Consider the following 57,671-nt stretch of genomic DNA (forward strand, 5'->3'; position numbering starts at 1 on the left):
TCTCGCGGCGAACTACGATGCGCTGGCGCGGAGTGAGAGTGAGGTCGCGGCTGGGGCAACTGTGTTCGCAGAAGCCGCACTCGATGCACTTGTCCACCTCGGGCTCGACGACAGGCATTTCTTTCAGGTGAATGACATGTGCCTCGGGATCGGGGTTGACGATGACGCCGGGGTTGAGCAGGTTGAGCGGATCGGTGATGGCTTTGAGTTCGCACATGATGCGATAGGCATCGGAGCCCCACTCGGTTTCAACGAAGGGAGCCATGTTGCGACCGGTGCCGTGCTCGGCTTTGAGTGCGCCATCGTACTTGCCGACGACCATGGCCACTACATCGTCCATGAAGTTGCGGTACTGCGCTATTTCTAACGCGGTATTGAAGCCCTGGGTGAGGACGAAGTGCAGGTTGCCGTCTTTGGCGTGGCCGAAGATGATGGCGTTGGGATAGCGGTGCTTGAGGAAGAGTGAGCGCAATTCGACGGCCGCATCGGCGAGGTGGTCGACGGGCAGAGCGATGTCTTCAATTATGGCGGTGGTGCCGCTGGCGCGGACTGCTCCGACGGAGGGAAACATGCCTTTGCGGATCTTCCAGAGCATGGCTTGTTGGGCAGGGTCGCTGGTGAAGGCTGCGGTGTGCAGCAGCGGTAAGCCACGGATTGCATCGTTGCAGGCGAGTTCAATCTGCTGGCGGCGGGCTTCGTCGGGAGTCTGGAACTCGACGAGCAGGGCGGCGGCTGATTCCGGTAGAGATTTGAGATGGGCAGGGACGCCGGGGTGATCCTCTACGGAACGGAGGGATGCTCGATCCATGAGTTCAAGGGCGGCTGCGCCTGCAGTGCTCAGGGGTGTAATGGCGGAGCAGGCGGCGTGCAGGTCGGGGAAGAGCAGCAGGCCGGTGTACTTGACGGGGTAATCGGGAACGGTGTTGAGCACGGCTTCGGCGATAAATGCGAGTGTGCCTTCGGAGCCAATAAGCAAATGGCTGAAGATATCGAGGGGGCTTTCAAAATCAAGAAAGGCGTTGAGCGAATAGCCGGTGGTGTTCTTGGTTTTGTACTTGTGACGGATGCGCGCGGAGAGTGTGGCGTCCGATTCGATCTCCGATTTGAAACGGAGGAGTGTGGCGCAGAGCTTTGGCTCCAGCATGCGGAGGATGTTGTCAGCATTGGGATCGGCGGTGTCGATCTGTGTGCCAGAAGGCAGGATGAAGGTCAGAGAGTTGAGGGTGTGGTATGAGTTCTGAGCGACTCCGCAGCACATGCCACTGGCGTTGTTGGCGAGGATACCGCCGATACGGCAGCTCGCTATGGATGCGGGATCGGGGCCGATCTTGCGGCGATAGAGCTTGAGCGCGTTGTTTGCCTGTTGACCGATCAAGCCGGGCTGTACGCGGATTATGGATCCATTGTGCTCGACACGATGGCTGCGCCAGTAGCGGCCAACATCCACAAGAATGCCGTCGGTGATGGCCTGTCCGGAGAGGCTGGTGCCACCGGCGCGGAAGGTCAGCGGGATTCCATGCTGATGGCTGAAGCGGAAGAGATGCTTGATCTCTTCCACGCCTTGCGGCTGGATGACGGCCTGAGGGATAAGGCGATAGAAGCTGGCGTCGGAAGCGAAGGCGATGCGATCGATGGGGCGAATGAGGATGCGTTCCGGGGCGATCCGATCCTGCAGCAGGCGTTGAATGGCGTTTGAGTCGGGATGAAAAGCGACGGCGTGAATTCGCGACTCGGATTCGGTTGCAGCTCCCATAAAAATCGCCCTTTTACGTTATGCCTTTTCGACTGCCTGGTGAGATTTTAGTTTCCAACTACCGGCGTCTGCTAATTGACTTGGAGACTTGAATCGTGGATTTTGGGCTGATAAATAAGCGAAACGAAGGCAACTGCATTAAGGAAACCACGTCCCAATCCGTGTGGCGAATATAGCAAATCGCGTCGTACACTAGGTAAGTTAAATTCACGGTCTGCCTGCGAAAGGGTTCTTCTTGCGCATTTCCTTATTTATTACCTGCTATAACGACGCTCTTTTTCCGGAGACGGGTAAGGCTGTGGTGCGTGTGCTGGAGAAGCTGGGGCACTCGATCGAGTTTCGGACGGAGCAGACCTGCTGTGGGCAGATGCATTGGAATACGGGATATCTGCGCGAGGCGGTGCCGATCATTCGCCACTTTGTGAAGGTGTATCAGGATGCGGAGATGGTAGTGGTGCCGTCGTCTTCATGCGTGGCGATGATGCGCGATCATTACGTGAAAGCTGCCGAGATGGATGGAGATGCGAAGCTGGTTGCAGACATTGAAGCGCTGCTGCCGAGGGTATATGAGTTCTCCGAGTTTCTGGTGCGCAAGCTTGGGGTGGAGGATGTAGGCGCGGCCTATCCGCACAAGGTGACGTATCACGCGAGCTGCCACTCGATGCGCAGTTTACATCTGGGGGATATTCCGATTCGTCTGTTGAAGAATGTTCGCGGGCTTGATCTGCAGCCTATTCAAAACATGCAGGAGTGCTGCGGGTTTGGCGGGACGTTTTCGATCAAGAATGCGGATGTGTCTTCGGCGATGCTGTCGGACAAAGTTCGCAATGTCTTGAACACCGGCGCAGAGATTTGTACGGCAGTAGACAACAGTTGCCTGATGCATCTGTATGGTTCTCTGCATCGACAGCGCACGTTTGTGAAGACGGTGCACCTGGCGGAGATACTTGCTTCCGGTTATGCGGAGGCGCAGGGATGAGCGAGGTTCCGGTCCAGCACACGCAATGGAATGCGCTTGATTTTCCCGATGCCGCGAAGGTGCTGCTTGAGGATTCGCAGACGCGCAAGAATGTGCAGCATGCGACGAATGTTATCCAGGGCAAGCGGAATAAGGTCGTTGCGGAGTTGCCCGATTGGGAGGACTTGCGTGAGGCTGGCGCGCGGGTGAAGGCGCACACGCTGCGGCATCTGGATTACTACCTTACGAAGTTTGAAGAGAACTGTGTGCGCGCGGGTGGTCATGTGCATTGGGCGAGTGATGCGGCGGAGGCAAACCGGATCATACTTGGCTTGCTGCGACGGCACGAAGCCAGGGAAGTTATCAAAATCAAGACGATGACTTCGGAGGAGATTGGGTTGAATGCGACGCTTGAAGCGAATGGCATTCGACCGATTGAGACGGACCTTGCGGAGCTGATCATTCAACTGGGGAAAGATCGTCCATCGCACTTTGTTGTGCCGGCGCTGCATAAGAATCGGCAGCAGGTGCGGGAGATTTTTCAGCGAGAGATGCATCTGCCTGAGTTGGGCGATAAGCCGGAGGATTTGGCGACGGCCGCGCGAACTTATCTTCGCGAAAAGTATCTGCGCATCAAGGTAGCGATCTCGGGTGGCAACTTTCTACTCGCAGACACGGGCGGCATGTGCATTGTGGAGTCAGAGGGCAATGGGCGCATGTGCCTGACGCTGCCGGATGTGCTGATCTCGATAGTGGGCATTGAGAAGGTGATTCCGAGCTTTCGCGATCTGGATATTTTTCTGCAGACGCTGCCGCGTTCGGCGACGGGTGAACGGATGAATCCGTATAACTCGACGTGGACGGGAGTGCATCCGGGCGATGGCCCGAAGGAGTTTCACGTAGTGCTGCTGGATAACGGGCGCAGCCCGATTCTGGCGGATAAGGAAGCGCGTCAGACGTTGCAGTGCATTCGCTGTGCGGCATGTTTGAATGTTTGCCCGGTGTATCACCAGACGGGTGGTCACGCGTATGAGTCGGTGTATGCGGGGCCTATCGGAGCGATACTCACGCCGCAGCTGCATTCCATGGAAGAGGGACGTTCGTTGCCGTATGCTTCTTCACTGTGTGGCGCCTGCTATGAGGTTTGCCCGGTGAAGATCAACATTCCTGAGGTGCTGATTCATCTGCGTGGGAAGGTGGTTCGTGAGGATCAGGCTACGCTTGCAGGTAAGTTCAGCTTATGGAATATAGGCATGCAGGCTGCGGCGTTTCTCTTCAAAGATGCAGGCCGTTTGAGCATGGCGGAGCATATGGGATTGGTCGGGCAGAAGGCACTCGTGTCGAAGAATGGTTTCATTGAGTGGATGCCGGGGATGTTGAGTGGGTGGACGCAGACACGTGATTTGAAGGCGATGCCTGCGCAGTCATTTCGCGACTGGTGGGCGAAGGAAAAAGCGCCTCATGCGAAGAGTGCCGATGATGGAGGTGTGCGCTGATGGCTGATTCCGATCTGCAACGATCGACGGTGCTTGCCAGCATTCGCATGTCCCTTGGACAGGCGCAGGCTTCGGATGCGATTGATGCGGAGTATGCGGCGATTTCGCGGAGTTACAAGCTCACAGGCGAATTGAGCGTATATGCATTACTCGATCTTTTTGAGGATCGATTGCTGGAGTATGGTGCGGGTGTTTATCGTGCTTCAGCCGCGGAGATTGGTGCGACGATAGGCAGCATCCTTCGCCGGCGGGGCAAGTCCGGTCTGGCGATGCCCGCGGGTGTGCCGATGGAGTGGATGGCGGAGGGTTTTACGTTCGTCGATGCGACGGGGTTCGATGCTTACGAATTAGATAAGACGGAAGGCATACTCAGCTCATGCACTGTGGCTATTGCGGAGACGGGCTCGCTTGTATTGCAAAATGTGGCTGGGCAGGGAGCGCGGGTTCTTTCGCTGGTGCCGGACTATCATCTTTGCGTTGTGTTTGCGGATCAGGTTGTAGAGACTGTGCCTGAGGCGTTCGAGCGCTTGGAGAATACGAGTACGCTGCCGACTACTTTTATTTCAGGACCATCGGCAACTGCGGATATCGAGATGACGCGCATCAAGGGCGTGCATGGCCCGCGATTTCTGGATGTGCTGATCGTCGTTTAAGCCGGATGCAGCGTGGTTACGCAGTCGTAACGAGATCGTTTTTGGGGATCAGGATTTGTATGATCAGCAGAGCGACCAGGTAGGCTGTGCCTGCTACGAAGAAGATGGCCGAGTAGGAGTGATAGCGCTGCAGGACGAGGCCTACAATCCAGGCTGCGAGCATTCCGCCGATGGCCCCGCCGAAGCCCGCGAATCCAGTAACAGAGCCTACAAACGATCTGGGGAAGATGTCGGACGCGAGTGTGAAGATATTCGCGGACCAGCCTTGATGTGCTGCTGCAGCGAGACTGATGATTGCGATCGCAAGCCACAGTGTATGGATGTTTCCCACGAACATGATGGGAGTGATGGCGAGCGCGCAGGCGAGCATTGCGGAGCGTCGCGCGACCTTGATACTGAGGCCCATCCTGATGCCCTGTGCCGGTAGCCAGCCACCGAAGATACTGCCAACGCAGGCGGCGATGTAAATGATCATGATGGGCATGGCGAGGCCGGTAAGTTTGAGGGCAAAGTTGGCAGCGAAAAACTTTGGCAGCCAGAAGAGTAGAAACCACCAGACTGGATCGGTGAGGCCTTTGCCGATGAGGAGGGCCCATGATTGGCGATAGCCCAGGAGGCGTCTCCACGGGACTTTGGTCAGGACGTCGGCGGAGTCGCTGCGAATGTGCGTGAGTTCGTGTTCGGTGAGTTTGGTGTGGAGTTCGGGGCTTCTGTAGGTGGTCCACCAGAGGACGACCCAGATCAGGCTGAAGCCGCCAGTGAAGACGAAGGCCCATTGCCAGCCGAGGTGAGTGGCGATCCATGGGACGGAGAGAGGAACGAGGATGGCGCCAGCGCTGGTGCCGCTGTTGAAGAGGCCGGTGGCGAGTGCGCGCTCTTTTTTGGGGAACCATTCGGCGACTGTTTTGATTGCCGCGGGGAAGTTTCCCGATTCGCCGAGGCCGAGAAAAAAGCGTGAGATACCGAAGGAGAGCGCTGATCGTGCGAAGGCATGACTGATGGCAGCGAGGCTCCAGAGCGCGATGGTGAGCGTGTAGCCGAGGCGCACTCCGATGGTGTCGATGATGCCGCCGACAACGAGCAGGCCAAGCGCATAGGCGGCCTGGAATACGACGACGATGTAGCTGTACTGGAGCTCGGTCCAACCAATTTTTACTTGCAGTAGTGGCGCCAGGAAACTGAGGACCTGGCGATCCATGTAGTTGATGGTGTTGGCGAAGAAAAGGAGTGCGCAGATGCGCCAGCGAATGCTGCCCAGCTTGATTTTAATTGGCGCTTCATTGGTGGGCATCGTTGTCCTTGACTACGAGCGGGTTGTGGTTGGCAGGTTGAAGTAGCGGTTGGCGTTGTTGAAGCAGATGTCCTGCACCATGCGGCCGATCATTGCTTCGTCGTTGGGCAAAAGGCCGAGTTCCATTTCGCTGCCTAGGAGATTGCAGAGAACGCGGCGGAAGTATTCGTGGCGCGGATAGGACATGAAGGAGCGTGAGTCGGTGACCATGCCGACGAAGCGCGAGAGCAGGCCGACATTGGAGAGCGCGTTGAGCTGCATCTCAATGCCGTCCTTCTGATCGAGGAACCACCAACCGCTGCCGAACTGTACTTTGCCTGGGATGGATTCGGCGGAAAAGCTGCCGATGATGGTTGCGAATGCGTAGTTCTCGATGGGGTTGGAGTTGTAAATGATGGTTCTGGGCAGTGAGCCTGCGGACTCCAGCTTGTCGAGGAATAGGGCCAGTGCGTGGATCTGCGAGGTGCCGCCCATAGCGTCAAAGCCTGTATCCGGGCCATGAATGGCTTTGGCGCGTGAGTTTACGTTGCGCAGGGCGCCGAGATGCAACTGCATCGTCCAGTTGTGGGAGGCGTATAGCTGGCCGAGGAAGAACAGGACGTAGCTTGCGAATTTGCGATGTTCTTCGGGGCTTGCGGATTGGCCGCTGCGTGCCGCTTCAAAGATGGATTGCGCCTGCGTATCCGTGCATGGCTCGGCGAAGCTGATGTCGAGTCCGTGATCGGAGATGCGGCAGCCTAGGGCATGAAATGCATCGACGCGATTCTCAAGAGCACCAAGGAAGACCTTGAAGGAGTCGATGGTTGTTTCGGTGGCGGCTGCGAGCTTGCTTAGCCATGTGTTGAAAGCCGGCGCTGAATCTACGCGTAGCGATGCGTCTGGGCGGAAGGTGGGAAGGACGCGCGTGGCTAATCCTGAGGATGCGATTTGCTCGTGGTACTTGAGAGAGTCGGCGGGATCGTCCGTGGTGCAGATGGTGTGTACGTTGAATCGCCTGAGGATTCCGTCGACATCGAGGGAGCCGCTTTTGAGGACTTCATTGGCTTGCTGCCAGATGCGTGGAGCTGAGCTTTCGTCGAGCAACTCGGGGATGCCGAAGTAGCGGTCGAGTTCGAGATGCGTCCAGTGGTAGAGGGGATTTCGGAGTGTGTAGGGAACGGTGCGGGCCCAGGTCTGGAACTTTTCATAGGGCGATGCGTCGCCGGTGCAGAAGCGCTCAGACTCGCCATTGGCGCGCATGGCCCGCCATTTGTAGTGGTCGCCTTCGAGCCAGATTTCAAAGAGGTCGTTGAAGCGGCGATTCTCTGCTATGTCCTTTACGGGGAGATGGCAGTGATAGTCGAAGATGGGCTGCGGCAATGCGTAATGTTTGTAGAGACTGGCTGCTGCGTCGTTCTCTAACAAAAATCTATCGGTGATGAATGCCACGTGATCTCCTTTTATGTAAGCGCCTCTACGGCAGTCATTACGCCACGTAGTTCAGCTAGTCCTTTAAGCCTGCCGACTGCGGGATAGCCGGGAACTGCCGGGCGGCCGATGTCGGTGAGGATCTTGTTGCCGTGATCGGAGCGGAATGGAATCTCGATAGTGTCGCCTTGCTGGATACGACGGCGTTGTTCTTTGACCAGCTGTTGCATGAGCGCGACGATGTCGACATCTCCGGCGAGGTGCGGTGCTTCGTAAAAGGCGTCTCTGCCAGCTTCGTACCTGGTCGATCGCAGGTGGACGAAATAGATGCGCGAGGCGACGCGCTGGATCATGTCGACGAGATTGTTTTCTTTGCGAGCGCCGAGAGAGCCTGAGCAGAAGGTGATTCCGTTGGAGGGCTCGGGCGTTTGCTTCAGCAGGAACTCCAGATCCTCAATGGTGTTTGCGATGCGCGGCAGGCCGAGCAGGGAACGTGGTGGATCGTCGGGGTGGATGCAGAGGCGAACGCCGACTTCCTGCGCGACGGGGCAGACGGCGCGGAGAAAGTCACCGAGGTTGGCACGCAGACCGTCTGCACCGATGTCGGCGTAGCTGGCGATGGCGTTGCGAACGTAGTCGAGTGTGTAGATTTCGGTGGTTCCGGGGAGCCCTGCGAGCACGGTGGCGATGAGACGATCGCGCTCGGATTCACTCATCTCCTGGAGCCGTTGGTGAGCAGCGGATTGCTGCGCTTCGGTCCAGTCGGCGGCTGCGTTGGGGCGCTTGAGAATGAAGAGATCGAAGGCTGCGAGAGAGATGGCATCGAAGCGCAGAGAGATGGCTCCGTCCGCCAGTTGCCATTCAAGATCGGTGCGCAGCCAGTCGAGGACGGGCATGAAGTTGTAGCAGACCGTTTGAATACCGCAGGTGGCGAGGTTGCGAAGCGTGTCGCAATAGGCATCGATGTGCTGTTGCCATCGGGTGGTGCGCTTCTTGATGTCTTCGCTGACGTTGACGCTCTCGACGACGGACCAGCGCAGGCCTGCGGCCTGTACTTCGCGCTGGCGATCCTGAATGGCTGAGACTGGCCAGACTTGTCCGGGGGGAAGATCGTGCAGGGCGGTTACGATGCCGGTTGCGCCGGCTTGTCGTGCATCTGAGAGCGTGACATTATCGCGGGGCCCGAACCAGCGCCAGGTTTGTTCCATTGTCATTTCTCCGAGTATGGCGGCGCTTGCTGCTATGCCGATTCCAGAATGAGGTTTGCGTACTGCGTTGTATCGCCGGTGCGGATGAGGCCGATGGCATTGGGAATGCGCCGCTTGAAGTCTATGTGAGGCTCGTAGGTCAAAGGGATTCCGCTGAGCGTTGCTTCGAGTTTAGCGATTGCTGTTTTGGAGTTGGCAGAGAGAAACTCTTCCGCGGCGAAGGCGTGACCGATGGAGAAATTGTGCTTGATCGCATGGAGAACGTCGAGCACCTGGGGCATATCGTCTATGAGCGAGATGTCTATGGTTTCAATCTGCGGCCAGTAGGGAAAGCCACGGTCTGCGATGACGAGCGTGTTGGTATGGCGAACGCGGCTCAGCAGGGAGTTGATAGCTGGATTGAGAATTCCTGCTTTCAGCATGAGTGATCCTGGCTCCTGTCGATCAGCTACGGATTAGAGAGATACGCCGCGCTTCCACGGGATGAAGTCATCCTGACGAAGACCCTCGGCCTTGGTGTGTTTCGCCCCGTTGGCTACTTCAATAACGAGATCGAGAATGGACTCACCCATGGATTGGATGGTGGTAGCGCCGTCGATTACGGGGCCCGTGTCGATGTCGATGATGTCGGACATGCGCTGGGCGAGTTTGGTATTGGTGGCGAGCTTGATTACTGGCGCGATGGGGTTGCCTGTGGGCGTGCCGAGGCCGGTGGTGAAGAGAACGATATTGGCACCTGCGCCGACCTGAGCGGTGACGCATTCCACGTCGTTGCCGGGGGTGCAGAGCAATGTGAGTCCTGTGGCTTTGACATACTCCGGGTAATCGAGGACATCTTCGACGGGGGACGAGCCGCCTTTGCGGGCTGCTCCGGCGGATTTCATCGCGTCGGTGAGCAGGCCGTCGCGGATGTTGCCGGGCGACGGATTCATTTCGAAGCCGGAGTTCACGGCCTTGGCGCGGCCCTGGTAAGCGCGCATGAGCTGGATAAATCTATCGGCTACCTGCGAGTCTTCTGCACGGTTGATGAGGTTTTGCTCGGATCCGCAGAGTTCGGGGAATTCGGCCAGGATAGATTTGCCGCCGAGAGCGGCGAGGATGTCGGAGACATAACCGATGGCGGGGTTGGCGGAGATGCCGGAGAAGCCGTCGGAGCCCCCGCACTTCAGGCCGACAGTGAGTTTGGTGAGTGGAGCGGGTTGACGCTCGAATTTATTGGCCTCGACGAGGCCTTGAAATGTCGCGTGAATCGCGTCGGAGAGCATGGTGGATTCGAGGCCGGACTTCTGCTGATCAAAGAGCAGGACTGGCTTGGCGAATTGGGGATCGCGCTTGCGCAATTCTTCGAAGAGGTCGGTGGCCTGGGCGTTCTGGCAGCCGAGGCTGAGGACGGTAGCTCCGGCGACGTTGGGATGATGGATGTAGCCGGCGAGCAGGCCGCAGAGTGCCCGGGAGTCGTCGCGTGTTCCGCCGCAGCCGCCTTGATGGACGAGGAACTTGATTCCATCGACGTTGGGGAAGATGCGATCGGGGGCCGGGGTTGAATCCGCGGGGATGGCCGTTGGCGTGGAGCCTGACTGGCGATACTCCTGCAGGAGCGCGTGAACCTGTTGCCGATACTTTTTAGGGCGACCGTAGCCGAGTTCTTCTTCGAAGGCTTCGCGAAGGGCGTCGACATTGCGGTTTTCGCAGAAGACGAGCGGGATGACCAGCCAATAGTTGCGGGTGCCGACCTGGCCGTCCTGGCGGTGATAGCCATTGAACGTTCGCGACTGCCACTCTTGAACGTCGGGACCGACCCATTTGTAGTTCGATTGCTTGCCGGAAAATCCGGCTGCGTCATGGGCTACGTTGGACGTTGTGAGCAGGCCTCCGCGCGCGATTGGCTCTCGTACGCGGCCAACAATGACGCCGTACATCATGACTTCAGTGTTGATTGCAAAGTCTTCGGTTGCAAATTTGTGCTTGGCGGGAATGAGAGTCTGTACTGTATACGTCTGGCCGGAATGCTCGACTGTCGCGCCTGCGGGAAGGTCAGTAAGAGCGACGAGGACGTTGTCATGAGGGTCGAGTTTGAGGACTTTAGGGGCGGTCACGGGCGATCCTTGAGGCAGCATCGAAAGCTGATTCCTACCCAATCACTGTAACATCCGCAGTGTTGACGTTGCTTGCGTGCGCTGGCGGACGGGGTTTAGCTGTGGACGAGGTAGCGGTCTCCGAGGGCTGCAAAATCAGCGATCTGAGCCTCGATCCATGCGTCGTCGGCATTCAGTTCCCGGGCCATGATTGCTGCTACTTTTTCTGAGATGGCGAGGGCGGCATGAGCGTTGAGAAAGAGAGCGCGGGTGCGGCGCGCGAGCACATCTTCGAGGGTAAGGGCCATTTCGTTTCGCACGGCCCATATCACCTCTGCTGCGCAATATGTGAGATCGGGATGCAGGGGATCGAGGAGGGTTGGGTCGTTTGACGCTATGGCGCGGATTGCTGCCGCATCCGCTCCATAGACCCATAGATCTCCGAGTTCTTCGATGTTTTCGTAATAGCCGTGCAGCTTCAGGTCGCGGGTGACACATGGTGCGTCGCGCAGTGTGCCGAGGGTGATGGCATGGTTGACGCAGTCCTCTGCCATGTGCCGATACGTTGTCCACTTGCCGCCTACGATCGTGATGAGGCCGGAGTTATCAATGTGGACGGTGTGGTCGCGGGAGAGAGACGAGGTTTTTGTCGGGGAATCTTCCTGCATTTTCACCAGGGGACGAATGCCTACGTAGACGCTCAGGATGTCTTCGCGCTTTGGCGGACGGCTCAGGAACTGGGCCGCGGTATCGAGGATGAAGTCTATCTCTTCTTCAAAAGGAAGCGGGTCGTAGGATGCGTCCTGGATGGGTGTATCGGTCGTGCCGACTACGGTGTGCTTGTGCCACGGAATTGCGAATAACACGCGCCCGTCGCTGGTATGAGGAACCATAATCGCCGTGTCGGCGCGCAGGAAAGAGCGCTCGAAGACGAGATGGATTCCCTGGCTGGGTGCGATCATCTTCTTTGCTTCGGGGTCGGTCATGCGGCGGATCTGATCGGCGAAGATTCCGGTGGCGTTGATGACGACCTGCGCTGGTGCGGTGAATTGCTTTCCGCTCTCCGCATCGTTGAAGAGGACGCCGTTTGCGAAGCCATCGTTGTCTTTGGTGATTTCGATTACGGGCGCGTAGTTCAGAAGGGTCGCGCCGTGATCGGCGGCTGTGGCGGCCATGTGCATGAGCAGGCGGGTGTCGTCGAACTGACCATCGTAGTAGATGACTCCGCCGCGAAGGCCATCAGTCTGCAGATTCGGCAGTCTCTCCAGCGTTTCCTGCGAGGAAAGGATGCGCGATCTGCCGAAGCCGTACTTGCCTGCGAGGAGATCGTAGATCTTCATTCCGATGCCGTAGAAAGGGGCTTCCCACCAGGAGTAGTTCGGCACGATGAATGCGAGGTCGTGTACGAGATGTGGAGCGTTCTGACGAAGCAGGCCGCGCTCTTTGAGCGCTTCCATAACCAGGGAGATGTTGCCTTGTTCTAGGTAGCGGACTCCCCCGTGAATGAGCTTGGTGCTGCGGCTGGAGGTGCCTTTGCCGAAGTCCTGGGCTTCGAGCAAAAGGACGTCGAAGCCGCGCGATGCGGCATCGACGGCGACACCGACTCCGGTGGCACCGCCGCCGATGACGATCATGTCCCATGGCGTCGTGCGCTTCGCTACACGGTCGAGCATTTCCTGTCGGTTCATGTCTTATCCGCCGTGTCTATTTTTGATTCAATTGAGCTGGTTTGATTCAATTGATCGAGCGTGATCGTGGGTTAGGCGGCCTCAGGCGTGGATGCAGAGAGTTTGAGCTCAAGCACTTGTTTGCCCAGCACCGGGTGGGTGGCGGTCAAACGCGCTGTGCCTGGCTGATCTTTTGCGCGAATCCAGATTGCACCCGTGCCTCCGATGAGTGCAAATGGATTATCGCCGAGGATTTCGGCGGGGCCTTCCAGTTCGAAGTGAATAGCATCGGCGGCGAAGGGACGGATGGCGTTGAATTCATCTGTCACGCGCAGGACGATGCGGGTTGTGTCCGCGCCGTCTGCGACCAGCGAAAGATCATCGGGGAGCAGTGTGAATTTCTGATCGATGCCTTTGCCGGAGTAGCTCTTTTCAATGACCTTTTTGCCTGCGATGTAGCCCTCGATGCGCAAGTCTCCCCAGGGATCTGTCTTGCCGCCGATCTCTGTGACAAAGGGGGCGTAGTGGAGATGCGGAAACTGCGCGTGATCTGGGTCTACCTCGGCGATGACTTTGTCATTGACGTAGAACTTGAGATGGTCGCAGTTGGAGCAGACCAGAGCCTTGGAGAAACCGACGGACTGATCGCCGTTTGCCCAGTGGAAGGATGGTTCGAGGACGATTTCTTCTGCTGGATCACATTGCGATTTATAAAAGCCAGCGGCGGGTTTGGGCTCGCGGAAGATGTCGGTTACGCCGTGATAGCAGATGCGATCTCCGGAGCCGAAGTTGTTGTGCGTGTTGTAGTCGAAGGCGCACCAGGCGATGCCTCCGGCGTACTGTGGATCGGAGGCCAGTTGATCGTGAACGCGCGCGTGGCGGATGGTGTGTTCGGTGAGCCGCTCTACGTTGTCGATGGTCTTGGTGGGAAAGGTGTGGCCGACGAATTCGGTGTTCAGATAGCGAGGATGATTCGGCGCCTTCAATGGGAAGCCGAAGTCGTTCATGGTGAAGACATCTTCCAGAAATTCAGACTCCTGAAAGTAGCGGATGCCGCCGGTCTGCCGTGAGGGATCGAGGCTGTGTGCCATCGCATTCGTTCTGGTGTAGAAGTCGTGATTGTCGCGTGATTCGTTGATGCGCACGCCCCAGAGGATGATGGATGGGTGGTTCCAATCGCGGCGAATCATGCGGCTTACGTTGTCTACGGAGATGTCCTGCCAGGGCTTGTCGCCGATGTGCTGCCAGCCGGGGATTTCTTCGAGGACGAGGAGGCCGAGTTCGTCGCAGGCATCGAGGAAGTGGCGTGACTGCGGGTAGTGCGAGGTGCGCACGATGTTGCAATGCAGGTCTTCGCGCAGGATCTTCGCATCCTTACGCTGCACGCGCGCGGGCATGGCTTGCCCCACCCAGGGAAATGTCTGATGGCGGTCGAGGCCGCGCAATTTGATGACTTTGCCGTTGAGTTCAAAGCCATGGTCGGTGAAGGTGGCTTCACGGAAGCCGATCCTGCGGCTGTCCTGATCGATGACGCGATCGCCATGCAACAGCTTGACGTGGACGGAGTACAGGTTGGGATGTGTCAGATCCCAGAGGTCGATTTTGCCGAGATGGGCCAGCGTTACGGGATGCGAAACAGGGTCAGCCTGCGCTGAGGCGGCTTCCACTTTTTGGGATGTTTGCGCCAGTACGCGATCGCCATTTTGCAGAGTGATATTGAGAGTCAGCGGCTCGCTGGATGCTTCGAGATGCTGGATGAAGCAGTTCACTGCGACGGATGGATGATCTGTCAGAACATCTTTTGGTTCGGCGAAGATGTTTTCCAGGAAGCTCGGGGCGACGATCCGGAGGGCTACTTCGCGATAGATGCCGCCGAAAGTGAGGTAGTCCACTTGATAGCCAAAGGGAGGGATGTCCGGGCGTTCGGTGGAGTCGACATCGACTACCAGCACGTTCTCGCCTTCCCAGTTGATGTGCGGCGTGAGTTCAAAGGAAAAGGGAGTGAAGCCGCCTCGGTATTCGCCCAGCCGCGTACCGTTCAGCCAGACGGTGGACGCGGTCATGACGCCTTCAAAGTCCACGAAGACGTGACGGCCGCGCATGGAAGCGGGCAGCGTGAATTTGCGTCGGTATACGGAGATGAACTCGTAGGACTTTTCGTCGAAGCTGTGCCAGGGGAGCCTGATATTTGTGTGCGGAACGGTGATGCGATCAAAGGAGGAATCGTCAAAGCCTGGTTCGTGTGCCGCGGCGGAACTGGTCCTGCTGTATCGCCAGTTGCGATTGATGGGCAGGGTGACTCGGCCTTCGGATGAAAAGCTTTTCTTTTCTGCTGCAAGTGCTGGATGTGCAACGGTTGCAGTTGCAATGAGCGTACCTGTCGTCTTGAGAAAATCGCGTCTATCCATGGTGCAATCAGGCTCCTTCGGATCAAGGAGGATTATAGAGCGCAAAGCTATCTATTGGCGCACCTGTGAAGCAGGTCTGCGCCAATATACGATACGGCGAGAGATGGATGGTGGGGGCGTCGCCTGGACTCAGGCTCCCACGGGAACGCTTGAGTCCAGAACCATACGCAGCTCGTCGTTAGACCTGGCGGCGAACCAGGAGCGAAGATTTTCGTCGCCGCTACGGGTCTGCAAATAGCTGTTCAAGAGGCGTTCCAGGGCATCGGGAACTTCGGTGGAAAGGCAACGATAGTTCACGAGGCGAGCTACGCCTGCGTGTAGTCCCAGAGCTCCGCCCAGGGCAAAGGACCACGCGTCCATCAGCTTTCCGTCGTGCTTGATTTTTTTGCCTTCGAGGCCGACATCGGCGATCCAGTGCTGGCCGCAGCTATTGGGGCAACCGGTGATGTGGAGCTTGATCTGTTGATCGAAACCGGGGATGCGTGCATCCATTTCATCGACGAGCCAGCGGGCGAAGCCTTTGGTCTCGGTGATGGCCAGCTTGCAGAATTCGGTGCCGGTGCAGGCTACGGTGCCGCGCCAGAAATTGGTGGCTTCGACGGTGAGGCCGATGGATGAGAGGCCTGCGAGTACTGCATCCAGATTGGCTTTGGGCACGTTGGGCAGGATGAAGTTTTGCATGACGGTGGTGCGGATTTCGGCGCCGGCGTATTTCTCTGCGAGTGCCGCGACGGCGATGAGCTGTTCGCCACTGAGGCGGCCGTTGAGCACGGTTGCGCCGATTGAGTAGAGGCCGTCCTGCTTTTGCGGGCGGACACCGACGTGATCGCGGAAAACGTCATCGGGCACGGAATCATCAACCCCGGCTTCGAGCGTGAAGGAGAGCTTGCCTTTGAGTTCTTCGAGGAAGCGCTCGGCTGTCCAGCCTTCGCGAAGGAAGAGGTGCTTCATGCGGGCGCGGTCGCGGCTTTCGCGCAGGCCTTGCTGCTCGCGGAAGATTTCGATAATGCCACGCACGACTGCGACTGCCTTGTCTTCGGGGATGAAGGCATCCAGCTTGACGGCGAGGTGTGGATCGGCGGAGAGTCCGCCACCGACTCGCACGGAATAGCCAACTTCATCGCCACGCCGCACGGCAGTGAGTGCGACGTCATTGATTTCGGGGTAAGAGCACCAGACGGGGCATCCCGTAACGGTGATTTTGAATTTGCGCGGGAGATTGTAGAACTCGGAATTGCCGCTTACTTCGCGTGAGACAGCGATGGCCAGGGGCGATGCGTCGATGATTTCGTGAGCACCTAGACCTGCGACGGGGCAGCCGGTGACATTGCGAACGACATCTCCGCAGGCGCTGCGTGGGGACAGGCCGACTGTTTCGAGAGCCTGTACGGCCTCGGGCAGAGACTCGATGGTGAGCCAGTGCAATTGAATGGCCTGACGCACGGTGATATCGGCCAGATTGCGTGCGTGGTCGCGGGCGATGGTGCCGATTGCGCGGAGTTGCTCAGAGGTTGCGATGCCATTGGGAATGCCGATGCGCATCATGAAGAATTCGGTGGCTTTGCCCTCTCCGCCGGTGCCGCCGGTTACGCCTGCGCCATCTCCCTGCGTGTAGATGCCCCACCACTTGAAATAGAAGCTGGCCCATTCCGGCAGGACGCTCGCACGGCCCTGGCGGGCAAAGGCGCGAACTTCGTCGAAGGCTTCCCATGGATTCTTTTCGCGTTTGAGGCGCTCGGATTTCTGGGCTTTCGTTTCTTTCACTGCGCGGGGCTCTGCGGGATTCGCCGGGGTCTGATTTGCCTGGGTAGGGGGTGTGCTCATGACTGCTCCTCTAACGATGGTACAGGGGAATGATCAAACGAAGGATCAAACGAAAAAAATCGATTCTGCTACAGGGTGGTGATGGAGCCGAGGGTCGCCGGGGTGGTTTGGCTGGTTCAAGCATGACTGATTTGGGTGCAATCGGGGTATTCGATCATGAAAATAATGGAATTGGCTTCAAACGATCAGGAATTGAAGCTGAAAACAAAGAATTTGAAGGCTTAAGTAGCCGGGATGCGGCTAATATACTTGGAGCGCTTCGGAGGCGATTCTGAGGGGCTACAAATTTACAGCCTGAAAACATTGCTCCAAAAAATTGTTCTACGGAGAAGCGATCCTGATGAATAGCCGTCGGCCGTTTTTTGCTCTTGCTGTTGCTCTTTTCTGTTGTGCCTTGAACACTTCACATGAGTTAGCGGCACAGGCTACCGCTCCGCTACCGATTATGCCGCTGCCTGCCAGTGCCGTTCCCGGGGATGGCGAATTTTTGATTGATGGCCATTTTGGGGTGGCTTTGGAAGGCTACAAGGAGCCACGGCTGGAACGCGCACAGACCCGCTTCCTGGGAACGCTTTCGCGCGAGACGGGCATTTTGTTTGCGTATCACTCGGCGGAGACACAGCCGCATTTTGTGATTCGAACCAAGGGGCCGAGTGCGGCGGTGCAGCAGGTTGGAGAGGATGAGTCTTACAGCCTCAAGGTTTCGGCGGATGGCGTGGAGTTGAGCGCGGCAAATCCGCTGGGCACGATGCATGGCCTACAGACATTTTTGCAACTGGTGCGGGTGACTCCACGAGGGTTTACGGTGCCGGTGGTCACGATTGAGGACAAGCCACGTTTTCCATGGCGAGGGCTGATGACGGATGCGGGGCGGCACTTTATTCCTGTTCCGGTGATTGAGCGCGATCTGGATGGAATGGAAGCGGTGAAGATGAATGTCTTCCACTGGCATCTTTCCGAGGATCAGGGTTTTCGTGTGGAGAGCAAGGTCTTTCCGCTGTTGCAGCAAAAGGGTTCCGATGGAATGTATTACACGCAGGAGGAGATTCGCCACGTAATCGAATACGCGCGCGATCGCGGGATTCGTGTGGTGCCTGAGTTCGATATGCCCGGACATGCGGGTGCCTGGTTTGTTGGATATCCGGACCTGGCAAGCGGTAAAGGGCCATATCATATCGAGCGGCACTGGGGTATTTTCGATCCGGCGATGGATCCTACGCGGGAGAGCACCTACCAGTTTCTCAATTTGTTGATTGGAGAGATGACTGCGCTATTCCCGGATGCCTATTTTCATGTTGGCGGAGACGAGTGCAATGGCAAGGAGTGGGATCGGAATCCGCGCATTCAGGAGTTTATGAAGGCGCATCAACTCAAGGACAATGCCGCGCTGCAGGCATACTTCAGCGGGCGTGTGCAGAAGCTGGTGGCGGCTCATCACAAGATCATGGAGGGATGGGATGAAGTGCTGCAGCCGGAGACGCCGAAGGATGTTGTGATTCAGTCATGGCGGGGCCGCGAATCACTGCTGGAGGCGGCGAAGCGCGGGTATCGCGGACTGCTTTCCAACGGCTACTACATTGACTTGAATGAGGCTGCGGAGAAGCACTATCTTGTCGATCCGCTGGAAGGCATTGCGGACAAGTTGACGCCGGAACAGGCGGCGAGTGTTCTTGGCGGAGAGGCTACGATCTGGTCTGAGTTTGTTACGCCGGAGACGATTGATAGCCGCATCTGGCCACGTACGGCAGCGATCGCGGAGCGGTTGTGGTCTCCGCAAAATGTGCGCGATGTGGACTCGATGTATGAGCGCATGGCGGTTATTTCGCAGAAGCTGCAGTATTACGGATTGCAGTACCAGGCTGCTGAAGAAGTCATGCTGGAGCGTATGAGTGGCGATTCAAATCCGGAAGCGCTGCGCGTACTTGCGTCGGTTGTGCAGCCGCCCAAGGGCTATGATCGTGAAGGATTGCATGAGTATTCAAGCCTTGAGTCGCTAAACCACATGGTCGATGCGGTTCCTCCTGAGAGTGAGACTGCGCGCAGCTTTGGATTGATTTGCAAGAAGATTGCCGCGGGTAAGGCGACGCCTGAAGAAGTGCAGCAAGCGCATGATTGGCTTGTTTTGTGGCGTGATAATGATGCGAAGTTGCAACCGCGATTGGCGCATTCCGATATTACGGCGGAGCTTGTCCCTGTTTCGCATTCGCTGAATACTGTGGCTGCGATAGGTCTGCATGCATTGGATGCGCTGGGCAAGAGCGAAAGCGTTTCAGCGGAGCAGCATAAGACGGATCTGGATGCGGTGAAGGCGGCGGAGAAGCCGCAGGCAGTGCTGTTGCTGAAGGTTGCGCCTTCAGTTGAACTGCTGGTGAACGCTACGAAAGTTCAGTAGCTATTTGGCGACGGCATTGCGACGAAAGCAGTCTGGGCTGTGATCGTTGACAATGCCGGTTGCCTGCATCCATGCATAGACAATGACCGGTCCGACGAATTTGAAGCCACGCTTTTTGAGCGCGGCCGAATATTCTTCGGACAGGGTTGTTTGGGCTGGGACTGGCCCCTTATTGACGATCGGTTTGCCGCCTACAGGGCTCCACGAAAATTTTGAGAAGTCTTCGCCTTCCTCAGCCATTTTCAGATAGGCGCGAGCGCCGCCGATGGTGGCTTCGATCTTGGCGCGTGAGCGAATGATGCCTGCATCCTGCATCAGGCTTTCTATCTTCGCTTCTTTATATCGAGAGATAACTTCTGGATCGAAGTTGTGGAAGGCTTTGCGGAAGGTATCGCGCTTGCGCAGGATGGTCAGCCATGACAGGCCAGCCTGGAAGGCTTCGAGCATGAGCATCTCCCACAGCATGCGGCTATCACGAATAGGAATGCCCCATTCTTTGTCGTGGTATTCGCGGAGGAGCGGATCGCTCTCGGCCCATTGGCATCGTTTCACATTTGCCTGCTCTGCGATCACTAGACAGTACCTCCATTGGAATTGGCTATGGCTGTTTGAGATGGAACGTTGAGCTCGCCTTCCCATTGTGCGACTACGGCGCTGGCCATGCAGTTGCCGATAACGTTCATGGATGTTCTTCCCATATCCATCAGGGTATCTACGCCGAGAATCATGAGGATTGGAGCTGTGGGAATGTGCAGTGAGTTTGCCGTTGCGAGCAGTATGACGAGGACTGCCCGGGGTACGCCTGCTACTCCCTTACTGGCGAGAAGAAGTGTTGCCAGCATGAGGATTTGCTGGCCTACCGAGAGAGATATGCCGGCGGCCTGGGCGGCGAAGATGGCTGCCATGGAGAGGTAAATACTGGAGCCATCCATGTTGAAGCTATAGCCTGCGGGGATGACGAATGAGGCGATCCAGCGAGGAACGCCGAATGCTTCCATGCGCTCCAGGGCAAGAGGCAGCGCGGCCTCGGATGTAGTCGTTGCGAATCCGATGGCTGCGGGTTCGGCAATGGCTGCGATGAATCTGCGCAGAGGGATGCGCGAGATCAGCAGGATGGGGACGAGGACGAGCAGGAGAAATATGGTGAGTGCAGCATAGTAAGTGGCGACGAGCTTGAGCAGGGGAAGCAGTGTCGCTAATCCCATGCCGCCTACGGTGAAGGCGAGTGCGGCACCTGCTGCTACAGGCGCGGCGTACATGATGATACGGGTCATGCCGAGCATGGTGTCCGCGAGTGATTGTAAGACGGATATGAGCGGCACACGCTTTTCCTGCGGAAGCTGAGCGAGCGCTATGCCGAAGGCGATGGAGAAGACGGCGACCTGAAGGATCTGATTTTGCGCGACCGCTAGAGCGATATTTTCTGGAAAGATATTGAGGATCAGTTGCTGCCATCCGGGTTCGGTTGCTACTACTGGAGCGGACGGGATGAACGCGGGAAGCACGATGCCAACTCCGGCACGCGACAGGTTCATTGCCACGGTGCCGATCAGGAGACCGAGCGTGGTGACAGCTTCAAAGTAGATGAGTGCTTTGAGCGCCACGCGGCCTACGCCACCGAGATGGTCGTGTCCGGCGATGCCGGTTGTGATGGTAGCGAAGATCAGCGGCGCGACAATTACGCGAATCAGACGAAGGAAGATTTCGCCGAGAAAATGAGTCTGGGATGCGACGCCGGGGAAGTCGGCGCCCAGTTCGCTGCCGACGATCATGGCGAAGAATGTCCACAGCATCAGCGATCGTTTGCGCAGCAGGAAAGGGACAAACAGGATGAGACCTGACCAGCGTAGGTAGACTGCGGCGGATGCAAATACGCCGAACCAGCCAGATGCGATTCCGATTGCGAAGGACAGCAAACCTGCAAGAGACAGCAGGTGCGAGGTGCGGCGGGATGGCTTTTTCGGAGTCTGCATCTGATTGGTTAGGATAGCCAGGGCAGCCGAGGGGCTGAGTGCTTGCGGTGCATTCCAGTATTCTAGGTTAATGCCACGGATTACTTATCTAGAATGCTCACGATGCCATCAACAACTGGATGCCACGACTCCTCAGACCGTCTGCACGGTTTGCGCGGGCTCACTTTATGTTCGTTACGATTTATCGCAGGCGTCTGGCCTTGCGCGGCGAGATGCTGTGGGCCGCAAGGATGTTCCATGGGATGGGATGTGGCGTTATCGCTCGGTACTGCCGGATGTCGAGCCAGTGACGTTGGGTGAGGGATGGACTCCCATGCTTGCGAGCAGGCGCTATGCAAATGTCTGGCTGAAGGAAGAAGGCGCGAATCCTACCGGCACGTTCAAGGCGCGCGGCCTGGGTATGGCTGTGACCATGGCGAAGCATTATGGGATTCGCAAATTGGCTGCACCCTCTGCGGGCAACGCGGGTGGTGCACTGGCCGCATATGCGGCGGCAGCGGGTATTGAGGCGCATATCTTTATGCCTAAGGATGTTCCAATGGCCAACCAGGTGGAGTGCGCCGCTTATGGTGCTCATCTTACGCTGGTGGATGGATTGATTTCCGACTGCGGAAGAATGGTTGCGGAGCGCAAGGAAAAAGAAGGCTGGTTTGATATCTCGACGCTGAAGGAACCGTTTCGCGTGGAGGGAAAGAAAACCATGGGGTATGAGTTGGTGGAGCAGCTTGGGTGGGAGTATCCAGATGCAGTGTTTTATCCGACGGGCGGCGGTGTCGGGCTCATTGGTATGTGGAAAGCGTTTGAAGAGATGGAGCAGCTTGGTTGGGTTACGGGCAAGCGGCCGAAGATGATTGCGGTGCAGGCTGCGGGCTGTGCGCCGGTTGCGCGAGCCTTTGATAACGGCGAGAACGTCAGCCAGATGTGGCAGAATGCACATACATTTGCTTCAGGCTTGCGCGTTCCGAAGCCTTATGGGGACGCATTGATTCTGGAGATTGTGCGTGAGTCCGGTGGTGTTGCTCTGGCTCTCAGCGATGATGTTTTGTTCGCGTCTTTATTGGACTGGGCGTCGAATGAGGGGCTGCTCTTGTCGCCGGAGGGGGCTGCCTCTACGGCAGCATACGATCATCTTTTGCAGACGGGATTTCTTTCGCCGGATGATCGAGTTGTGCTGTTCAATACGGGATCGGGGAATAAGTATACGGACGTGCTTGCCGAGAGGCTGAGGGCTGAAGGGCGGCTTTAATCTTAGCTGCGTTGTGAAGATATAGCATTCCGTTTGAGTGCTCGATTACTTTTGAAGTGAATCGAGCACTCAAATTTGTTGGATTAGAAGATGACGTTGGTTGCGGCTAGTGCGATTCCAAACTGGCCGACAATCTGGGAGATATCCACTATATTGCGCAGGGCAACACCCTTGTTCAGGTTAAGCGGGATGACGATCGTGTCTCCAGGGTAGATGAGCAGAGCGCCGAATTTGTCTTTGCCGAGCTTGGCGATCTGCTGTTTGCTGATGACCGATCCATCGGCGCGAATGATGTAAGCACGCTTGCGATCGGCGTCACGATTGGGGCCGCCCGCTTGATTGAGATAGTCGCGCAGATGGCTGTGCAAACCGAACAAAAATGCGTTGGGGTTGTATACCGCGCCCGTGACACTGACGGTCGCAGGTATGTGCGGGATGACAAAGCGGTCGCCATCTTCAAGAGGGATTGCGGGAAGCTGAGCCACGGAATCGCTATCGGGGTGCAGTCCGAGGACAATGCGTCCACTCGCCCTTGCCTGGCGAAGATTGCTGATTACGCTTTGGCTTTGCGTGGCCTGAGCCTGGGCGGCAGCAGTATCGAGTGCACTGATCGAACGGCTGGCAGAGTTAACCGAATTCGTTGTGGCTTGCAGGGAGATCTCGTTGATGTACTCATTGAGGCGCTGCTGTTGTACTCGTCGCGTTGATTCGCGCATGAACTCGGAGCCGTACAGGTAGGCATCTGCCGTGAATCCGCCTGCGCGCTGGACTAAGTCTCTGAGTGTTTCGCCCGGTTTGACGCTGTAGATACCGGAAGAAATAAACTCTCCTTCAAGATGAACCAGCTTGGTTTGTTCTGTCTGCGGGACCTGGATGTCAGCTTTAGAGAAAATCGTGACGACATCGCCTGGTTGAAGCTCCAGATCCTGCGTGCTGTCATGACGGAGAACAAGGCCGCCTAGGTTGAACGAGAATAGGGAAGTAGTGAGCGTTTCCTTATTTTGCCGTTCAATTACGGCATAGCTCCAGTCGATGTCGGGAGCGCTCAACGCAACATCGTTGCGCGGCGGAAACTGCCCCGGATATCTGCCTACCATTGCCTCTGCCGCGCTTCCTCGGGAAGCACCTTGTCCTGCTTCGGAGGACGTATCGTCTGGCAGTTGGCGATTCAGACCCTGGCTCTGCAGCGGGTAATTATTCATTGCGGCTGAATTTGAAACATTTCCGCGATCGTAGTTGTTGACACCGTTTGTATTGTTCGTACCGTACGCGGCGCCAGCTACGTTATCTGTGCCCGAACTGTATTCCGAACTGACGCTATACCCATTATTCGGTGTTTCCGGGATACAGTCCTGAGGCGAGTCATTGCCTGCCAGTCCGTAGGAACGTACAGGGGGATTCGGTCCATTGATGCCTGTATTCTGAACCGTATTGTTACCCTGGTTTGGCGAAAGCCCCATGTCTCTGTTCTGAGATGTATTGGGCGGGCAGATCGGCAGATACCCAAGGACTGGGTCGCCGAGGCGTCCACGCTTTATCCAATAGTCGCGGGTGATCAAGGCGTCTTTGTCGGGGAACAACTCGCTGACGTGCATTCCCGATCGCCAGGCGTAGTGCCCGGGGTTGGCGACGTTGCCGCGCAGGGTTACTCCATCCTTAAATCTATCGATAATGGCGACCAATTCCAGGATGTCGCCGTCTTTCAATTTTTGATTGCGACCAACGGTATCGAGTGCCAGATCGATCACGCTGCGCATGCGATGGTCGTCTATTCGTTCGATCCGGATTTTATCGCGAGACGCGGTATTTGTCGGGCCTGCAGCAAGTTCTAGGACGTCACCGATCGTGGAGTCAGTCATCGACTTCAGCTCATAAATAGCGGGCGAATTGATGCTGCCTGCGACGGCAACCTGGGCACCTACGGGGGGTATGTAGATGACATCGCCAGGAAGCAGTTGCGTGTCGTTGCTCTTGTCTCCGTGCAACAGAAGGTCGTATAGATCGAAATCTGTCAGGACTTTGCCTGAGCGTTTTAACTGGATATGGCGCATACTGCCCTGGGGATTAGGACCGCCAGTGACAAACAATGCATTCACCAATGTGCTCAGGGAACTGATGGTGTAACTTCCAGGGCGCCGAGCCTGGCCAACTACAAATACTTGAATGGAACGAAGCTGCCCCATGTTTACATTCAGATCGAAGTTGCGAAAAACCCTTCCAATCTGTGTTTTCAGGTAGTCCTGCAGTTGCCCGAACTGCAACCCAACGACTCGAACCGTACCGACCTGAGGGATGTAGATATTTCCGGTGCGGTCTACGGTGAAACGAGAGTTGAGAGTGACCTGACCCCAGATTTGGATGAGCAATTCATCGCCTGGACCTACGACGTAATCTGGCGTGACAGGAACCTTATCTAGTGGCGCAAAGGTTGTTGGGGCATTCCGAAAAAGTTTAGCGCCGTAGATCTGCAGCATTCGACCTGTCGAGTTAGCGACCATTCGCTGAAACTCTGTAGGAGGATCCGGAGGGAGCGCATTCAAATTTCTCAGGCCCTGGGCATCTTCGTTGAGGGGGTTGGTTCTGACCTGATTTGGATTTTGGTCACGGGAGTTTTGCAGGTCGATCCCACGCGGGTTCACATTTAGCTGAGGGCTTTGCTGTCCGTTTTGCCCCTGTCCCTGGCTTTGGTCGTCGGCCGAGCCATTGGAACTGCCTCCGCCCAGTGAATTGAAGAGGCCATTATCCGCACCGTTCCCCGTTTGATCCTGTGCTGTTGCAATGGCAACGGTGGAGAAAAGTGTTCCGACCGCTAGAATCAACGGAAGATATTTCGGATGTTTACGACGCATACTCAGGTTCGCCTCATTCATTTCAATCATCTTGGCTTCTCCTCAGCATACAACGCGGAGGTGAAGCCATAAACATCGAACATCCATATCTAAACCTCTATTCGAGGAGAGAAGGGATGGAGAAAGTAGAGCTTATGCCAGCTTGTGATTTTGATGGGCTCAAGGGACAATATGCACTGGAGCTAGTGTGTTTCTGAGAGTGGGAACCAGACGATTCTATGGAATTTCGGATTAGCTGGTATTTCAAGAGAAAGCCAAGCGGACTTTTGTGTTCTCGCGATTCAGGGCATGCAATGCATGCCCTGAATCTATCAAATTGGTTTTGGTTAGTTCCGGGTATCCGCAAGGGTGATTTTGGGCTTACCGCTGATCAACGGCGCTAGTAGGCGCCTGTTCTGGCCAATACCACTGGGACGGTTTTTGCCAGAATCTCAAGATCGAGAAGCAGGCTCCAGCGTTTGCCATAGTCGCTATCCAGGTAAGAGCGCCCTTCAAAACCGATTCCACTTCTTCCTGAAATCTGCCAGAGGCCGGTCATTCCGGGAGTGAGGAGCGTGTAATAGCTCATCAATGGCCCGTACAAGGTTCTCTCGGCTTCGACAATGGGGCGAGGCCCTACCAACGACATTTGGCCGCGAAATACATTGATCAACTGCGGGAGCTCATCAAGGCTCCACTTGCGCAGATACTGCCCGATTGGGGTGATGCGGGAATCCTCGGGAGTCTTTTTAAGATTGCGTTTGTGAATGATATGCGGGTCGTCTTCAGAGATACCCAATACATCGCATTGGTGTTGGCGCGAGTACATGGAACGGAACTTCACAATGCGGAAAGGGATGCCGAATCTCCCAATTCTCTCTTCACGATAGAAAATTGGCCCGGACGAGGTCATTTTGATGCAAATGGCAATCACTAGGCACATGGGAAAAACGAGGGTCATGAGCACGGCGGAAGCCAGCAGATCAAGGGAGCGCTTCGCAAAGGAGTATCGCAGCGAAAACGTTCGGGATACCACGGTCGGCAAATGGGTAGGGGAAACTGCCCACAGATGTGGTCGGGCCTGCTTGGCGGGTGCTACAACCTGGTCGGCGATCCCGGTATTCTCCCAGGTTAATTGGTCCGAGACGCGCTGCGCGCCACTCATTTTCATGAACTGAAGAACCTCCCCATATAGCCAAGCAAAAACTAGAAGTGCATTTCGTTGATCCCGGGATTCTACGCATACGTAGTGCGTGGATATTTTAGCGCGCTATCAACGGTTTCGCGATAGTCTCAAGAGAAACTTCGAGTTCTGTACAATTTCGGTCAATTTCTGCCTTTTCAGTAGTTTATCGGAAACAAACTCCTGAAATTGTTGGACGCATTCCAACCGAAAGAAGTTATCTTCACTGCATGATTTTAGCTCTTTTGGCATAAAGATGGCATGAAGAGACTTATGAGTCGATGCAATTGAAAGCACGTGACTTAATGTAACACGGCCACGCATCGAATAAAGATTAGAAACGTGAGAATGGTTATCAAGAGTATTCCTTGAAAAATCCGTTTTAAACGTGAAAACGCTTACTGAAAACAACGGCATTTCGAAGAAATCGGGAAACGTAAGCCACTGGCCGTCTAAGTGGCACTTTCGGATTCACTACGAGGAAACTCCTGTGAGCGGTGTCAGATTTTTGCTGGTTGTACAAAAAATATTGCAAGCGCGGATGATCAGATACGAAGGAAAAGGTTTCTGCGATACATCCAGAAAAGCAGAACCCAGTAGATCAGCATCACGCAAATTCCAAGCATGAGGGGTTCGAGGCCCAGGCCGAATACCTGAAATAATTTGCGGCCCAGGTTGATGTGCAGATTTTCTACGATGAAGTCTTCCCACAGATGGGCGATCAAATAGGCTGCTATTGAGTTCATGCCGACAACAACCAGAGGGAAGGCCCATCGGCGATATCCCTTGATGTCGATTACCCACGAAAATACAGCGAGGAAGAAGAAGCAGATTCCTCCGCTGAACAGTGTCCAGCTTGGTGTCCAGATACGCTTCACAATGGGGCAGATTCCAGTTACATGTAACAGGGCGCCAGCGGCCATCAGGAGCGATCCTGCGATGAGGAATTTCTTTACAGGAATCCTGGGCGACGCAGAGCGAAACCATTCGCCGGCGCGGAGGCCCAGGAGCATTGTGCCAAGCGTCGGGATGAAGCTCAGGGTGAGATAACCGCCATCGTTGAAGGCGAAGCGCGATGCACGGGGAAGAGTATTCAGGAACCAGAGATCGAAGGCCTGGCCGAGGTTGCTGTTCTTGTTCCAGTGTGAGGCGAAGCCGGTGAAATTGTGGTGCCAGTTCGCCGGAACTCCGACGGCGGTGTAATCAAAGTTCGGTCCGGGAGCGGGATAAAGTGCCCATGCGAGCCAGTAGCCGAACAGGATTGCAGCCAGGCCAATCCACTGCCACTTTGGTTTGCAGTAAGCCAGCAGGAATACCAATGTGTATCCGAGGCCGATCTGCGTAAGAGTGTCTTCAAAGGTGAAGTTGGTCTGTGGGCTATGCGTGGAGCGGAGAAAGATGCCGAGCGCGATGAGTAGCAGGCTTCGCCATATGGTGTGCGCTAACTGCTTGCCGAAGCTCTGATTCTTGCGTAAACGACTCGCGATGGAATAGGGGAGAGCGACTCCGACGAGAAAGGTGAACGACGGCTGGATCATGTCGTGAAGACCAAGCCCAGCCCACTGGACATGTGTCTGGTTGTATGCCAGCACGTGCCAGAAGAGACTGTTCGGGTAGGCTCGCGAGACCGCGTAGAAGCTCAGGATTTCGCCCATCATGAGCAGCATGACCAGGCCACGATAGGCGTCCACGGCAATGTTGCGCGGCGGTACTGAAACCTTGACCTGCTGGCTTACCCGTGGAGAGGCAATCTCGGGATATTTCGTACTGATTGTTGCATGCATTTAACTCACCCCGGCATGATTTATCGATTGGGATCTTTCCGTCTGGGCAATACAATTGCGTCAAATCTGGCACGATATTAGGTTTGTAAGGTAGCATACAGCGACCGACAAGTGCCATAGAAAGAAAGCGAATGTATATTGATCGAGTAGAAGTATTGGATCTGTCAGATCCCTCTAACTGAGAATTTTGCTATTGAAACTTGCGCACCAATATCAGGAGACATATGAACGACGAAACACTTGGTTCACTCGATGATTTGTCGCGGCGAAACTTCCTTCGGCTCGGCGGTATAACCGCTGTTGGCATGAGCATTCCGCAACTCCATGCGGAAGCTGCAAAATCTCACGCGTCCAGCATGATCGACGTACCCTTTGCTCCGGTAAAAGATCCACGGGTCGGTCTCATCGGAACTGGAGGCAGAGGCACGTCGCTGCTGGAAAATCTACTTGCAGCGGATGTAAAGGTGCTTGCGGTCTGCGACGTGGTGCGCGAGAAGGCGGAGCATGCACAGTCTCTGATAGGGAAGGCCGGGCAGAAGGCTCCGGAACTCTACACGGATGGGGATCATGCTTTTGAGTCGCTGGTGGCGAGAGACGATCTCGATCTCGTAATTATTGCGACTCCATGGAATTGGCATGTGGAGATGGCAGTTGCGAGTATGAAGCATGGCAAGCATACTGCTGTCGAAGTTCCGGCTGCGACCTCGATCGAGGATTGCTGGAAGCTTGTCGACACGTCCGAGCAGACTCGACGTCATTGCATGATGCTTGAGAACTGTTGCTATGGATACAACGAGACACTCATTCTCAGGATGGTCCACGCGGGGCTTTTCGGCGACATTCTCAATGGCGAAGGTGCATATCTTCATGATCTTCGCGAGGAGCTTTTTTCTAACAAGGGAGAGGGATTGTGGCGCCGCACTGCGCATACGCTACACAATGGCAATCTCTATCCGACGCATGGCTTGGGGCCGGTTGCAAACTATATGGGCATTCAGCGAGGCGACAGTTTTGACTACATCGTCTCGATGAGTACACAGCAGCGTGGGCTTGAGGAATATCGTAAGGCGCATACCCCGGCGGGCGATCCGAAGTGGTCTGAGAAATACGTGACGGGGGATATGAATACGTCGCTCATCAAGACGGCCAAGGGACTTACGATCACATTGAAATTCGATACTTCAAACCCACAGCCTTATAGCCGTATCAACCTGGTTGCGGGCACTAAGGGCATCTTCGCAGACTATCCACCACGAATTTATTTTGATGGACAGCCTGGAGGCGAAGCCTGGGGCAGCATTGATTCCTACAAGGAACATCAGCATCCACTGTGGAAGCAGGAAGGTGAGATTGCGAAGAAGCTTGGAGGGCATGGTGGCATGGACTACATCATGCTGTATCGCCTGATGCAATGTCTGCGCGAGGGGCTGATCCCGGATATGGACGTATACGATGCTGCAGCGTGGTCTGCGCCCGGCCCACTGAGCAGAAGCTCGGTAGCGAACGGTAGTGCACCGGTAAAGTTCCCTGATTTCACACGGGGGCGATGGCACGAACGTTCCATATCGCAGATCGCCACGCAGAGTTAACGACGATGGCGGGACGATAGCGGTTCGGTGGATGCACGGCAGGAAGTTTCTTGTGTGTCACTCGCGAACCGCCATTATCTGTTGCTGAAAAAACAGTGGCTGATTTATCGGATGTTACGGATATGGATTAGGTCGCTATTCTGCTGGATCGTAGTTCAGGTTCTGTCCAAGCCAGCGCTCCACCTCGGCCACGCTCATTCCCTTGCGCTCGTGATAATCGACCACTTGATCACGGTCAATCTTGCCGAGGCTGAAATATCGTGATTCCGGATGAGCGAAGTAGAGGCCACTCACGCTTGAGCCAGGCCACATCGCAAACGATTCGGTAATCAGCATTCCTGTATTCGCCTGCACATCGAGTAAGTGCCAGAGCGGGCCTTTTTCTGTGTGATCCGGGCATGCGGGGTATCCTGCGGCGGGCCTGATTCCGCGATATTTTTCGTGGATCAGATCTGCGTTACTCAGACCCTCTTCGCAACCGTAACCCCACTCATCCCGTACACGCTTGTGCAGACATTCGGCGAATGCTTCAGCGAGGCGATCGGCAATGGCCTCTGTCATGATCGCGTTGTAATCATCATTCTCGGCTCTGAAGCGGTCGCAAAGCTCCTTTACCCCGACTCCGCTGGTTACTGCGAAACCACCGATGTAATCCGGTAATCCCGTTTCTTTCGGAGCGATAAAGTCGGAGAGCGATCGACATGGTTCGCTTCCTTCCCGGTTGGCCTGTTGGCGGAGAAAGTGAAATCGATTCAGAGGTGTTTCGCGCGTGTCATCGGTGTACAACTCGACATCGTCTCCCACAGCGTTGGCGGGAAAGAATCCATAGACGCCCCGGGCAGCGATCAGGTTTTTCTCAATGATGAGATCCAGAAGGGCATTGCCTTCGGTGAAGATCTGACGAGCCTGCGCACCGTGCTCCTCGTGCTCAAGAATGCGGGGATAAACGCCTTTAAGCCCCCAGGTATGGAAGAACGGCGTCCAGTCAATGAATTCGCGCAGTGTCGCAAGAGGGAAATTATCCAATACGCAAACGCCGGTAAATGCCGGGACGGGAAGATCTTCGATGCGCCACTCGATCGGAGTACGTCTGGAACGAGCAGTTTCAAGCGAGACAACTTTCTGGCGCGGAGCTGAGTGGGCTTTGCGAAGTGCTTCATAGTCGGCGCGATGCTTGGCTACGAACTCATCTTTACCGTCTTCACTCAAAAGGCTGGTGGTCACAGGTACGGCACGGCTTGCATCCAATACATGCACTACCGGCTCACTGTAGTGTGGCGCAATTTTGACAGCCGTATGCGCCCTGCTCGTAGTTGCTCCGCCGATAAGCAGTGGAAGCTTGAACCCCTGGCGCTCCATCTCCTTGGCCACGTGCACCATTTCATCGAGAGAGGGTGTGATCAGTCCGCTGAGGCCGATCAGATCCGCCTTCTCTGCCTTGGCACGTTCGAGGATTTTTTCGCACGAGACCATCACGCCCATGTCGATGACCTCGTAGTTGTTGCAGGCCAGGACGACGCCGACAATGTTTTTGCCGATGTCGTGAACATCTCCCTTGACGGTTGCGAGCACTATCTTTCCCTGCGCTTTGACCACCAGCCCGGACGCTTCCATAGCAGCCTTTTCGGCCTCCATGAAAGGCGTCAAGTGCGCCACGGCTTTCTTCATTACTCTGGCAGACTTGACCACCTGGGGCAGGAACATTTTGCCTGCTCCAAAAAGATCGCCTACCACGCTCATGCCGGCCATCAGCGGGCCTTCGATAACTAACAGTGGCCGACCCAGCTTGACGCGTGCCTCTTCTGCATCAAGCTCGATATATGCGTCGATTCCTTTGACCAGCGCGTGCGAGAGGCGACTCTCCACCGTGCCGTTGCGCCACTCTTCTGCCTTTTTCTCTCCGGCTGCGGTGCCAGCGCTTGACCCTTCTGCTTTTAGAGCTTCGCCATGCTCGACCAGGCGCTCAGTAGCGTCGGGGCGGCGGTTCAACAGCACGTCCTCAACCAGTACTTTTAGCTCCGGCTCAATCTCTTCGTAGACTTCGAGCATTCCGGCATTGACGATGCCCATATCCATGCCCGCAGCTATGGCGTGATAGAGAAACGCGGAGTGCATTGCTTCTCGAACCTTATTGTTGCCGCGAAAACTGAATGAGATATTCGAGACGCCGCCGCTGACCTTTGCGTGTGGCAGGTTTGTCTTGATCCAACGTGTTGCGTTGATGAAGTCAACGGCATAGTTGTTGTGCTCCTCCATGCCGGTGGCAACGGTGAGGATGTTTGGGTCGAAGATGATGTCTTCGGGAGGAAAATGGACCTCGTCTACGAGAATTCGATAGGCGCGCTCGCAGATTCGAATCTTCTCCTCAAAAGTCGCGGCCTGTCCCTGTTCGTCGAAGGCCATTACTACGACTGCGGCACCATATTTCGACACCTTCGCGGCATTCTCGCGGAACTTTTCTTCGCCTTCTTTTAAGGAGATCGAATTCACAATGCCCTTGCCCTGCAGGCATTTGAGGCCGGCCTCAATGACCTCCCACTTCGAAGAGTCGACCATGAAGGGAACCTTGGCGACCTCCGGCTCGCTGGCCAGTAACTGCAGGTAGCGTGTCATGGCCAGGACGCCGTCGATCATGCCTTCGTCCATGCAGATGTCGAGGACATTCGCGCCATTTTCGACTTGCTGCCGAGCTACGCTTACTGCTTCTTCGAACTTGCCTTCTTTAACCAGTTTGGCGAATTTGGGCGAACCAGCAACGTTGGTTCGCTCACCGATCATGATGTAGACGCCGGGCTGCTGGGTAAATGGCTGCGACCCCGATAGGCGGAGGGGCTTCGTCTCAGTTCTACCTCGGTTCGTGTCCACGTTCTCGCTCACGCTCTGACCTCGAACTTGCGCGGAGCCTTGCCGTCAAGAGCCCTGGCTATAGCTGCAATGTGCTCAGGCGTGTTGCCGCAGCAGCCACCTGCAATATTGATCAGGCCGCCCTGTGCAAAGTCGCCCAGATAGCGAGCCATATCCGGCGGTCCTAAATCAAATCCTGTTTCTGATAGAGGGTTAGGTAAACCAGCATTTGGATAGCAGGAGATTGCCACGTCTGCCTTCTCGGAGAGTTCTTCAAGAAACGGATACATCAGATCTGGACCGAGCGAGCAGTTGAGTCCCACGGATAGTGGTCTTACGTGCTGCACTGCATTCCAGAACGCCTCTGTGGTCTGCGCGGAGATCAGCGTCTCGCCGCCGCGCCCAACCGCTGCCGAGATCATCACCGGCAGTTCCTTGCGGTTCGCAGTGAGGCCGTCCTGATCAAATACTTCGCGGATGGCGACAAGAGCTGCCTTGGCATTCAGTGAATCGAATATGGTTTCGACCAGTAGAAGGTCTGAGCCTCCGGCGATGAGCGCACGCACCTGTTGTGCGTAGGCGGTCTTAACCTGATCGAACGTGACCACTCGGAAACCGGCATCATCTGCATCCGGAGAGTTCGAAAGAGACACAGTCAAAGGTCCGATTGCTCCAGCTACGAAACGTTGACGGCCGGTTGCGCTTCCTACTCGATCGGCCCATTCGCGGCACTGTCGTGCGGACTGTTCATTGATCTCCCATGCCAGGTTGCCAAGCGAGGGATCATCGATGATTTTCTGGTAGAAATCAGGATCTTTCCTGCCGCCGTGCTCTCGCGGGTCTTCTACGAAGAATTCGCTCTGTGTGATGCTGGTCGCGCCGAAGGTATTTGTCTCGATGATGTCCGCCCCGGCCTCGAGAAAGCGTCGATGAATGTCGCAGATCATCTCCGGCTGGGTCAGGGAAAAGAGATCGCCGTTGTTGAGCAAATCCTTGGTCGAATTCTTGAAGCGGTCGCCGCGGATGTCCGTTTCCGTCATGCCATAGGTACGGATCGTGGTGCCCATCGCCCCGTCAATGATCGCAATTCGGCTGTGGAGGATCTCTTCGAGAGGATGTTGGTGAGCTTTTGTCATGTCTCCCTTTGGCTTTGAACGTGGCTACATCGGCAATATTCGCACGAAGCCGAAGGCACCTGGCCGAACAAACCCATTGGGCTCTTCTGAGCACTTTCGCTTTAGTTCTGCCACATTTGGCACGATAGTGCGCCTTTTTCATTATAACGAAACGGTAAACGTCTTGGCTTAATGGCGAGTGAGATCTGTGAGATACGGCTGGTTGCCTTCCAAAACTGCCCGAGTCACGTTCTAGAACAGATGCAGAGCAGTGAATAAGAGGGTGGATGAGGCAAAGGGTTTCTTCTACTACAAACATCTTTTCAGCTGGGCCTGTATTAGATGTGCAAGTCAAAGTGAAAGCCAAGCTCGCTCATATCGCATCTGCAACTCTACTGCGAGCGAAAGACGCGATGACTTCCAGGTGTGTTGAGGGTAACGGATTAGCGCTTGGCGGCTGATTGATACTTGCCTGGGCAGGCGAATGCAACCCATAATGCTCTGCTGCGCTGAAGCATTCGCCTGTTTCTCTACTTCGAGTGATAGCCTACGTCATATCCTCCAAGCGATGAAGGGGTGTTGGCTTTTACCATTGCCTGCACATCCGGCACGATCGTAAATAAAATGAATTCGCCAACAGGTAAAGCGTCTTTGGATGTTACCAAATAAACTTTGTTCGCTTTCTTTTCCACGGTTGTTGGCACGATCGTTTTAGGATCTAGTTGCGCGTTGATTCCTGTCCACACTCGATAGCTTGCCATCGAAATCTCGCGTCTATCTTTTTCCTCCTGGAATTTAGCCAGAGTGATGTCGCGGCCTGAATCGGCTACGCCGACAAGACATACCGCAAAGCCAGGACTATCGAGCTGATAGGGCGACTTGCCGTCTCTGAACTGAGCTTTCACTCTCGCTTTGGCGGCGCCGTAGCTGAAGGCTGCTCCCGCAACGTTCGTGGTCTTGAAGCCAACCGAGTGGGTCGCGTCCATCGATATCCATTCACTTCCTTTAAGGTAATAGGCACCGTTATCTGTTGGACAGCTTGGAATGGGGGATTGCCCGAACGCACAGAGACTCGCGCAGAGCATTGCAGCAAAGGCAACAAATTTAAGTGATTTCATATGCTAAACTTTAGCATTGAATAATTTGCATTTACATAGCAAGTGCATGCCACGAAGGTGGCAGCAGGAAAATTCATTTAGGCTAGGCAATTTCGTTTGGAAGATACTTAACACTCTCACACGAGTATCTTGATATTTTGAACGTCGTGACAATCTTGTAAACTACTGATTTAATTGGCGTCCCCGACGGGATTCGAACCCGTGTTATCGCCGTGAAAGGGCGGTGTCCTAGGCCGGGCTAGACGACGGGGACGCGGCTGGCGGTGTTGGGTGTTCCCTGCACTGCCGCACTCTTTTGAGGCTAACAACTTGTATGCTGTGTGTCAAAGAATTGGATGCGTGAGTTCAGGGTGTTCGAGCGGAGTTCGGAGTTTCGGGTCGGGTAATCTTATGGGAGATGCCGCGTTTTCGCTATCTCGATACACTGACAATCGGATTTGTGGTCGTTCTCATGGTCTCCAACCTGGTGGGGCCTAAGCTCTGTCAGATCGGTCCGCTGTTGGTCAGTGGGGCGCAGTTGCTGTTTCCTATCACTTATATCTGCGGCGATGTATTTACCGAGGTATACGGATATGCGGCGTCGCGGCGGGCCATCTGGCTTGGATTTTTTGGAATGGGGTTGCTGGCGGTGATGGGACAGGTAGCGGTTGCGCTGCCGCCGGCACCGGGATGGCATGACCAGGAGGCATTCAAGACGGTCTTTGGCCTGGTGCCCAGGTTCGCGATTGCCAGCCTTGTGGCTTACTGGGCTGGTGAATTCACAAACAGCTACACAATGGCCAAGCTCAAGCTGCTCACGAACGGCCGCTATCTCTGGACTCGGACTATAGGTTCCACGATCAGCGGACAGTTGGTGGATACGGTAGTTGTTATTCTGATCGCGTTTTGGGGAGTCGCTCCGCCAGCCAAAATCCTTATCCTGATCGCCTCATCTTATGGAATCAAAGTGGTTTACGAGACGTTGGCGACTCCGATGACCTATGTTGTTGTGAGATTTCTCAAACGAGCCGAAAATGTGGATGTTTACGACAGGGGAACGAATTTCAACCCGTTTGCGTTGTAGCAGCTGAGTTGATGCTACTGGCGGTCAGATCCCACGTGGGGTGGGCGATGAAATACAATTTTCAAGGCAGCCAACCGTCTGACATACCTATCGCAGGATTAGCCTGGGTTACTTTTCTGTGCGAACTGTCATGCTTCGGTCTTTGCAGGCGCGGCATAACCCCTTTGACGTGACTTGCATAAATTTCCAAGACCCGCCGTACGGCGACGAAACAGCAAGCGAGGTCCATCGTTGAGACACTTGAAATCGGTGATTGTTCTTGTTCCGGCAGCCATGATTCTTTTTACGGGTTGCAAACCTGCAGAGACGGCCAAGGAGCCAGCCATGCAGGCACTGCCGGTACAGACGCAGGATGTGACTCTTGTTCCTGTAGAGCAAAGTTCAGATTACGTGGCCACGATCAAATCGCGGCGCTCCGTCACCCTGATGCCTCAGGTCGATGGCAACCTGACGCAAATACTGGTCAAGTCGGGTGATCATGTCCATTCCGGGCAACCGCTTATGGTGATTGACCCCATACGCCAGCAGGCTCTTGTGGACGCGCAGCGGGCAACTGAAAACCAGAAGAAGGCTCTCTACGACTACAACACCCTCGAGATTGATCGCCAGAAAAAGCTCTTCGCTGCCGGGGTCACCAGCCGGGACACACTGGACCAGGCGGAACAGTCGTATCAGAACACCCGCGCTGACTGGGAATCGTCAATTGCCACGCGCAAGTCGCTTGAAGAGCAGCTTGCGTATTACCTCATCCGCGCGCCATTTGATGGAGTCGTCGGAGATATTCCTGTTCATGTGGGGGACTATGCCACCACTACCACTGCGTTGACGACGGTGGACGAGAATAAGGATCTTGAGGCCTATATCTATGTCCCTACGGAGCGCGGTGGGGAAGTGCGCAACGGTCTGCCGGTGCAGGTTTTGGATACCGACGGCAAGGTACTCGAAAGCAGCAAGGTGGATTTTCTTTCGCCTCAGGTCGACAGTTCCACGCAGGGGATTTTGCTGAAGGCTCCTGTGCATAGTGGGGCTGCTGGAGTTTTCCGTGCTGCGCAGCTAGTCAAGGCTCGCGTGATTTGGAAGACCGCGCCAATGCCTGTGGTTCCTGTGCTTGCTGTATCGCGACAGGGCGGCCAGAGTTTTGTCTTCCTGGCAGTGAAGCAGCCGGATGGCCATGTCGCCGCCAGGCAGATTGCGGTCACACTGGGGGATACGGTGGACAATAACTATTCCATTACTTCAGGTATCAAGGTCGGGGATCAGGTTATCGTCTCGGGTACGCAGTTCCTGGTAGACAACATGCCCGTGTTGCCTCACGCATAGCTCGTGATCGATCAGGCCATGTTGATGCGCGTGCTGTGGGTGACATAGGCGCTTGTGAAATGCTCAGCTCCGAAGATATCTTGCGTTGAGCAAGCCAGGTTTGAGGAAGGAAATAAGCCTTGTTCGTAGATTTCTTCATTCGCCGTCCGGTCTTTGCCACGGTGTCGGCATTGCTCATTATTCTTGCCGGTGCTGTCTGCATTCCTACACTTCCGATTGCGCTTTATCCGCAACTGGCACCGCCGCAGGTGGAGGTTTCCAGTTCCTATGTGGGCGCAGATGCTGAGACTGTTGAGAAGGCGGTTACGATTCCGCTGGAGGAGTCAATCAACGGCGTGCAGGGAATGCATTACATCAGCTCCTCAAGCACGAACAACGGCCTTAGCACGATCACTGTAACGTTTGATACTGGATACGATCTTTCGATCGCAGCGGTCGATGTGCAGAACCGTGTTTCGAGTGTTACTGGGCGATTGCCTTCTGCTGTAAATTCGACTGGCATCACGATTACCAAGGCAAACAGCAACTTCGTTTTCGGTTCGGGATTCTTTACGCGCGACAACCGCTATTCGAATGAGTTCATCTCCAACTATCTCGATGTGTATGTGAAAGATGCTCTGAAGCGCGTGCCGGGCGTCGGCGATGTGGTGATATTTGGCGAGCGCAAATATGCTATGCGCGTATGGCTGGATCCGCAAAAGCTGGCTGCGCGTCAACTCACCGCAACGGATGTAGTCAATGCGCTGAGCGAGCAAAATATTGAAGTGCCTGCGGGACAGCTCGGTCAACCACCATCGGATAATACGCAGAGTTATCAGGTTGCGGTGCGCGTTGCAGGGCGGCTAACCAGTCCTACGGAATTTGATAACATCGTCGTCAAGAATACCGGCAACGGATTGGTCCTGCTTAAAGATGTTGGTCACTCGGTCGTAGGTGCTGAGGACTACAGCAGCAATCTCAAGTTCAGCGGCTTTACGGCAGTAGGCATAGGTGTTCAGCAACTCTCAAACGCAAATGCTCTTGCGGTGGATCGCGATGCCAAGGCAATGCTCAAAGAGCTCTCGAAGAGCTTTCCGCCGGGGCTCGAATATGCGGTTGCTTTTGACTCAACGACCATTGTTGGCGACTCGATTCATGAAGTGCTTGTGACGTTGGGCGAGGCGATTGTCATCGTCATTGTCGTCATCTTCCTGTTTCTTCTGGATTGGCGAGCAACGATTATTCCGGCTGTGACTATCCCGGTTTCGCTTATCGGAACGTTTGCTTTCATCAAGATATTCGACTTCTCGATTAACTCGCTTACGCTCTTTGGAATTACCCTTGCCACGGGCCTGGTTGTCGATGATGCCATTGTCGTGATCGAGAATGTGCAACGGCATATCGCGAGTGATCACACCAATCCGCACGAGGCTACGTCACGCGCCATGGGCGAGGTGACGAGTGCGGTTATTGCAACATCTCTTGTACTGATCGCGGTATTTGTCCCGGTATCGTTTTTCCCCGGAACGACAGGCATTCTGTACCGGCAATTTTCGTTGACAATTGCTTTTGCCATCGCGATCTCTGCTTTCAATGCGTTGACGCTTTCCCCTGCTCTGGCTGCGTTATTCTTACGCGGAGAAGAAGCGAAGTATCATCAACTGGACTTTCTGCGCATCCCTATTCTTGCGAATGGTTATTCCAAGGTTGCGCATGGCATTGATGATCTGATCGAGTGGATCTCGCGCACGTATGCCAAGCTGATTCACGTTGCACTCAAACTGCGTTACCTGCTGCTGATCGTCTTTTTCGCAGGGCTTGCGGCTACCGGCTACATGTACCTCCACGTGCCTACTGGATTCATTCCGCAGGAAGATCAGGGATATCTCATGGTCATCGTGCAGGGGCCTCCGGGAGGTTCACTTTCGGATACAACGGCTATCTCGGATCGGGCCCAGCAGATACTCGCCCAAAGTTCTGATATCGCAGGTGCATTTGCGGTTTCTGGCTTTGGTCTAAGCGGTAACTCGCCTAATGGCGGCATCATCTTTGCGGCACTTAAACCATCCAATGAACGACTCGGCAAGGGGCATTCATCTGCCGACATCGTAGCTTCGCTCGGGCCTAGACTCTTCATGGTTCCAGGCGGCACGGTGGCTATGTTCGAACCGCCAGCGGTTCAAGGATTGGGCTCCTATGGTGGATTTCAGTTCATGCTGCAGGACGAGGGAAAGAATACACTCGCTGATCTTGATCGGATTTCGCATACCATTATTGGCGCGAGTAGGCAGGACGCAAAGCTGGGACTGGCGGGGCTTTTTACGAGCTTCTCCGCGAGCGATCCGCAACTGCTGGTAACCATTGACCGCCAAAAGGCCAAGGCAATGGGTGTTTCTCTGACGCAGATATCCACAACATTGAACGTATTCATGGGTTCGGAATACATCAATGACTTCGATTACAACAACCGGACTTATCGCGTTTATGTGCAGGCAGATCAACCATTTCGTATGAAGGCACGCGATCTGCATTCGTTCTACGTGCGCTCTGATACCACGCAGCAGATGGTGCCACTCGATAGTTTGATCAGCTCGAGAGAGACCTCGGGGCCGCAGGTCATATCGCACTATAATCTCTTCCGCTCGGTAGAGATCGACGGTAGTTCTGCTCCAGGCCATAGTTCCAGTGAAGGCATCAAGTCGATGGAGAAGCTGGCCACAAGCATCATGATGCCGGGCATGACATTTAGCTGGACGGGGCTGACTCAGGAAGAAATCGAGTCCAGTGGCAAGGCTATTGTGATCTTTGCGCTGGGGCTGCTCGTCGTGTATCTCACCCTTTCAGCTCAGTATGAAAGCTTCGCACTGCCATTCATCATCTTGCTTGCTGTACCTATGGCCGTGCTCGGTGCGTTGAGTGCAGTTGCCGTGCGTGGTTTATCGGACGATGTGTATTGCCAGATCGGATTGGTGATGCTGATTGGCCTCTCAGCGAAGAACGCCATTCTTATCGTGGAGTTTGCTGAACAACTGCGCGGGAAGGGAAAGTCAATTGCGGAAGCTGCGATTGAAGCGGCGGAACTGCGATTGCGGCCAATTCTGATGACCTCCTTCGCGTTTATTCTTGGTGTGTTTCCGCTTGTTTTTGCGACTGGTGCTGGTGCGTTGGGAAGGCACTCCGTTGGTACTACGATTGTTGGAGGAATGTTGGTGTCGACAATCCTGAACCTGGTTTTCATTCCTGTTCTCTACGTCATTCTGAGCACAGTGTTGTCGAAGTTCAAGCGGGGGACATCCTCACACGCAGGCCCTGGCGCGGCTGTTGCTGCGGAGGGCAGTAAGTAAGTCGAGAAACTTTTCGAAATAGAATGAAAATCCCATATCTCTGCAACGGAGATATGGGATTTTTGTTGATCTTCCGAAGACTACACTTCATGGTCCCTATATATATCGCGTATCTTAATGTAGCGCATTTCCCGATGAGCCAATCAATATGTGTCTTCGTTGAGTCGATCGCGTGTTTTAGCTGGAGTGGGGCTGGACGCTGAAGCGACTCGATGCGCAATAATATTTGCGCGAATGCGGCGATAAACATCGGGAGTAATTACTCCGCGATCTACCAGATCAAGTTTTGTTCGATACGGGCGAAAGCGGACGATTCTTCCCGCCCAGCTCTGCGTCATTCCAGATACGGTCATAAGTTCCGTGACTGTAGCGCGATTCAAGTCGATAAGTTGCGGGCGCAGGCTCTGGGCGGTCATAGTCGACGCAACGGACAGGGCAAAACTGCACGTTATCAGCTTAAGTGGGAAGCGCATGAGCCCATTTTGCAGTAAGTCGATCTATTTGCGAAAAGTTTCTGCGATGTATTTGACAAATGAAGCTGACTTGCTTAGTTTTAATTCCAGATGCAGATCCACTTCCATCATCGTCATCACCATCATCATGGGACGACCATGTCGGCGGAATGCTGCAGCTTAAGCTAGAAAAGCTAAGTTAACAGCAGGATCGAAAGATTTGAAAAGCCCGCCGGCGCCAGACGCCAGCGGGCTTTTTGCTCGTTCTGGCACTCCGAAAGACGGCGGCCCAACCCACGAATGAGAGAGTTCCGATGACTGCATTACCCACAATTGATTTTGAAAAGATGGACGGCCTCATACCCGGCGTGGTGCAGGATGCCGCAACCGGTGAGGTGCTGATGCTTGGTTTCCTCAATGAAATCAGCTACGCCAAGACATTGGAAAGTGGCTTTGTAACCTTCTGGAGTCGCACTCGCCAGAAGCTTTGGATGAAGGGCGAAACGAGCGGCAATCGTCTGCGAATCGTCTCCGCTGCTACTGATTGCGATAACGATACGATCGTTTTCCGCGTGGTGGTTGAAGGCGACGGACTGGTCTGTCACGAAGGCTCGATCTCATGCTTCACCAAGAACATTCCTATTCAAAATTTCGTTAAAACCAACGAATTGCAAGAGGTGCAAAGTGGCAAATAAGATTCGCCTTGGCATTCCCAAAGGCAGCCTGCAGGATGCAACCCTGGCTCTCTTCAAGCGCGCAGGTTGGAATGTTTACGCCGATGGACGCTCGTATTTTCCTTCAATCGACGATAAAGAGATTGAGTGCATGTTGATTCGCGCGCAGGAGATGGCCCGCTACGTCGATCATGGTGTGTTGGATGCTGGTCTGACTGGCATCGATTGGGTCGTTGAAAGCGGGCTCAAGGTCAACAGCATCACATCCCTCACATATGCCAAGCAGAGTCGTCGCAAAGTTCGTTGGGTACTGGCTGTGCCCGAGGGTAGCGGCTTTGAAAAGGCAGAGGATCTGGAAGGCAAGATTATCGCGACGGAACTTGTCGAAGTTACGAAGCGCTACTTCGCCGACAAGGGTGTCAATGTGAAGGTCGAGTTCAGTTGGGGCGCAACGGAAGTTAAGCCGCCCATGCTTGCTGATGCGATTGTTGAGGTCACCGAAACAGGCAGTTCTCTCAAGGCGAATCGTCTTACTATTATCGACACTGTGATGGAGAGTGAGACACATCTCATTGCCAGCCAGTCAGCATATGCTGACGCATGGAAGCGACAAAAAATTGAGTCACTGGCACTGATGCTGCGTGCGGCAATCGATGCCCAGGGACAGGTTGGATTGATGCTGAATGTGCAGCGCCAGCATCTGCAGAAGATCCTGGATGTGTTGCCCGCGCTAAATTCGCCAACGATCTCGGAACTCAGCAATCCGGCATATGTCGCAGTGAATACGATTCTTGAGGAAAGCACTGTTCGCGATGTTATTCCTCGCCTTAAAGCCGCAGGGGCAACGGGCATTGTGGAGTACCCATTGAACAAGGTCGTGCTGTAACTTTCCCATTGAAATGAGGCATGGGCGTGGTTCGTTATGGTGGCCTTCGAGGCTACGTTGACCACGCCTTTCAACTCAAAATCATAGTTGGGCTGGACCCATCGAGGTGGCGATTTTCCATGCGAATCATTCGGACTACTGGTCGTAGCGCAAAACAATTTGAGGCGCTACTTGCTTTGTTGGAGAGACGAGGAAGCGCTGCTCTCGATACGGTTCTGCCTGCCGTGAACAAGATTCTTCGCAATGTTCGACATCAAGGGGATAGTGCACTCCTGGGATATGCGAAGAAGTTCGATGGCTTCGACAAAACTCAAAATTTACGTGTTACGCCTGAAGAGACAGCATCTGCATGGAACGAACTCGATCCGAGTTTGAAGGAAGCTCTTACGGTCGCCTCGCGTCAGATTCGCGCGTTTGCCAAGAATCAGATGCCGAAGAGTTGGCGTGCCTCTTCAGGCAAGGGACTTACCACAGGTCAACTGATTCGGCCGCTGGATTCAGCAGGCTGCTACGTTCCGGGTGGACGTCATCCATTGCCTTCAACGATGCTGATGACTGTAATTCCCGCACAGGTCGCGGGTGTTCGTCGTATTGTCGTGACATCGCCGCGCCCCGCTCGGGAGACTTTGGCTACGGCTCATCTACTGGGTGTCAGCGAGTTTTATCGTATCGGTGGGGCACATGCTGTTGGAGCGTTGGCCTATGGCACGGAGTCGATTTCTCGTGTGGCCAAGATTGTTGGTCCTGGCAATCTTTACGTCACCGCGGCGAAACGTGCTGTGGCGTTTGATTGCGCGATCGATATGCTTGCTGGACCAACCGAGATTGTAGTCACCAGCGACCTTGGCACCTCTCAAGGCATTGCGAGCGATCTCATCGCCCAGGCTGAGCATGATCCTGAAGCGCTGGCTATTTTTATTACGACGAAGGAAGATCTCGCGAATGAAGTGCTTACTGAGGTCAAGCTTCGCAGCCGCACGAATCCAATTGCAAAAGAGGCGCTGCGCCACAATGGATATATCTTTCTCGCAGCGAGCAAAGAAGAAGCTCAAGGAATCACCAATCGTCTCGCGCCTGAACATCTAACGGTGGATGCAACGGCTGATCTGGATTGGGTGCAGAATGCGGGCAGCGTCTTTGTTGGCCCCCATTCGCCGCAACCGATGGGCGATTACATCTCTGGTCCAAATCACACGCTACCTACAGGTGGTATGGCTGGTGTTCGCGGGGGCTTGAGCGTGATGGATTTCGTGAAGCTGATCACGGTACAGGAGTACACGGCGGCGGGATTGAGAACGCTGGGGCCGAAGGCCATTCGACTGGCGGAAGCAGAGGGCTTGACTGGCCATGCTGAGGCCATACGTGCGCGTCTTGAAGAGAAGGGAAGCGCATGAGCAAGCCGCAAATCACAAGCGAAATTAAACCGCGGCCGCGTGTTGCGGCTATGCCTGAGTATCATCCGCCGCTGGGCAATCGTGATCATCTCAGGCTCGACTTCAACGAGAATACGCTGGCTTGTTCGCCACAGGTTAAGGCGGTGTTGGACAATATTTCAGCCACAGATCTTACACGCTATCCAGAGCGCGGGCCTGTCGAGGCATTGGTTGCAGAGCACCTGGGTTTGGCTGCCGATCAGGTGATCCTGACCAATGGTGTAGATGAAGCAATACACGTTCTATGCCAGGCTTTTCTGGACGTGGATGATGAGTTGTTATTGCCTGTGCCGACTTATACGATGTATGAAATTTATGCGTCCTCTACGGATGCGCGTCTGGTAAAGGTGCAGGCAGATGCCGATTTCAAATTTCCTTTTGAGAAGCTGCTCGCCGCTATCACTCCGAAGACGAAACTCATTGCCATTGCCAATCCCAACAGTCCTACCGGCAGTATCGCTACGCGTGAACAAATACTTGCTATAGCGAACGCAGCGCCAAATGCATTGGTGCTGGTCGATGAAGCCTACTTTCATTTTTACGGCGAGACGGTGATGGATCTTGTAGGCAAAGTTCCTAACCTCATTGTCGCCCGCACGTTTTCAAAGGCGTATGGGCTTGCGAGCCTGCGTATTGGATTGCTGGCGGGGAATGCTGCACATCTGCGTTGGATTCGACGTGTGCTTTCTCCATACAGCGTGAACATGATTGCACTCACATGCCTTACTGCGGCCATTCGAGATCAAAGCTATCTTGACTGGTATGTGGACGAAGTCACGCAGGCGCGAGTGGAGTTTTTAGCAGGGCTTACGCGTATTGGTCTTCAGTATTGGCCAACGGAGGCCAACTTCGTTCTGGTGAACATTGGCGGGGCTCATAAGCAGTTTGTTGCCGACCTGTTGGGCGAAGGAATTCTGGTGCGTGATCGTTCTGCCGATCCGGGTTGTGACGGCTGTGTGCGAATCACAATCGGAACACGCGATCAGATGCGCATAGCGTTAGACGTGATTGAACGTTCAATGACAGGGATTTCAATGACAAGGATTTAAATGACAGGGATATTGTCCACAGGAGTTTCTCAATGACTACAGCAGCAAGTCCGCGCGGCGCAGAGATCATTCGCAATACTACAGAGACGAAGATTGAGCTGCATCTCGTTATCGATGGGCAGGGCCAGTACAAGATCAAGACAGGCATTCGTTTTTTTGACCACATGCTGGAGCTGTTCACACGTCATGGCGGCTTCAACCTCGACCTTGTTTGCGATGGAGATTTGGATGTCGATCAGCATCACACGGTTGAGGATGTGGGCATTGCGCTGGGTGAGGCATTCGATCGTGCTCTCGGCGATAAGCGTGGCATCCTTCGTGCTGGGTACTTTCTGATGCCTATGGATGAGACGTTGGCTATCGCTGCTGTCGACCTCAGTGGACGAGCCGCATACGTGGTTGAGACCAAGGTTCGCACGCGGCTGGTGGGTGATCTGCAGACGGAATTGGTGGTGGATTTCTTCGAGGGTTTTGCGCGTGGGGCGCGCGCCAATGTACATGTGAAAACGATGTACGGGCGCAGCAATCATCACAAGATCGAGGCCATCTTCAAGGCTTTCTCCCGTGCGTTGCGAGTGGCTTGTTCTCGCGATGAGCGGCTGGCTGAAATGCTTCCGTCCACCAAGGGACTGCTCTGATGGCAGAAAAGGAAAATTCTGTCACGCAAGTACCTGTAACTGTCGTTGATTACAGGGCAGGTAATCTTACTTCGGTAGTAAAAGCATTGCGTTATCTTGGCGCGGATGTGACTGTGACGGATAGTCCGGAAGTGTTGGCCAGGGCAGAGCGCATTGTTCTGCCAGGTGTCGGTCACTTTGGTGCTACGCGCAGGCTAGATGAAACGGGTCTCACGCGGGCTATTCTTTCGGCGATTTCTGATGGCACTCCATTCCTCGGTATTTGCGTTGGGATGCAATGGCTGCTTACCGGTAGCAGGGAGGCTCCAGATCAACCGGGCTTGGGATATTTTCAAGGGCAATGCGATCGCTTTCCCGAGGACTCAAGAAACACTGAGCACGAGAAGGTTCCTCATGTTGGATGGAATCGAATTGTACCGCGCAGTCTTCGTGCGACTCGGCTTTTCGATGGCGTTCAGGACAATGAGTTTGTTTACTTCACGCACTCCTATCGTGTGCCAACTACGGTGCATGTGAAAGGGAGCGATGGCAGCCTTGAGAATCCTACCGCTGCTGTTACGCGATACATTCAAACCTTTGCCTCGGCAGTTGAACATGAGAATGTTTTTGGCGTGCAATTTCATCCTGAAAAATCTGGTGCGACGGGCCTCAGAATTTTGAGTAATTTTTTGGAGTTCAAGGCATGCTGATTGCAAATTCAAAGACAACATTGACGCGGCGGATCATCGCTTGTCTTGACGTTCGGGATGGCCGTGTCGTCAAGGGCGTTCAGTTTGTGGATCTTATCGATGCGGGAGACCCTGCGGCGTTGGCCGCGCGGCACGCGCAAGAGGGCGCGGACGAGATTGTGTTGCTGGATATTACGGCTACGCATGAAGGGCGGGCGACGTTGCTCGATACGGTTCGTCGTACTGCGCAATCGCTTTTTGTTCCGTTCACTGTCGGCGGTGGTATACGAACGGCCGAAGATGCGGCCGCAGTCTTTGATGCAGGCGCTGATAAGGTAAGCGTCAACTCTGCTGCGCTTGCCGATCCAGGTCTCATTGCGAGTATTGGTAATAGCTTTGGAGCGCAGGCCGTTATCGTGGCGATTGACGCGCGACGAAATGCGGAGGCGATAGACCCCGTTCGCGGTGCGCATGTGTTTACGCACGGAGGCCGCAAGGATACGGGACGCCCTGTTGTCGAGTGGGCACAGGAGGCAGAGTCGAGGGGAGCTGGAGAGATTCTGCTGACATCGATGGATTCGGATGGCACGCGCGCGGGATTTGACTGTGAGCTTACTGCTGCGGTCAGCGCCGCGGTTCGCATTCCGGTGATTGCTTCAGGTGGTGCCGGCACAGTCGCACACTTTGCGAATGTATTTGGTGCAGGCAAAGCGGATGCGGCGCTTGCAGCCAGCATCTTTCATTTTGGCGTGTCGAGCGCTCGTTCGCTTAAAGAAGAGCTTGCACAGAGCGGTATTCCGGTGAGGCTTCCATGTTGATTCCTTCAATTGATTTGATGGGTGGGCGCATTGTGCAGCTCATTCAGGGTGAAAAGCTACACCTGGCATTTGATGATTTTGAATACTGGATCGAACGTTTTTCAAAGTATCCACTGGTGCAGCTCATCGATCTCGATGCCGCGATGCGCCAGGGAGATAACTCCGCGCTCGTCGAGCAGATTGCCGGTCGTCTACCGTGCCAGGTCGGCGGTGGTATAGGGACTGTCGAGAGAGCGGAGCGCGTATTGGCGGCAGGCGCGCAGCGTGTCATTGTCGGCTCTTCTTTATTCACAGAAGAGAACGGAGTAGGCAGCGTGAATGCAGCTTTTGCCGATCAACTCGCCAGTGCTGTCGGCGCTGAGCGTATCGTTGCGGGAATTGACTCGCGCAATGGCCGTATAGCGATCAAAGGATGGAAGATGCAGGTCGCGCTTACGGCAGAGGAAGCGATTCCCGTGCTGGAGCCTTTCGTCGGGGCATTTTTGTATACGCATATTGATGGCGAGGGACTGATGCAGGGCTTTCCTGTTGCGATAGCATCTCGTCTGAGAGCACTCACGCATAGACAGCTCATCGTTGCCGGCGGCATTCGTGCGCAGGAGGAGATTGATGCTCTGGCTGCGATTGGCGTGGATGCAGTCGCGGGCATGGCGGTGTATACCAATCTGCTTGCGGTATGAGTCGCTCGTAAGTGGCAAAAGATTTGCATTGCCACATTCACTCAAGACAGCATTAGATAACAGCAGCCTTCCCCTGGGCCTGTAGACGCGTCCGATATTCTGAGACGGGCATTCATAGGAAGGTAAGAATTGATATGAGTACCAAGGCAAGTGGAATCCGTCTGGCGAAACGTCTGGACGAAGTGGGTTTCTCTGACATCGTTCAGATTCGCAATAAGGCGATGGCGCTTCGTGCTGCCGGAAACAAGATACACGCGTTGCATGGGGGGGAGCCATATTTTGAGACGCCTGCATCGATCAAGTACGCGGCAATTCAGGCTCTAATTGAAAACCAGACACACTACGCGCCTTCCTCCGGTATTCTGCCGTTGCGTGAAGCGCTTGCGGCGAAGCTTACCTCAAGGAACGGCATCCCAACATCGCCGGACCAGGTGATCGCGACTGTGGGTGGCACGCAAGCTCTCTACGGAGCATTCCAGAGCGTTCTCGATCCAGGGGATGATGCGCTGGTCTTCTCACCTTATTGGACGCCCATCGGCGATCTTATCCGCGGTACACAGGCGCGGCCATTACTGGTGCCGACCTCAATGGCGCGACGGAATGGCGTTCGTTCGACGCTGGAGCAGTTTTCTACGCCGAATACGCGGGTGGTCTACTACAACACTCCACAGAATCCCAGTGGTGTTGTGTTCACGCGAGCGGAGGCGGAAGAGGTTGCGGCTTTTGCTCTTGAGCGCGATCTGATCGTGGTTGCAGATGAAGCGTACGAAGATCTGGTTTACGACGGAAAGCACTTTTCGATTGCATCTTTACCGGGAATGGCCGAGCGCACGATTAGCTGCTTCACTTTTTCCAAGACCTATGCCATGACCGGCTGGCGAGGGGGCTACGCTGTGGCACACGAGCCTTTTATGTCGGCATTGCGAAAGATTGTTCTGTATTCCACCAACGGTGTGCCTACGCCTGTGCAGTATGCCATGGTGGCTGCACTGAAGACGCCGCAATCGGAGTTGGATGAGCGGCTTGTCGGCTACCGCCAACGGCGCGATTTGCTAGTCGCTGGACTCAATGATGTAGGCATGGAGTGCGAGCCTCCCGCGGGTGCTTTTTATGCTTTTCCGAATGCGGAGAAGATTCACAAAAACAGCCGTACTGCAGCGGAGATTTTGCTTGATAAAGCCCACATCGTTACGATTCCCGGATCCGCATTCGGGGCACAGGGCGAGGGGCATCTGCGCTTCGGGTATGCAATCACAGTTGAGGAAATCGAAGACGCGGTTTCAGCTCTCAAGAAGTTTCTATCCTGACCTTGTGTGACGGATGGGCAATAGTCTAAAAACTATTGCCCTTTCTCCACGGCTTCGCCGGTATCAATTCGCGACGCTCTCAGTAATTGGGCCAGCTGCTTAAGATGAAGTTGGACTGCGTATGCGCGCAGGATTTCTGCCTCAGGGAACTTAAAGCTGGTTGGGCGGATGGATGTCATCTTCGCTTCAAGAGCGGCGATTGAATCTTTCAGAAAAAGTTTGGTGGGCGCATCGAACTTCCATTGATGAATGCACTTCGCCACGTACTGAAAGCCCTGATGGATATCTGTGGCGAGTTTGCCCAACTCAGGCTCCAGGTGGGCCGCATACGCATCGCCTTTACTGTCTTGAACGGCGAGTTCCAGCGCATGGAGTGAATCCTCCAATGTGCGCCCAAACTGATACAGCAGTGAAAGTCCTTCAAGGGATGCCGGGCCACTGGAGGGTTCATTGCGTGCTGCGTCCAGCAATTGACCGTTCGCAAGCACCAGAACTCCCAACTCCTCACGTATCTTCGGCAGATGTTCGGAAGGCATACCGCGAAAGCCCTGGAGCACGGCCTCGAAGACCGATCCCATCAGCAGATATTCCTGAGCAAGACCGTCACGAAGGCGAGTGCGAGCCCGATCGGGGAGAACGAGTGCGGAGATTCCCAGCGCAACGACAATCCCCAGCAATACCTCAAGCACACGATGGAGTGGAAGTATCCAATTCGAGCCGGTTCTATGGACCAACATGAGAATGGTGACGGTTACCCCGGCGAGCCTGGAGCTATTTTTCAATCCCAGCAGGCTGCATGTCACCATTGCTGCTATTACCGCCAGCAGATAGACCCAGAGTCCTTCCCCCAGGAATGAGAACACCGCTCCAAAAGCTGCCCCGATCAGCGTCCCGATTAAACGGTCGCGTGAAGCCGATACGGTGGAACCCACATTGGATTGCAATACGATGATGGCACTAATCGAGCCCCAGTAGCCGTCCTGCAGGTGTGCAAGAGTGGCCAGCCAATAACAAAGCCCCGCTGCGAGCGCCGTCTTTACCGCTGTCAGCAGCATTGAGCGCTTCTCGTAGGTAAAAAAACCTGTCTCCTTTGGACCGCTCAGGTGAAGTTTGGCGGACAACACTTCCTGGGACCATGTTTTGCGCGGCGAGATCTGCATAAAGAGGGAAAGCTCTCGTTTCTATCTTGATTAGAGAATTAGAGCATTTTTCTCATGGAGGTGATCCAACGGAAATTCGCTTTAAGGATGTATTTCCCTGAAGGCCATAGAAACGGCTGGTAACCGATTGCGCCGCCGGAAAAATCTCAATTGCCTGAAAATGAGGTTAATTCGCTCTGTGCGCGGCTATTGGAGCTCAGAAAACGATTTATAACGGCTGGCACAGTATAGAGTAGTCAAGTTAAAGCATTGTTTTAGCTACCTTTTGGGTTCCTCGCGAATCCAATCAATAATTAGAACCTCGTCTTTGTACGATTGCAAGGAGTGCCGCCTTTCTATGTCTTTTCCTCGAATGCTTTTCTATACGACTTTTTTCGCCGGGCTATGTCTGGTCGGCAACGCTGCAACGCCTATCAATAGCGCGTTTGTTTCCAACAATGCTGCTGCGATTCCATCTTCTCCAGTGATGGTTCTCAGCGATAGTTCCTCGGCAGATAACGCGCTCCCCGATGCTCCTCAGGCGCAAACCAGCACCGCTCCCAATGCGTCTTCGGGTACGGCCGCGGACGGCGGTCTCAAGCAGACCAAGCGAATTCTCTTCATTATTCCGAATTTTCGCTCGGTTTCCGCCGATGCCAAATTGCCTCCGCTAACACCAAAGGATAAGTTGAAGTTGTTTTTTTCCGACACTTTCGATTATTCCAGCTTCATCGAGGTAGCTCTTCTTGCCGGGGTTTCCGATTGGCACAAGTCTGAGCCGGAATTCGGGCATGGCGCTGTGGCTTATGGACGCTATTACTGGCATGGTCTGGCTGATACGACAGACGGAAACCTGATGACAGAGTTCATTGTGCCGGTTGCCGCACACGAGGATCCTCGCTACTACACACTGGGCCACGGCGGCGTGGTGAAGCGCACGGTCTACTCAGTCTCCCGCCTGGTGATTACCCGCAGCGATAACGGCCATCCTACGCCTAACCTGGCCGAAATCGTCGGCAACGGAGCATCTTCCGGCATATCGAACTTCTATTACCCCAGAAGCGATCGGGATTGGACCAAGACCGGCCAGCGTTGGGTTCTGCAGGTGGGAATAGACGGAGTTGCAAATCTTGTGAAAGAGTTCTGGCCGGATATCAACGACAAGCTATTTCACGGCAAAGAATGACGGTTAGTATGCGGGGTAGCGAACACGGTAGCATGGAATAAAGGAACGGAAGAATCCGACATGCTCAAAGTTGGCTATCCTGCATCACTCTCCGCTGATCTACTCCAGCTCTTTCCCCCTGGAATTGAGCTGGTTTCCATCCCTTCCCATCCTTCGAGTGAAATCCACGTCGATTTTTGGATTCCTCCACCGGACTCTGTGCCGCGATTGTGGCCATATCTGCGGGGCGTCAAGACAGCGCAGACAATGACGGCGGGCACGGAATGGCTGAGCAAATTGGTCGGCCCTGAGGTGACTATTTGCAATGCCCAGGGCGCGCATAGCATCTCCACTGCGGAGTGGACGGTGAGTGCGATTCTCGCAATGCTGAAATACTTTCCGCTGTATCGCGATCTGCAGCGTGCTGCGGATTGGTCAGGCCGCAGGCAGGCCAGCAAGGCTTATTCCACGATTCACGGCGATGACCGGCCGCAATTTCCACCGGTACTCCAGGAAGAGCTTTTCGGCAAGCGCGTTTTGATCGTCGGTTATGGTGATATCGGCAAAACCATTGAGAGGATGCTCGGCGTCTTTGGTGTTGAGGTGACGCGGGTTGCCCGTAGCGCTCGTACCTCTCCGATGGTGCATCCTGTTCAAGAACTCGACGCACTTTTGCCCAATGCGGATATCGTCATTCTTATTTTGCCTCTAACGCCGGAGTCTCACGGTTTGATCGGCGCTAAGCAAATCGCATTGATGCCTAAGGGATCGTTGTTGGTCAATGCTGCACGTGGGCCTGTTTTGCAGACAGACGCATTGGTGGAAGCGCTGAATGCAGGCCGCATTCGTGCTGCCATCGACGTTACTGATCCAGAGCCATTACCCGCAGAGCATCCACTATGGCAATGCCCGAATCTGCTGTTGACACCCCATGTTGCCGGCTCAACGCCAGAGTTCAGTCCGCACGCAATCAGCATTGCAGCAGATCAGGTTCGCCGATTGCTCAATGGTCAACCGTTGATAAATGTCGTCCAGAAAGGTTCTGCTTCAGGGATTTAGGTATTCGATGAGTTATGCAGTAAAGGAAGTTTTTTATACATTGCAGGGCGAAGGCACGCATGCAGGCCGCGCGGCCGTTTTTTGCCGCTTCGCCGGATGCAATCTATGGACGGGTCGCGAGAGTGATCGAGCAGCAGCGGTTTGCAAATTTTGCGATACAGATTTTGTCGGAGTTGATGGGCCTGACGGAGGGAAGTTCGAGACTGCGGCGGATTTAGCGAATCGCATCGATGCAACCTGGCCACGCAATTCAGCAGGCAAAAAGTTTGTTGTGTGCACAGGTGGCGAGCCGCTTCTGCAATTGGATAAGCCGTTAATTGATGCATTGCATGAACGTAATTTTGAAATAGCTATTGAGACCAATGGTACGATTGCTGCTCCTGATGGTATTGATTGGATCTGCGTCAGCCCCAAGGCGGATGCCACATTGATTCAGACCAGGGGAGATGAGTTGAAGCTGGTGTTTCCGCAGGCAGGAGCATCGCCGGATAAGTATGAGCAACTGGAGTTCCGGCATTTCTTTTTGCAACCGATGGACGGGCCGGATCAGAAAATTCACGTGGAGCAGGCATTGCGGTTCTGCCTGGAACACCCAGCCTGGCGATTGAGTTTGCAGACACACAAACTTGTTGGGATTCGATAAACGTCATGGAGATATTCAAGTCATTCACGATTGAAGCTGCGCATCGGTTGCCCAATGTACCGCCGGGGCATAAGTGCAGCCGTCTGCATGGTCATAGTTTTCGGATCGAGATATATGTGCAGGGGCCAGTCGACCCACAACTTGGCTGGGTAATGGACTTCAGCGATATCAAGGAAGCATTCAAACCTGTGGAGGATCGACTCGACCATCATTACCTGAACGAGATAGAAGGACTGGAGAATCCGACCAGCGAAAATCTCGCGCGGTGGATATGGAAAGAGTTATATCCTGCACTGCCAAAGTTGAGTAAAGTTGCCGTGCAGGAAACCTGCAATTCCGGCTGCATTTATACCGGCGATTAGTGGATGAAATAAAAGGGGATGAGCGTTGACTCATCCCCCTAGCCATTTACATGGTTGTATTTCCATTGATTGAAGTTAGAAGTTATAGTGTGCCGAGAGCCTTACAGTTGCAGGCGCTCCAAGGTGAATAAACGTATCTCCCAGGCTGGCTCCCGTATCTTTCCAATAGCGCTTGTTGAGGATGTTATCCGCATAGAGGCGAAATGTAACATGGCTTTGCTCTCCGCCTGGCGAGTAACGCGCGCCTAGATTGAAAAGATTATAGCCACCCACACTGACAACATCGTCACGCGTGGCCTCCTTGCGTCCGGTATAACTCCAGCCGGGCAATAAGTGAAGATCGGCCAGATCAAATCCGGTGCGCCGCAATACGCGTGTGTGCGGCAGTGAAACATCGGCAAAAAAAGCCGTCTTGATACGAGGCTCGTTGATCACCTGCTTATCATCGAATGTCGGCGTTCCTGTCTCGTCTGAAGTAGCAAGGGTGCCTGCGGCAGTAGCGGAAAGACGCAGCCAGCTGGCAGCTTTCCCCTGGGCACCCAGTTCAATCCCATCATGGGTCTCGCGGCCCTGGGACTCGAAGCATTCGCCCGGTTCATCCGTCGTTACAGTGCAAAAGGCATCGGATGTATCGACAACCTTGGGGTAAAAAAACGGTGTGCGCATTCGGAAGAACGCTGTCGTCAGCAGGATGCGATCATTTGGCTCATACTTCGCGCCAACTTCAGCCTGTCGCGTGAAAAATGGAGCAAGAAATGCGTTTCCATTCAGAGCCCAGAAAGGTGCTTGCGGCCCGAGCGATAGCATCACGCTATAGTTGCCGTAAAGCGTCATGTTAGTAACAGGCGTATAAGTCGCAGAGTACTGCGGCAGCCACGTTCCCCGGGATCCAGTGTAGTTAAAGTCATTCACGGATGCATAGCGCCCTCCGGCAGTAACTTGAACCCTTCCTGGCAGCGTCACCCTATCCTGCAGGATGCCGGAAGACTGGTGATTGAAGTCGGAAAGCGTAGATGGTCCTGCGTGCTGAACCGGGCTTTCAATCGGATACAGGATGTTCGGCTGGAAGATATTTTCAACGCCCAGCGGGGTATATACGACCGTGGGGGAGAGATCGACTGAGCGGTGAAAAATGGAACCGCCAAAGGTCAAGTTATGTGTCACAGATCCGTTTCGGATTTGACCGCTACTGATAATCTCTCCGATTGCATCGATGCGCAGTTCTCCGGGGCTTCGATAGTCGTAAATTTCATAGCTTCCATCCGAACAGAAAAAGTAAATCGGCGCGCATAGCGGCGTCATAAGATCGCTTGCCAGCGCAGCGCCGTAGGGATAAATAACATTATCGTCGATTAATGAATGGCTGTAGCTTCCAGCCATGTAAGTATGCCAGTTGCGAGTTACATTCAAATCCAGTCTTGAGTTAGCGTTGAACGCGTCGAAAATATTCGGCTTCGACCATGGTTGATCACCGAGCATCACGGAAGGGAAGACCTGATTCAGGCTGGGAACGATTGTTCCGCCGAGTAACTGATAGCCGGCCACTGATCGCTCGCGCTTGTGTTGATATTCAAAGTCGGTCTTGAGCATAGCAACATCGGATATCTTCCAATCCGACGCCAGAGCCCCGACGCCTCGCCAGCCATTGGCGCTTTCCACATAGGTATGAATGTCTTCGCCCGCCATGTTGGCGCGCACTCCGTATTGCTTTCTGTGTCCGAATAACTGCCCAATATCGAGCGCCGCATAGGCTGTTCCGCGATGATCCGTGGCAAGATCAAAGGCCTTTACCAATGCTGGACGCTTCGTAACATAGTTGATCAGGCCGCCTGCAGTGGTGATTCCGCTCTCTACTCCAGCAATGCCTTTCAGAAACTCGACACGTTCCTTGTTTTCAAGCGGTACATCCTGCTCTCCGGCAATGACCAGGCCGTTGATCTGCAAGCCTGTGGCGAGATCGATAGCGAAGCCACGAATTTGAAAGTCGCCATAGTAGCCCACCGGGGCATAGTCTTCGCCGATCGATGCGTCATTTTTGACCACATCTGAAAGTAAGCGCGAGAACTGATCTGTCATTAAGTCACGCGTCACGACCGTTGCCGAGACGGGCGTATTCAGCAGAGGAAGTCCATCAAAATTGCCGACAGAGAGGCTCTTCGGCAGATAATCATCGCTGACTTTTTCCTGCACAACGACAGTCGTGGTCACAGGCTGAACTTTGCCTGCCTGGGACTGGCTTGTATCGGGTACAGATGTCTGCTCCTGCGCGAAGGCGAATGAGCCAGAAGTCGCAATGCAGAGCATGATTGTGAGAAGGAAGCGTGTCTGGCGTGGAGATGTGGCTACTGAAGCTGCGTACATGGTTTCCCCTTGAATCCAACTACGAAACAAGAGGTGCTCACGCGACAGCAGTCCATACGCATGGATTGCGTTTCGGAAACTTCCCACGCCGGTATTATCCGGTTCGGGTCCAAAGGGTTTTTCTCAGCCCCGCATTTGCGAAGCACCCCTGTTTCTATTCACTAAGCTATAACACTTCGCCAAATTCTGCACGGCGAATGTTGCACATCGTGAGGAGGGACGTTTTCGACGATATAACTTACTGCCACATTGCCTTGATTTGCGGTAGATAGGTTGAGGCTTGGGGAACGGCGAGTGCGGGGATTTTAGCTTCGTCGTCCCAATGGCGCAATGTGATGGCATCCTGCGCGAAGGGAGTAGCAACAAATGCAACAGCTTCGGCTTCCGACATGGGGCCACCCTGCAATCCGAGACTTAAGAGTGAAGACGGAGAAAGTGCATTGAGGTAGGCCGGATCAACATGGCAGAGATATCGTTTAGCCGCTACGTGCATGCGAATCGGCTCTGTAACGGATAGTGGCAGATGCGCGGAGAGTATCTGATTCGCGAGTTCCTCATGCCTCGTGTCGAGGCCGTCAACTGCGGCATCTTCCCCTTTGTGATGTAACAGGTGGCCTACATCGTGTAGCAGCGCGGCAACAATCAGCGAATTGGCACTCGCAGCTTCGCGAGCAAAGAATGCAGCTTGCGGGCAGTGCTCCAACACTGTAACCGGCTCTCCGAAATAAGAGTCGCCACCGCGCGATGAAAGTAATTGAACCAATAGTTCCGGAGAATCAATTGTGGATGTTGTCTCTATCATCTAACTTATTCCCTTCAAAACAGCGAGTTCTTTGAGCCTGGCCTGGGCTTCGCGTCTTTGGCTGATAGCCAATACCAACGCTACGATTGCGGTGAGCAGGCAGATGAAAGCCAGCGCGACAAAGGCTCTGCGCCAGCCATAATTTACCGTGATGCGCGCCATCGTATCGCCGGAGAGAACGCCCGCCAGATAACCGACGCCATCAATGATGCCGGCAGCCGTTGCGCTTCCCTTATCGCCGCCAAAATCCATCGACATCGCTCCAGCCAGGTATGAATAAGGCCCCATCAAAAGAAAGCCAATGAGCGTCACGATCCCGACAGGAATCCAGGGATTCACATTGCCGGGGATCTGCGCCAGCAGGAAGAGACAGATAGTGCCCGAAGCAAGTCCACCAAAGAGAACGAGACTACGGCCATTGAGTCCAAGTTTGTCGCTCAGGAAACCGGCGAGGAGCACAGAGACTCCTCCGAAGAGAGGGAAGAGCGCGCTGCGGCTGGCGGCATCGGCGTTGGAGAGCCCGACGTAGGCAGAAAAGTAAGTCGGAGTCCACAGGTTAAACGTCTCGCGCAGCAGCGTGGTACCCAACGAGAGCAGGCAGACCATCCAAAAGAAGCGGCTTGAAAGCAGGGGACGCAGGATCGCAAGCAGGCCGGGAGATTTGTTGTCGGCTGGATTGGTATCTTTCTGCTTCAGATCCCTGGCAGCGTAGACGTTCAATGGGTTCGTCAGCGGAGCCGGTAGACCGCGCTCCTGCGGCGTCTCGCGCAGGAGAAGCAGATTGGCCAGGAACAGCAGGGACAGCAGCCCTGCGCCGGTAAAGAAGATGCCACGCCAGCCCATGCCTGCCCCAAGCAGCAATGCCATGGTTTCTCGCGCCGCGGCATCGCCGAATAGAAAACTCAGGCTGAGGACTGCCATGACTGTTCCGTAGATGGAGTAGGAAAACCAGCGCGACGAAACCTTGACCAAGCCGACCCAGCCAGAGGATTGAAAAAGCCGGTTGCCGATCCATGC

Annotated in this window: 45 protein-coding genes, 1 tRNA gene and 1 riboswitch (2 of these 47 only partly in view); of the genes, 23 read left to right on the forward strand and 23 right to left on the reverse strand. The window is 54.7% G+C overall.

Annotation, left to right across the window (positions count from 1 at the left end):
- A protein-coding gene (locus OHL19_RS16195) for an FAD-binding and (Fe-S)-binding domain-containing protein (protein WP_263358765.1) crosses the window boundary here: on the reverse strand, positions 1-1,753 show its 5' portion. 1,148 nt of this gene lie to the left of the window's left edge; the window shows 1,753 of its 2,901 coding nt (coding positions 1-1,753); it begins with the start codon at positions 1,751-1,753; the stop codon falls past the left edge of the window.
- Between the two features lie 235 nt (positions 1,754-1,988).
- On the opposite strand from OHL19_RS16195, the gene OHL19_RS16200 reads away from it, so the two are divergent.
- From OHL19_RS16200 to OHL19_RS16210, 3 genes are read left to right on the forward strand one after another with little or no spacing between them, the layout of a single operon-like run.
- On the forward strand, positions 1,989-2,732 hold the full coding sequence (locus OHL19_RS16200; RefSeq protein WP_263358766.1) for a (Fe-S)-binding protein: 744 nt from the start codon (positions 1,989-1,991) through the stop codon (positions 2,730-2,732).
- A complete protein-coding gene (locus tag OHL19_RS16205) occupies positions 2,729-4,207 on the forward strand; it encodes a LutB/LldF family L-lactate oxidation iron-sulfur protein (protein ID WP_263358767.1) in 1,479 nt (492 codons plus the stop codon). The genes OHL19_RS16200 and OHL19_RS16205 overlap by 4 nt, the downstream gene beginning before the upstream one ends.
- On the forward strand, positions 4,207-4,860 hold the full coding sequence (locus OHL19_RS16210) for a LutC/YkgG family protein (RefSeq protein WP_263358769.1): 654 nt from the start codon (positions 4,207-4,209) through the stop codon (positions 4,858-4,860). The genes OHL19_RS16205 and OHL19_RS16210 overlap by 1 nt, the downstream gene beginning before the upstream one ends.
- A 16-nt stretch (positions 4,861-4,876) precedes the next feature.
- Here the strand turns inward: OHL19_RS16210 and OHL19_RS16215 are convergent, their stop codons facing one another.
- The 8 genes from OHL19_RS16215 to OHL19_RS16250 all read right to left on the reverse strand — a co-directional run bounded on the left by OHL19_RS16215 (position 4,877) and on the right by OHL19_RS16250 (position 16,740).
- Positions 4,877-6,151: an MFS transporter gene (locus tag OHL19_RS16215; RefSeq protein ID WP_263358771.1), complete on the reverse strand. Its 1,275-nt coding sequence runs from the start codon at positions 6,149-6,151 to the stop codon at positions 4,877-4,879.
- Between the two features lie 12 nt (positions 6,152-6,163).
- Positions 6,164-7,579: a glucuronate isomerase gene (gene uxaC / locus OHL19_RS16220; protein ID WP_263358773.1), complete on the reverse strand. Its 1,416-nt coding sequence runs from the start codon at positions 7,577-7,579 to the stop codon at positions 6,164-6,166.
- An 11-nt stretch (positions 7,580-7,590) separates the two neighbouring features.
- Positions 7,591-8,766, reverse strand: coding sequence for a mannonate dehydratase (gene uxuA, locus OHL19_RS16225; RefSeq protein WP_263358774.1), 1,176 nt, complete (start codon positions 8,764-8,766; stop codon positions 7,591-7,593).
- Positions 8,767-8,798: 32 nt separating this feature from the next.
- Positions 8,799-9,188, reverse strand: coding sequence for an RbsD/FucU family protein (locus OHL19_RS16230; protein WP_263358775.1), 390 nt, complete (start codon positions 9,186-9,188; stop codon positions 8,799-8,801).
- Positions 9,189-9,221: 33 nt separating this feature from the next.
- On the reverse strand, positions 9,222-10,862 hold the full coding sequence (locus tag OHL19_RS16235) for a UxaA family hydrolase (RefSeq protein ID WP_263358776.1): 1,641 nt from the start codon (positions 10,860-10,862) through the stop codon (positions 9,222-9,224).
- Between the two features lie 95 nt (positions 10,863-10,957).
- Positions 10,958-12,529: a glycerol-3-phosphate dehydrogenase/oxidase gene (locus OHL19_RS16240; protein WP_263358777.1), complete on the reverse strand. Its 1,572-nt coding sequence runs from the start codon at positions 12,527-12,529 to the stop codon at positions 10,958-10,960.
- 71 nt (positions 12,530-12,600) lie between these two features.
- A complete protein-coding gene (locus tag OHL19_RS16245) occupies positions 12,601-14,916 on the reverse strand; it encodes a glycoside hydrolase family 2 protein (RefSeq protein WP_263358779.1) in 2,316 nt (771 codons plus the stop codon).
- 129 nt (positions 14,917-15,045) lie between these two features.
- Entirely contained in the window at positions 15,046-16,740 is a 1,695-nt protein-coding gene (locus tag OHL19_RS16250; RefSeq protein WP_263358781.1) for a nitrite/sulfite reductase, read from the reverse strand.
- 29 nt (positions 16,741-16,769) lie between these two features.
- Here OHL19_RS16250 and OHL19_RS16255 point away from each other — a divergent pair, with 29 nt between their 5' ends.
- Both OHL19_RS16255 and OHL19_RS16260 read left to right on the forward strand, forming a co-directional pair.
- Positions 16,770-17,015 carry a hypothetical protein gene (locus OHL19_RS16255; protein WP_263358783.1) on the forward strand — a complete coding sequence of 82 codons (246 nt, stop codon included), beginning with the start codon at positions 16,770-16,772 and terminating at the stop codon, positions 17,013-17,015.
- A 65-nt stretch (positions 17,016-17,080) separates the two neighbouring features.
- Positions 17,081-19,132 (forward strand): beta-N-acetylhexosaminidase, encoded by a 2,052-nt coding sequence (locus OHL19_RS16260; protein WP_263358785.1) that lies wholly within the window; start codon positions 17,081-17,083, stop codon positions 19,130-19,132.
- Here the strand turns inward: OHL19_RS16260 and OHL19_RS16265 are convergent, their stop codons facing one another.
- Both OHL19_RS16265 and OHL19_RS16270 read right to left on the reverse strand, forming a co-directional pair.
- Positions 19,133-19,684, reverse strand: a complete 552-nt coding sequence (locus tag OHL19_RS16265) for a DNA-3-methyladenine glycosylase I (RefSeq protein WP_263358787.1) — start codon at positions 19,682-19,684, stop codon at positions 19,133-19,135.
- Positions 19,685-19,704: 20 nt separating this feature from the next.
- Positions 19,705-21,105, reverse strand: coding sequence for a dicarboxylate/amino acid:cation symporter (locus OHL19_RS16270; RefSeq protein ID WP_263358788.1), 1,401 nt, complete (start codon positions 21,103-21,105; stop codon positions 19,705-19,707).
- 70 nt (positions 21,106-21,175) lie between these two features.
- Between OHL19_RS16270 and OHL19_RS16275 the strand changes: the two genes are divergently transcribed.
- On the forward strand, positions 21,176-22,351 hold the full coding sequence (locus OHL19_RS16275; RefSeq protein WP_263358789.1) for a threonine synthase: 1,176 nt from the start codon (positions 21,176-21,178) through the stop codon (positions 22,349-22,351).
- A gap of 83 nt (positions 22,352-22,434) precedes the next feature.
- On the opposite strand, the gene OHL19_RS16280 is transcribed toward OHL19_RS16275, so the two are convergent.
- The 3 genes from OHL19_RS16280 to OHL19_RS16290 all read right to left on the reverse strand — a co-directional run bounded on the left by OHL19_RS16280 (position 22,435) and on the right by OHL19_RS16290 (position 28,146).
- Positions 22,435-25,230, reverse strand: a complete 2,796-nt coding sequence (locus tag OHL19_RS16280; protein ID WP_263358790.1) for an SLBB domain-containing protein — start codon at positions 25,228-25,230, stop codon at positions 22,435-22,437.
- 349 nt (positions 25,231-25,579) lie between these two features.
- Positions 25,580-26,350 (reverse strand): sugar transferase, encoded by a 771-nt coding sequence (locus OHL19_RS16285; RefSeq protein WP_263358792.1) that lies wholly within the window; start codon positions 26,348-26,350, stop codon positions 25,580-25,582.
- A gap of 557 nt (positions 26,351-26,907) precedes the next feature.
- Positions 26,908-28,146, reverse strand: coding sequence for an acyltransferase family protein (locus tag OHL19_RS16290; protein WP_263358793.1), 1,239 nt, complete (start codon positions 28,144-28,146; stop codon positions 26,908-26,910).
- Positions 28,147-28,370: 224 nt separating this feature from the next.
- Between OHL19_RS16290 and OHL19_RS16295 the strand changes: the two genes are divergently transcribed.
- Positions 28,371-29,735, forward strand: a complete 1,365-nt coding sequence (locus OHL19_RS16295; protein WP_263358794.1) for a Gfo/Idh/MocA family protein — start codon at positions 28,371-28,373, stop codon at positions 29,733-29,735.
- 135 nt (positions 29,736-29,870) lie between these two features.
- On the opposite strand, the gene metH is transcribed toward OHL19_RS16295, so the two are convergent.
- From metH to OHL19_RS16315, 4 genes are all read right to left on the reverse strand, one after another.
- A complete protein-coding gene (gene metH / locus OHL19_RS16300) occupies positions 29,871-32,612 on the reverse strand; it encodes a methionine synthase (protein ID WP_263358795.1) in 2,742 nt (913 codons plus the stop codon).
- A complete protein-coding gene (locus OHL19_RS16305) occupies positions 32,609-33,715 on the reverse strand; it encodes a homocysteine S-methyltransferase family protein (RefSeq protein WP_263358796.1) in 1,107 nt (368 codons plus the stop codon). Before OHL19_RS16305 ends, metH begins: the two co-directional genes overlap by 4 nt.
- 509 nt (positions 33,716-34,224) lie before the next feature.
- Positions 34,225-34,812: a hypothetical protein gene (locus OHL19_RS16310; RefSeq protein ID WP_263358797.1), complete on the reverse strand. Its 588-nt coding sequence runs from the start codon at positions 34,810-34,812 to the stop codon at positions 34,225-34,227.
- 175 nt (positions 34,813-34,987) lie between these two features.
- Positions 34,988-35,065, reverse strand: a tRNA-Glu gene (locus tag OHL19_RS16315).
- A 144-nt stretch (positions 35,066-35,209) separates the two neighbouring features.
- Between OHL19_RS16315 and OHL19_RS16320 the strand changes: the two genes are divergently transcribed.
- The 3 genes from OHL19_RS16320 (at position 35,210) to OHL19_RS16330 (ending at position 40,518) form a co-directional block, all read left to right on the forward strand.
- The gene (locus tag OHL19_RS16320; RefSeq protein ID WP_263358798.1) at positions 35,210-35,875 is read left to right on the forward strand and encodes a queuosine precursor transporter; all 666 of its coding nucleotides are present in this window, start codon (positions 35,210-35,212) and stop codon (positions 35,873-35,875) included.
- 231 nt (positions 35,876-36,106) lie between these two features.
- On the forward strand, positions 36,107-37,195 hold the full coding sequence (locus tag OHL19_RS16325) for an efflux RND transporter periplasmic adaptor subunit (RefSeq protein WP_263358800.1): 1,089 nt from the start codon (positions 36,107-36,109) through the stop codon (positions 37,193-37,195).
- 119 nt (positions 37,196-37,314) lie between these two features.
- Positions 37,315-40,518 (forward strand): efflux RND transporter permease subunit, encoded by a 3,204-nt coding sequence (locus OHL19_RS16330; protein WP_263358801.1) that lies wholly within the window; start codon positions 37,315-37,317, stop codon positions 40,516-40,518.
- A 143-nt stretch (positions 40,519-40,661) separates the two neighbouring features.
- On the opposite strand, the gene OHL19_RS16335 is transcribed toward OHL19_RS16330, so the two are convergent.
- A complete protein-coding gene (locus tag OHL19_RS16335) occupies positions 40,662-40,934 on the reverse strand; it encodes a ComEA family DNA-binding protein (RefSeq protein WP_263358802.1) in 273 nt (90 codons plus the stop codon).
- Positions 40,935-41,284: 350 nt separating this feature from the next.
- On the opposite strand from OHL19_RS16335, the gene hisI reads away from it, so the two are divergent.
- The 9 genes from hisI to OHL19_RS16380 all read left to right on the forward strand — a co-directional run bounded on the left by hisI (position 41,285) and on the right by OHL19_RS16380 (position 49,123).
- Entirely contained in the window at positions 41,285-41,665 is a 381-nt protein-coding gene (gene hisI, locus OHL19_RS16340; RefSeq protein ID WP_263358803.1) for a phosphoribosyl-AMP cyclohydrolase, read from the forward strand.
- Positions 41,655-42,530: an ATP phosphoribosyltransferase gene (gene hisG, locus OHL19_RS16345; RefSeq protein ID WP_263358804.1), complete on the forward strand. Its 876-nt coding sequence runs from the start codon at positions 41,655-41,657 to the stop codon at positions 42,528-42,530. The genes hisI and hisG overlap by 11 nt, the downstream gene beginning before the upstream one ends.
- 119 nt (positions 42,531-42,649) lie before the next feature.
- Positions 42,650-43,924 (forward strand): histidinol dehydrogenase, encoded by a 1,275-nt coding sequence (gene hisD, locus OHL19_RS16350; protein ID WP_263358805.1) that lies wholly within the window; start codon positions 42,650-42,652, stop codon positions 43,922-43,924.
- Positions 43,921-45,012, forward strand: a complete 1,092-nt coding sequence (gene hisC / locus OHL19_RS16355) for a histidinol-phosphate transaminase (RefSeq protein ID WP_263358806.1) — start codon at positions 43,921-43,923, stop codon at positions 45,010-45,012. Before hisD ends, hisC begins: the two co-directional genes overlap by 4 nt.
- A gap of 32 nt (positions 45,013-45,044) precedes the next feature.
- On the forward strand, positions 45,045-45,650 hold the full coding sequence (gene hisB, locus OHL19_RS16360; RefSeq protein WP_263358807.1) for an imidazoleglycerol-phosphate dehydratase HisB: 606 nt from the start codon (positions 45,045-45,047) through the stop codon (positions 45,648-45,650).
- On the forward strand, positions 45,650-46,339 hold the full coding sequence (hisH, locus tag OHL19_RS16365; RefSeq protein ID WP_263358809.1) for an imidazole glycerol phosphate synthase subunit HisH: 690 nt from the start codon (positions 45,650-45,652) through the stop codon (positions 46,337-46,339). The genes hisB and hisH overlap by 1 nt, the downstream gene beginning before the upstream one ends.
- Positions 46,333-47,136: an imidazole glycerol phosphate synthase subunit HisF gene (hisF, locus tag OHL19_RS16370; RefSeq protein ID WP_263358810.1), complete on the forward strand. Its 804-nt coding sequence runs from the start codon at positions 46,333-46,335 to the stop codon at positions 47,134-47,136. The genes hisH and hisF overlap by 7 nt, the downstream gene beginning before the upstream one ends.
- Complete coding sequence (locus OHL19_RS16375; RefSeq protein WP_263358811.1) at positions 47,130-47,816, forward strand: HisA/HisF-related TIM barrel protein; 687 nt, start codon at positions 47,130-47,132, stop codon at positions 47,814-47,816. Before hisF ends, OHL19_RS16375 begins: the two co-directional genes overlap by 7 nt.
- A 134-nt stretch (positions 47,817-47,950) precedes the next feature.
- Complete coding sequence (locus OHL19_RS16380; RefSeq protein WP_263358812.1) at positions 47,951-49,123, forward strand: pyridoxal phosphate-dependent aminotransferase; 1,173 nt, start codon at positions 47,951-47,953, stop codon at positions 49,121-49,123.
- A gap of 32 nt (positions 49,124-49,155) precedes the next feature.
- Here OHL19_RS16380 and OHL19_RS16385 read toward each other — a convergent pair whose 3' ends face one another.
- Positions 49,156-50,283 carry an FUSC family protein gene (locus OHL19_RS16385; protein WP_263358814.1) on the reverse strand — a complete coding sequence of 376 codons (1,128 nt, stop codon included), beginning with the start codon at positions 50,281-50,283 and terminating at the stop codon, positions 49,156-49,158.
- Between the two features lie 337 nt (positions 50,284-50,620).
- On the opposite strand from OHL19_RS16385, the gene OHL19_RS16390 reads away from it, so the two are divergent.
- Genes OHL19_RS16390 through queD form a run of 4 tightly spaced genes read left to right on the forward strand, consistent with a single transcriptional unit; the run spans position 50,621 to position 53,491 of the window.
- Positions 50,621-51,448 (forward strand): hypothetical protein, encoded by an 828-nt coding sequence (locus tag OHL19_RS16390; RefSeq protein ID WP_263358815.1) that lies wholly within the window; start codon positions 50,621-50,623, stop codon positions 51,446-51,448.
- 60 nt (positions 51,449-51,508) lie between these two features.
- Positions 51,509-52,486, forward strand: coding sequence for a 2-hydroxyacid dehydrogenase (locus tag OHL19_RS16395; protein ID WP_263358816.1), 978 nt, complete (start codon positions 51,509-51,511; stop codon positions 52,484-52,486).
- Between the two features lie 7 nt (positions 52,487-52,493).
- Positions 52,494-53,129, forward strand: coding sequence for a 7-carboxy-7-deazaguanine synthase (gene queE, locus OHL19_RS16400; RefSeq protein ID WP_263358817.1), 636 nt, complete (start codon positions 52,494-52,496; stop codon positions 53,127-53,129).
- A gap of 5 nt (positions 53,130-53,134) precedes the next feature.
- On the forward strand, positions 53,135-53,491 hold the full coding sequence (queD, locus tag OHL19_RS16405; protein WP_263358818.1) for a 6-carboxytetrahydropterin synthase QueD: 357 nt from the start codon (positions 53,135-53,137) through the stop codon (positions 53,489-53,491).
- Between the two features lie 75 nt (positions 53,492-53,566).
- Here queD and OHL19_RS16410 read toward each other — a convergent pair whose 3' ends face one another.
- From OHL19_RS16410 to OHL19_RS16420, 3 genes are all read right to left on the reverse strand, one after another.
- On the reverse strand, positions 53,567-55,852 hold the full coding sequence (locus OHL19_RS16410; RefSeq protein ID WP_263358819.1) for a TonB-dependent siderophore receptor: 2,286 nt from the start codon (positions 55,850-55,852) through the stop codon (positions 53,567-53,569).
- Positions 55,853-55,915: 63 nt separating this feature from the next.
- Positions 55,916-56,012, reverse strand: a riboswitch (TPP riboswitch).
- Positions 56,013-56,090: 78 nt separating this feature from the next.
- Positions 56,091-56,654, reverse strand: coding sequence for an HD domain-containing protein (locus tag OHL19_RS16415; protein WP_263358820.1), 564 nt, complete (start codon positions 56,652-56,654; stop codon positions 56,091-56,093).
- Positions 56,655-57,671: the 3' portion of an MFS transporter gene (locus OHL19_RS16420; RefSeq protein ID WP_263358821.1), read on the reverse strand. 399 nt of this gene lie beyond the right edge of the window; 1,017 of the gene's 1,416 nt are visible here — the last part of the coding sequence; the start codon falls outside the window, past its right edge; its stop codon occupies positions 56,655-56,657.

This window comes from Acidicapsa ligni (assembly GCF_025685655.1).
In the GTDB taxonomy this organism is placed as follows: domain Bacteria; phylum Acidobacteriota; class Terriglobia; order Terriglobales; family Acidobacteriaceae; genus Acidicapsa; species Acidicapsa ligni.

What these genes read in the sequence shown, in the direction of transcription:
- OHL19_RS16215 (WP_263358771.1), bottom strand. Translation starts at nt 6,151, where the DNA reads ATGCCCACCAATGAAGCGCCAATTAAAATCAAGCTGGGCAGCATTCGC.
- OHL19_RS16390 (WP_263358815.1), top strand. Translation starts at nt 50,621, where the DNA reads ATGTCTTTTCCTCGAATGCTTTTCTATACGACTTTTTTCGCCGGGCTA.
- hisI (WP_263358803.1), top strand. Translation starts at nt 41,285, where the DNA reads ATGACTGCATTACCCACAATTGATTTTGAAAAGATGGACGGCCTCATA.
- OHL19_RS16230 (WP_263358775.1), bottom strand. Translation starts at nt 9,188, where the DNA reads ATGCTGAAAGCAGGAATTCTCAATCCAGCTATCAACTCCCTGCTGAGC.
- hisD (WP_263358805.1), top strand. Translation starts at nt 42,650, where the DNA reads ATGCGAATCATTCGGACTACTGGTCGTAGCGCAAAACAATTTGAGGCG.
- OHL19_RS16210 (WP_263358769.1), top strand. Translation starts at nt 4,207, where the DNA reads ATGGCTGATTCCGATCTGCAACGATCGACGGTGCTTGCCAGCATTCGC.
- OHL19_RS16335 (WP_263358802.1), bottom strand. Translation starts at nt 40,934, where the DNA reads ATGACCGCCCAGAGCCTGCGCCCGCAACTTATCGACTTGAATCGCGCT.
- OHL19_RS16380 (WP_263358812.1), top strand. Translation starts at nt 47,951, where the DNA reads ATGAGTACCAAGGCAAGTGGAATCCGTCTGGCGAAACGTCTGGACGAA.
- OHL19_RS16375 (WP_263358811.1), top strand. Translation starts at nt 47,130, where the DNA reads ATGTTGATTCCTTCAATTGATTTGATGGGTGGGCGCATTGTGCAGCTC.
- hisC (WP_263358806.1), top strand. Translation starts at nt 43,921, where the DNA reads ATGAGCAAGCCGCAAATCACAAGCGAAATTAAACCGCGGCCGCGTGTT.
- queD (WP_263358818.1), top strand. Translation starts at nt 53,135, where the DNA reads ATGGAGATATTCAAGTCATTCACGATTGAAGCTGCGCATCGGTTGCCC.
- OHL19_RS16255 (WP_263358783.1), top strand. Translation starts at nt 16,770, where the DNA reads ATGATCAAACGAAGGATCAAACGAAAAAAATCGATTCTGCTACAGGGT.
- OHL19_RS16270 (WP_263358788.1), bottom strand. Translation starts at nt 21,105, where the DNA reads ATGCAGACTCCGAAAAAGCCATCCCGCCGCACCTCGCACCTGCTGTCT.
- OHL19_RS16410 (WP_263358819.1), bottom strand. Translation starts at nt 55,852, where the DNA reads ATGTACGCAGCTTCAGTAGCCACATCTCCACGCCAGACACGCTTCCTT.
- OHL19_RS16395 (WP_263358816.1), top strand. Translation starts at nt 51,509, where the DNA reads ATGCTCAAAGTTGGCTATCCTGCATCACTCTCCGCTGATCTACTCCAG.
- OHL19_RS16205 (WP_263358767.1), top strand. Translation starts at nt 2,729, where the DNA reads ATGAGCGAGGTTCCGGTCCAGCACACGCAATGGAATGCGCTTGATTTT.
- uxuA (WP_263358774.1), bottom strand. Translation starts at nt 8,766, where the DNA reads ATGGAACAAACCTGGCGCTGGTTCGGGCCCCGCGATAATGTCACGCTC.
- OHL19_RS16250 (WP_263358781.1), bottom strand. Translation starts at nt 16,740, where the DNA reads ATGAGCACACCCCCTACCCAGGCAAATCAGACCCCGGCGAATCCCGCA.
- OHL19_RS16290 (WP_263358793.1), bottom strand. Translation starts at nt 28,146, where the DNA reads ATGCATGCAACAATCAGTACGAAATATCCCGAGATTGCCTCTCCACGG.
- OHL19_RS16320 (WP_263358798.1), top strand. Translation starts at nt 35,210, where the DNA reads ATGCCGCGTTTTCGCTATCTCGATACACTGACAATCGGATTTGTGGTC.
- OHL19_RS16295 (WP_263358794.1), top strand. Translation starts at nt 28,371, where the DNA reads ATGAACGACGAAACACTTGGTTCACTCGATGATTTGTCGCGGCGAAAC.
- OHL19_RS16415 (WP_263358820.1), bottom strand. Translation starts at nt 56,654, where the DNA reads ATGATAGAGACAACATCCACAATTGATTCTCCGGAACTATTGGTTCAA.
- OHL19_RS16240 (WP_263358777.1), bottom strand. Translation starts at nt 12,529, where the DNA reads ATGAACCGACAGGAAATGCTCGACCGTGTAGCGAAGCGCACGACGCCA.
- hisH (WP_263358809.1), top strand. Translation starts at nt 45,650, where the DNA reads ATGGCAGAAAAGGAAAATTCTGTCACGCAAGTACCTGTAACTGTCGTT.
- hisB (WP_263358807.1), top strand. Translation starts at nt 45,045, where the DNA reads ATGACTACAGCAGCAAGTCCGCGCGGCGCAGAGATCATTCGCAATACT.
- OHL19_RS16275 (WP_263358789.1), top strand. Translation starts at nt 21,176, where the DNA reads ATGCCACGGATTACTTATCTAGAATGCTCACGATGCCATCAACAACTG.
- hisF (WP_263358810.1), top strand. Translation starts at nt 46,333, where the DNA reads ATGCTGATTGCAAATTCAAAGACAACATTGACGCGGCGGATCATCGCT.
- OHL19_RS16310 (WP_263358797.1), bottom strand. Translation starts at nt 34,812, where the DNA reads ATGAAATCACTTAAATTTGTTGCCTTTGCTGCAATGCTCTGCGCGAGT.
- queE (WP_263358817.1), top strand. Translation starts at nt 52,494, where the DNA reads ATGAGTTATGCAGTAAAGGAAGTTTTTTATACATTGCAGGGCGAAGGC.
- OHL19_RS16285 (WP_263358792.1), bottom strand. Translation starts at nt 26,350, where the DNA reads ATGAAAATGAGTGGCGCGCAGCGCGTCTCGGACCAATTAACCTGGGAG.
- OHL19_RS16385 (WP_263358814.1), bottom strand. Translation starts at nt 50,283, where the DNA reads ATGCAGATCTCGCCGCGCAAAACATGGTCCCAGGAAGTGTTGTCCGCC.
- OHL19_RS16245 (WP_263358779.1), bottom strand. Translation starts at nt 14,916, where the DNA reads ATGGATAGACGCGATTTTCTCAAGACGACAGGTACGCTCATTGCAACT.
- OHL19_RS16280 (WP_263358790.1), bottom strand. Translation starts at nt 25,230, where the DNA reads ATGATTGAAATGAATGAGGCGAACCTGAGTATGCGTCGTAAACATCCG.
- OHL19_RS16305 (WP_263358796.1), bottom strand. Translation starts at nt 33,715, where the DNA reads ATGACAAAAGCTCACCAACATCCTCTCGAAGAGATCCTCCACAGCCGA.
- OHL19_RS16260 (WP_263358785.1), top strand. Translation starts at nt 17,081, where the DNA reads ATGAATAGCCGTCGGCCGTTTTTTGCTCTTGCTGTTGCTCTTTTCTGT.